Genomic DNA, 57,671 nt, shown 5'->3' with positions numbered 1-57,671 from the left:
GCCGTTGGCGTCCGTGCCGCCGTAGTAGGCCTTCACCCCGCCGGTGCGCGGATCGATCGACACGATCGCGGTGCGCATGTCGGGATCCTGGCCGTCGAGGTACTCCGTCGCCGCGTCTACTGCGGCGGCCTGCGCGTCCGGATCGATCGTCGTGGTGATCTGCAGGCCCTCGGTGTTCAACGTCTGCTCGTTGATGTCGAACAGTTCGAGCAGTTCCTTTTGCACCTGCCGCTCGATCAGGCCGTTGGGCCCGGTGGTCTGGTTCTGCGAGCGGGCCAGGTCGGGCGGCACCGTCGCCGGAAACACCTGCGCGGCGCGTTCCTGCGGAGAGAGCGCACCGATTTCGACCATGCCGTCGAGCACCCAGTTCCACCGCGTGGTGGCGCCTTCGAGGTTGACCGCGGGATCGAGTCCGGACGGCCGCTGGATCAACGCGGCCAGAAGTGCGCCTTCGGCGACGTTGAGCTGTTCGACCGGCTTGTCGAAGTACGCCTTTGACGCGGCGGCGATGCCGTAGGAACCGCGGCCGAAGTAGATGATGTTCAAATACGACTGCAGCACCTGGTCTTTGGACCATTCGCCGGACATCTTCGTTGAGATGACCAACTCCTTGGCCTTGCGGATGAGGCCGCCGATACCCGAGCGCTCGGAACCGACGAGCGCGTTCTTGACGTACTGCTGGGTGATCGTCGACCCGCCCTGCAGGTCTTCCCCGGACAGGTTGTTCTTGATCGCGCGCGCGAAACCGGTGAACGAGAACCCCGGGTTCGAGTAGAAGTTGCGGTCCTCGGCGGCCATCACCGCGTTGCGCACCTGCACCGGGATCTGGTCGATGTTGACGTCGACGCGGTTGCCTTCGGGCGGAACGATTTTCGCCAACTCGCTGCCGTCGCTGGCCAGAATCGTCGACACCTGGTTGGTGCGGATGTCGCCCGGCTCGGGCACGTCGACGATCAGGTAGGCCATCGCGAACGTGACGAGCGGCAGCACGACGAACACGACCGCGCCGGCGAGCAACCCCCGACGCACCCACTTCCAGTTGATCTGCTTGGGCAGGTTGCGCCGCGGACCCGACGGCCCGCCCGGAGGTCCCCCACCGCCGGGTGGCCTGCGCGGCGGGGGCGGCGGCGCCGGCGGTTTGGGTGCCGGTGTGCCGTCCAGCGCGGCCTTGACGACGTCGACCGGGTCGCGCAGGTGTGGCGGTCGCGCCTCGCGGACCGGCGGCAGCACCGCGGTGTGCCGATCGTCGGGCGGCGCCGACCGGCGCGGTCCCTTCGCGGGACCGCCGGGTGGGCGTTGCTGTGGACTGTGTGACGCGCTCACGCCATCAGCCCCGCGTCCGGAACGGACATCGTTGACTGACCGGTCGTGGCGCCCTTCGCTATTCACTGGCCGTGCGCGCACGCTCGCGCGCGGTCCGAGTGCTGCGTGAACCCCGAGAACCTCCGGTTGGCGGGACCGCGCCGAGCACGTACGACTTGACCAGGTGATTCCAGCTGCAGGTGCGGCATACCTCCACCACGTGTACCGAGAACTCGTCGTATCGGGATGCCAGCAAGACCAACTCCTCGGCGGTTCGTGCGGAACCCGACACCGGGCCCAGATGGTCACCGAATACCCACGAAACCAGGGTGAGCTGTTCCTTGCGGCAGATCGGGCAAGTCACCGAACTGGGCTTGCCGTGGAACTTGGCGGCGCGCAGCAGATAGGGATTGGCGTCGCAGACCTCGGAGACGCCGGTGCGCCCCGAATAGACCTCGGCCAGCAGGGACCGTCGCCGAAGCGCGTAGTCCACCACCTGTCGCTGCAATCGCACGAGGACCAGAGTACGTCGGCGATGCGACTGCCGGAGCGTGACGGCGCGGTCCAGGCCATCTCTAAGGTGTTTGATCTGGACATACGGCACCGACATTCGCCGTATGCCGTCAACCTCAGGAGAACTGCATGCTGGACGGGCGCGACTTCGCCCTCGACGGTGCCCCGGCTGGTGACGGCGTCAGCCGCTTCGCCCGTGAGCTTCCCGAGCGCTGGTGCTTCGACGGCCGCGCGTTCGGCGGCTACACCTCGGCGCTCGCGCTGGCCGCGATGTTCGCGCACAGCGGGCGCCCGGCGGCGGCGTCGCTGTCGGTGACCTTCGTCGACGGCGGCGCACCGGGCCCGCTCGAGATCGACGTGCGCAGCATCCGCGGCGGTCGTACGGCCGCGGCCGTCGAAGCGACCGTACGCCAGCGCGGCCGCACGATTCTGATCGCGAACAGCTGGTTCGCCGACGGCTGGCTCGGACCGCCGTCGGTGGATGCGCCCATCCCGTTCGAGCGCTACGGCACCGCGGCATCACCGCTACCGGATCCATCGGCGGGGTCGTCGCTGGACTGGATCGGCGAGGAGTACCCGTCGCTGCGGTTCGCCCAGCGCCGCGGCGTGGACTACCCGGCGAGCCTGGCCCACTTCGCGGATCGTCGGCCGGAGGTGGCGTTGTGGGTCAGCACAGATGGCGGGGCCCCCGGCGATCTCAGCGACCCTCTCGAGCATCCGCAGATCGCCGACGTGCTGCACGCCGACGCCCACCTCTTCGACGCGCCGGGCAAGGTCTGCGGCTTCGTCGACGCGTGGCTGCTGAGCCTGGACCTCAGCGTGGTGTGGCAGCCCGGGGCGCACCTGGTGCCGTCGACCGCGTGGCGGCTGCTGGAGTCGCGCGGTTCGGTCGCCAACGGAGGCGTCTCGGCGTACGGCTCGCTGCGCGGCTCCGACGGGTCGCTGCTGGCCGTGCTGACCTCGCAGGGCCTCATCCGCTGAAGGTCGGCTGATCTTTGCTTCTACGATCATCGACGTGGCAGCGAGCTGGTCTGGCCGACAGACACCGGGAACGCGCGCGAAAGACAGCGACCGCAACGACACCTGCCAGATCCTCGACAGCGCGCTGAGCGAGGGCCAGCTGTCGATGACCGAGCACGGCGAGCGGGTCAAGGCCGCGACCACCGCGATGACGCTCGGCGAACTACAGGCGCTGGTGGCCGACCTTCAGACCGGGAATGCGCCGGTGCAACTTCCGACGCTGAAGAAGCCGCGGGCGGTATCGATCGGCGGCGGCTGGGGTTTGCGTCTTGCGGTGGCCGGTGTGTTGGTGGTGCTCGGCATCGCGATCGGCTGGGGTCTGTACGGCAACACTCCGTCACCGCTGAACTTCACGTCCGACCCGGGCGCCAAGTCCGACGGCATCGCCCCGGTGGTGCTCACCCCGCCCAAGCAGTTGCACTCGCTCGGCGGGCTGACGGGTCTTCTGGAGCAGATGAAACAGCGTTTCGGCGACACCAACGGCTACCGCCTCGTCGTTTATCCGGACTACGCGTCGCTGACCCGGCCGGACCCGAACGAGGACCGTCGCGAGCTCATCTACAGCTACCGCGGCGGCTGGGACGATCCGACGTCGAGCTCGAAGACCAGCGACGCCGTCGAGGTCGATCTGAGCAAGTTCGACGCCAAGGCCGTCGTCGGCGTCTTGCGGGGCGCCCCCGAGACAGTGGGTATCAAGCCCGAGGACGTCGACAGCACCTACTTGAGCATCGATTCGGCCGACGACCCGACCACACCGGGCGCGCTGTCGATCGACGTCTACGTCTCCAGCGACTTCGGCAGCGGCTATATCGAGTTGGCCGGCGACGGCACGGTCAAGCAGGTCCACTACCCCGGCTGACGCCCGACCGTTCGCGCGAAGGTAACCCGATGTTCGCGCCGAATATATCGGCGCGATACTATGGTGCGAGGTGTCGAACCGCCGTAACGGACGAGCTGCGATTTCTTAAGGGGGTGTCCTCGGTGCTGGAATTGGCCATCCTGGGACTCCTGCTGGAATCGCCGATGCACGGCTACGAACTCCGCAAGAGGCTGACCGGGTTGCTCGGCGCCTTTCGCGCGTTTTCGTACGGCTCGCTGTACCCGGCGCTGCGGCGGATGCAGACCGACGGGCTCATCGTCGAGGATGCGGCGCCGGACGGCACCCCGAAGATGCGCCGGGCGCGGCGCGTCTACCAGCTCACCGACAAGGGCAAGCAGCGCTTCGCCGAGCTGGTGGCCGACACCGGCCCACAGAACTTCTCCGACGACGGTTTCGGCGTCCATCTCGCCTTCTTCAACCGCACCCCGGCCGAGGCCCGGATGCGGATCCTGGAGGGGCGTCGTCGTCAGGTAGAGGAACGCCGTGAGGGTCTGCGTGAAGCCGTCGCGCGGGCTAGCAGCTCAATCGACCGGTACACCCGACAGCTCCATCAGCTCGGGTTGGAGTCCAGCGAGCGCGAAGTGAAATGGCTCAACGAGCTGATAGCGGCGGAACGTCTGAGCCAGGGGCGCTCGGACAACGCAGTGCAGCCCTAGGCAAAACCGAACCAAGTACGACAGGGATTACGAAGGGAAGAGGCGTCATGGCATCAAACGGAGAGGTGCGGGTCGCGATTGTCGGCGTGGGCAACTGCGCGTCGTCGCTCGTACAGGGCGTGCAGTACTACCAGGACGCCGATGAGACGGCCACTGTGCCCGGTCTGATGCACGTGCGTCTCGGCCCGTACCACGTGCGCGACGTCAAGTTCGTCGCCGCGTTCGACGTCGACGCCAAGAAGGTCGGTTTCGACCTGTCCGAGGCGATCTTCGCGTCCGAGAACAACACCATCAAGATCGCCGACGTGCCGCCGACCAACGTGACCGTGCAGCGCGGCCCGACGCTCGACGGCATCGGCAAGTACTACGCCGACACCATCGAGGTCTCCGACTCCGATCCGGTCGACGTGGTCACGGCGCTCAAGGACGCCGAGGTCGACGTGCTGGTGTCCTACCTGCCGGTCGGCAGCGAGGAGGCCGACAAGTTCTACGCCCAGTGCGCGATCGACGCCGGCGTGGCGTTCGTCAACGCGCTTCCGGTCTTCATCGCATCAGATCCCGTGTGGGCCAAGAAGTTCGCCGACGCCGGGGTGCCGATCGTCGGCGACGACATCAAGAGCCAGATCGGCGCGACGATCACCCACCGCGTGATGGCCAAGCTGTTCGAGGACCGCGGCGTGCAGCTCGACCGCACGATGCAGCTCAACGTCGGCGGCAACATGGACTTCCTCAACATGCTCGAGCGCTCGCGGCTGGAGTCGAAGAAGATCTCCAAGACCCAGGCCGTCACGTCCAACCTGCAGCGCGAGTTCAACACCAAGGACGTGCACATCGGCCCGTCCGATCACGTCGGCTGGCTCGACGACCGCAAGTGGGCCTACGTGCGGCTGGAGGGGCGCGCGTTCGGTGACGTGCCGCTGAACCTGGAGTACAAGCTCGAAGTGTGGGATTCGCCGAACTCGGCCGGCGTGATCATCGACGCGGTGCGCGCGGCGAAGATCGCCAAGGACCGCGGCATCGGCGGCCCTGTCGAGGCGGCGTCGGCCTACCTGATGAAGAGCCCGCCCAAGCAGCTGCCCGACGATGTGGCTCGCGCGCAGCTCGAGACGTTCATCGAGGGCTGACCCTCTCTCCCCCTGCGACTTGTGGAGTCTTACCGGCGGTGAGCGCCGCTGGGGCTCCACAAATCGCGTTTTGTAGGGTCATTTCGTGACCGAGATCTCGCCTGACGACGAGCTGGCTGCGCTCGACGAGTTCATCTTCCTCGACGAGAACGCGCGCCAAGCCGGGGTCGATGCGGTGCCGCCGGTGAAACGCGTCGACGTCGGGCCGATCAGCGCGCTGAAGTTCGGCGACAATTCCCCGCGGGTGGTGTTCCTGCATGGCGGCGGTCAGAACGCGCACACCTGGGACACGGTGATCGTCGGCCTCAGCGAGCCGGCGCTGGCCATCGACCTGCCGGGCCACGGCCGCTCGGCGTGGCGGGAGGACGGCGACTACGGCCCCAAGCGCAATGCGGCGGCGATCGAACCCGTGGTCCGCGAACTGGCGGCCGACGCCGATCTGGTGGTCGGGATGTCGCTCGGCGGCCTGACCGCGTTGCGGCTCGCAGTGACGGCGCCCGACCTGGTGCGTCGGCTGGTGCTCGTCGACGTGACGCCGTCGGCGCCGGAGCGGCACACCGAGATGACCGAGGCGCAGAAGGGCACCGTCGCGCTGGTGCAGGGCGACCGCGTCTTCCCGTCGTTCGATGCGATGTTGGAGAAGACCGTCGCCGCGGCGCCGCACCGGGACCGGGAGTCGTTGCGGCGTGGGGTTTTCCACAACGCGAAGCGGCTCGAGGACGGCACCTGGACCTGGCGCTACGACTCCATCCGCAAGGGCGACGGTTTCGAGGGCTTGTGGGAGGACGTGCCGCGGCTCGCGGTGACGACGACGTTGGTGCGCGGCGCGAACTCGTTCTTCGTCAACGATGACGACGCCGCAGAGTTCGCCCGGAACGCACCGGGCTTCAAGGACGTCCAGATCGTCGAGGACTCCGGGCACTCGGTGCAGAGCGACCAACCGGGCAAGCTGATCGAGATCCTCAGTGGTGTACTCGCCGAGCCCTGACCACCGCTGACCGGAGGGTGATTTCCGCTCCTCCGTGGTCGGCCGTGCGACGCGGCACGGCGTCGTCAACCGTCAGGAGCTCCCACCCCTCGTCGAGCACCGACACCACGTCGGCGCTTGTGAAGAACACCGCGTCCGGCATTGTGCCGCCGGAGATGTCGGCATTCGAGGGGTGATGTCCGACGACCAGCAGCGTGCCACCCGGCCGCACTGCGGCGGCGAGCCGTCGAAACAACGAGTCGCGCTGGGCGATTCCGTGCAGATAATGCGTCGTCACCAAGTCGAACGCGCCTGGCGGCGGGGCCCAGATGCTGAGGTCCGCCTGTCGCCACTCGATCCGCGCCGCGACGTCAGGTCCCATCTGTTCGGCACGGTCGCGGGCGCACTGTAGCGCACTGTCCACGAAATCGACTGCGGTGACGGCCCATCCGTTCTGCGCGAGCCAGATGGCGTCAGCGCCCAGACCGCAGCCGGCATCAAGCGCACGTCCGGCGGGAAGTCCCACCACAGCATCCGTCAGCGTTCGGTTCGGGGTCGACATGCCTGCCGTGTGCGCCACCGTCTCCCACCGCTGCTCCCAGAACGTTCTGTCGAGTTCGGTCATGCTTCCCAGCGTGCCCACTGTGCGCCGAGTTAGCAAATGTTCTTGCTGTTAAGGCAAACGCCCAGTTAGTCTCCTGTTCACCTTCTGCTTGCCGACTGCTGGTCGGGCTGTCGTAGGTTTCCGCGCGTCCGGCCGCTCAGCCCTCGGCCGACTCGACGGAAGGACCCTGCCGATATGGCGCTCGTGCCGCTGAACCTGTTCGTCGCTCATGACGGGAAGTCGAAGCGCCAGCATGTGACATGCCGCTACAAGTGCGGCGACGCCTGCTCCAAGCCGGTCCCCAACACCAGCGGCAACGAGTACTTCGGCGACGTCGTCAAGGCGGTGTCGCGGCGGTCGATGCTGCGGGCCGGCGGCATCGCGGTGCTGGCCGTCGGCACTGCCAGTGCGCTGGCCTCGTGCGGCCGCGACGACCAACCCGCGCCAGCGCCGACATCGCCGGCCCCACCGGCCGACCCGCCCGCGGGCATGCGGTTCGCCTCGGTCGCTCCCAACAGTGAAGACGCTGTCGTCATCCCCGATGGTTACCGCCAGGCGGTCGTCATCAGCTGGGGCGACCCGGTGCTGCCGGGCGCACCCCCATTCGACGTCAACAACCAGAGCGGTGCCGCTCAACGCGGGCAGTTCGGCTTCAACAACGACTTCGCGGGCCTGCTGCCGATCCCGGGACAGCCGAACCGCTTCCTGCTGGTCACCAACTTCGAGTACGTCACTCCGCAGTTCATGTTCCCGGGCTACGACGCGGACAAGCCCACCCGCGAGCAGTTCGAGGTGGAGATCGCCGCAGTTGGCATGGGCGTCGTCGAGGTCGAAAGCACGCCGAACGGCCTGACACCGGTATCGGGCCGCTACAACCGGCGCATCACCGCCGACACCCCGTTCACGTTGACCGGTCCCGCGGCAGGCAGTGAATTCGTAAAGACGGAGGCCGACCCCGACGGCCGTACCGTCGCGGGCACCTTCGCCAACTGCGCCGGCGGCGTCACCCCATGGGGCACCGTGTTGTCCGGCGAGGAGAACTTCGACTCCTATTTCGGCGGCGCAACCTCGGCGCCTGGGCCCGGACCCGTCGACGCCGACCGCCGGGATCGCTACGGCATCACCGCCGAACCCTCCGAGCTACTGTGGGAGACATTCGACCCGCGCTTCGACCTGGCCCGAAATCCCCACGAGGTCAACAGGTTCGGCTACGTGGTCGAACTCAACCCGTGGGACCCGAACTCGACGCCGGTCAAGCACTCGGCGCTGGGCCGGCTCAAACACGAGGGCGCCAGCATCTACGTCACCGACGACGGCACCGTGGTCGCCTACACCGGCGATGACGAACGCTTCGACTACATGTACAAGTTCGTGTCGGACAAGAAGATTCGGCCCGGTCGCGACGCCGCCGCGATGGCACACAACATGACGATCCTCGACGAGGGCACGCTCTATGTCGCCAAGCTCTCCAGCGATATCCCGGCCAACGAGATCGACGGCTCCGGCAAGCCGCCGTCCACCGGCGCGTTCACGGGCACCGGCACGTGGGTCCCGCTGCTGCATTCGGGACCGGATGATCGAGCCGAGTCGCTCGTCGACGGCGTCTCGGCGCAGGAGGCCGCCGTCTTCACGCGGATCGCCGCTGACAAGGCCGGCGCCACCAAGATGGACCGCCCCGAGGACTTCGAAGCCAACCCCAAGACCGGCAAGGTCTACGTCGCGCTGACCAACAACGACGAGCGCGGCGCGGCGGGCGAAGCACCCGCGGATGCGGCCAACCCGCGCAACGACAACAAGAACGGCCAGATCCTCGAGATCACCGACAACCACGCCGGCACCGACTTCACCTGGGAACTGCTGCTGGTGTGCGGCGATCCCGCGGCCGCCGACACCTACTTCGCCGGGTTCGACAAGACCAGGGTCAGCCCGATCTCGTGCCCGGACAATCTGGCGTTCGACAGCCACGGCAACCTGTGGATCTCCACCGACGGCAACGCGCTGAACTCCAACGACGGGTTGTTCGCCGTCGCGTTGGACGGGCCGAACCGCGGCGAGACCCGGCAGTTCCTCACCGTTCCGCTCGGTGCGGAGACGTGCGGTCCCGTCGTCACCGACGACGTTGTCACCATATGCGTCCAACATCCTGGCGAGCACGACGACAACAGCATCGATGCCCCACTGTCGCGGTGGCCGGAGGGCGGTAACGGCACGGCGCGGCCCTCTGTCGTCGCGGTGTGGAAGGCCGACGGGAACATCGGCGTCTAGTCCCACTGGCGTCGAAACCGACGAAATGGCTGTTTCGCGGCCGGTTTCGCAGCCATTTCGTCGGTTTCGCGGGTTGTTGGGGGTAAGTACGCTCGCTTGGGTGAGCTTCCCCATTCGCATCGGCGTGCAACTGCAGCCGCAACACTCCCCGAAGTACAGCCACATCCGCGACGCGGTCCGACGTTGTGAGGACATCGGCGTCGACGTCGCGTTCAACTGGGACCACTTCTTCCCGCTCTACGGCGATCCCGACGGCGCGCACTACGAATGCTGGACGATGCTGGGCGCCTGGGCCGAGCAGACGTCGCGCATCGAGATCGGCGCGCTGGTGACATGCAACTCGTACCGCAATCCGGAACTGCTCGCCGACATGGCGCGCACGGTCGACCACATCAGCGACGGTCGGCTGATCCTCGGGATCGGCTCGGGCTGGAAGCAGAAGGACTACGACGAGTACGGCTACGAGTTCGGCACCGCGGGCAGCAGGCTCGACGACCTCGCCGCGGCGATGCCGCGCATCACGTCGCGGCTGGCCAAGCTGAATCCACAGCCCACCCGCGACATTCCGGTCCTGATCGGCGGCGGCGGGGAGAAGAAGACCCTGCGGCTGGTCGCCGAGTACGGCGACATCTGGCACAGCTTCTCCGACAGCGCCGAGTATCCGCGCAAGGCCGAGATCCTCGCCGGCCACTGCGCGGACGTCGGTCGTGACCCCGCGGCGATCGAGCGGTCGGCCGGTGTGTCGGGAAAGAGCGTCGACGCGTTGCTCACCGAAGCCGGGGCGCTGGCCGACCTCGGCGTCACGATGTTGACGGTCGGCGTCAACGGACCCGACTACGAGTTGTCCGACGCCGAGGCGCTCTGCCGGTGGCGCGACCGTCGTCAAAACGAAGGCGGCTGAAGCGGCGTAACGGCCAACGGCAAGCCGGGCAGCGTGAGAGACTGTCGCCGCACCGCGCAAGTGTGGGGGTACCCCCACCGGAGGTCGGGGAGAGCGATCCCACCCATGCCAAAGAAGTACGGGGTCAAGGAAAAAGACCTTGTGGTCTCGCATGTCGTCAACATGGTCCTGACCGGCAAGCTCCGCTCCGGTGATCGGATCGACCGCAACGAGATCGCGCACGAACTCGGCCTGTCGCGCGTGCCGATCCAGGAAGCCGTCGTGCAACTGGAACACGACGGCATCCTGTCCACCCGGTATCACCGCGGCGCATTCGTCGAACGCTTCGACGAGGACTTCATCCGCGAACACCACGAGCTGCACGGCTTTCTGACCGGCATGGCCTCCGCGCGCGCCGCGGCCGATCCTGACCCGCGCGTGGTCGACCGGCTGAGCGCGCTGACCGATCAGCTGCGCAGCACCCGCGAGTCCCGCGGTTTTCACGACGCAGCCTGGCAGTACCGCAGCGTGATCACCGACGCGTACGCCGGTCCCCGGCTGGCCGCACTGATCAGGTCGGTGCAAGCCTTCGTACCGCCCCAATTCTGGGTCGCGTATCTCAGCAACCACGACGAGATGCTGCCGTACTACGAGAACGAGACCGCCGCGATCGGCCGCGGCGACGAGGCGGCCGCCCGCGGTGCATGCGTCGACCGCAGCGAGTTGATGGGCCGGATCATGCTCGCCGAACTAGTGCGCCGCGGGGTGCTGCGCGCCGCAGGTGCCTCGTCGGTTGCGTTCTGATCGAGCCCAACGCGGTGTGGGCGCGCCGCTGACGGATACGTTGCTGGGGTGACCCCGTTCGTGCGGCTCTGCAGGACTTCGGTACTGGCGCTGACCGCGGTGTTGGTGACCGGTGTCGGCCTCGCCGGGCCGGCACACGCCCAAGTCGATCAGTGTGCGCCGCCCGGCATCGAAAGCGCCAGCGCGCTACCCACCAACCTCGCCGCGGCGGCAACGGGCCCCGAGGAGGACCGGTACACCACCGCCGGCGTCGAACCGCTGTCGGCGGTGAACGTCGACGCATTGGGGCTGAGTCAGCCCGGCACGCTGACCGTCGGCACGCTGTCGGATGCGCCTCCGAGCATCTGCATCAATTCGGCCGGCCAGTTCACCGGCTTCGACAACGAGGTGCTGCGCGCGGTCGCCGACAAACTGGGCTTGCAGATCAACTTCGTCGGCACCGAGTTCTCGGGGCTGCTGGCACAGGTCGCGGCGCACCGCTTCGACGTGGGGTCGTCCTCGATCACCACCACCGAGGCGCGCCGGCGCACGGTCGGCTTCACGAATGGCTATGACTTCGGCTACTTTTCGCTCGTCGTGCCGACCGGCTCGCCGATCTCCGGCTTCGCCGACTTGGCGGCCGGCCAGCGCATCGGGGTCGTGCAGGGCACGGTGCAGGAGTCGTACGTCATCGAGACGCTGCGTCTGCAGCCGGTCAAGTACCCGGACTACAACACCGTCTACGCCAGCCTGAAGACGCGCCAGATCGACGCGTGGGTGGCGCCGTCGCAGCAGGCGTCGGGCACGGTGCAGCCCGGCGACCCGGCGCAGATCATCGAAAACACGTTCAGCTTGGACAATTTCGTCGCATGGGCGGTGGCCAAGGAGAACCAGCCCCTCATCGACGCATTGAACTCCGGGCTGGACGCGGTGATCGCCGACGGCACCTGGGCGCGGCTGTACTCCGACTGGGTGCCGCGTGCACTGCCGCCAGGCTGGAAGCCCGGCTCGAAGGCGGCGCCGGTGCCTGAGTTGCCGGATTTCAACGCGATCGCCGCCGAGAACCAAGGTGTGCCCGCGGCGCCGGCAGCGCCGAAATCGACTCTGGCGCAGTTGAAGGATGCTTTCCTGGACTGGGACCTGTACCGGCAGGCGATTCCGGATCTGGTCAAGACCGGCCTGCCGAACACGCTGATCCTGACCGTCAGCGCCGCGGTGATCGGCGTCGTGCTGGGCATGGTTCTCGCGGTCGCCGGCATCTCACGGCATCGCTGGCTGCGCTGGCCGGCCCGCGTGTACACCGACATCTTCCGCGGCCTGCCCGAGGTGGTGATCATCCTGCTGATCGGCCTGGGTCTGGGGCCGGTCGTGGGCGGGCTGACCGGCAACAACCCCTACCCGCTGGGCATTGCCGCGTTGGGCCTGATGGCCGCGGCGTACGTCGGCGAGATCTTGCGGTCCGGCATCCAGAGCGTCGAACCCGGTCAGTTGGAAGCCTCACGCGCATTGGGCTTTTCGTACCCGACGTCGATGCGGTTGGTGGTGATCCCGCAGGGCGTGCGACGGGTGTTGCCCGCGCTGATGAATCAGTTCATCTCGCTGCTCAAGGCGTCGTCGCTGGTGTACTTCCTCGGCCTGGTGGCCGATCAGCGTGAGCTGTTCCAGGTCGGGCGCGACCTCAACGCCCAGACGGGCAACCTGTCGCCGTTGGTGGCCGCGGGGTTCTTCTATCTGATGCTGATCGTGCCGCTGACGCATCTGGTCAACTACATCGACAACCGGCTGCGGCGCGGGCGTCGGCCGGCCGAGGAGGATCCGCTGGAGTTGTCCGCGTCTCAGGAGATGATCTGATGGCTGACTTCGAGCCGGTCTCGTTGGCCGCCAACGATCTTCACCTGTCCTTCGGCCCCAACCCGGTGCTGCGCGGTGTCGACATCGACGTGCCCGCGGGCAGCACCACGGCGGTGATCGGCCCGTCGGGGTCGGGCAAGTCGACGTTGCTGCGGACGCTGAACCGGTTGTATGAGCCCGACCGCGGGGACATCCTGCTCGACGGTCGCTCTGTGCTCGCCGACAACCCCGACCAGTTGCGCCAGCGCATCGGGATGGTGTTCCAGAACTTCAACCTGTTTCCGCATCGCAGCGTGTTGGACAACGTGACGCTGGCGCCGCGCAAGCTCAAACGACTCAGCGCCGACGAGGCCCGCGAGCTGGGGATGACGCACCTGGACCGGGTCGGGCTGCGCAACAAAGCCCAAGTTCGGCCGACCACGCTGTCGGGCGGGCAACAGCAGCGGGTGGCGATCGCGCGGGCGTTGGCGATGGCGCCGCAGGTGATGTTCTTCGACGAGGCCACCTCGGCACTCGATCCGGAGTTAGTGAAGGGAATCCTCGCGCTGATCGCCGACCTCGGCGCGGACGGCATGACGATGGTGGTGGTCACCCACGAGATGGGCTTCGCGCGGTCGACGTCGGACGCCGTCGTGTTCATGGACCACGGCAAGGTGGTGGAGGCCGGGCCGCCGGAGCAGCTCTTCGACGCCGCCGAAACGGATCGGCTGCAGCGGTTCCTCTCTCAAGTGCTTTGAACTTACGTGCCCGTCACGCATCGTGGCAGCGTCAGACAGGTTAGACTGCCGAAATTATGGCGGACGTCGTAGAACCGCAGGTCGCGGAGCTGTCGGGAGAGCTGCAGCGGGTGCTGTCGCGGGTTTTCTCCGTGCTGCGCCGCAGCGACACCCCCCGTAACGACGCCGCAGACCTGACGTTGGCCCAGCTGTCGATCCTGCTGACGCTGCTCGAACAGGGGCCGATGCGGATGACCGACCTGGCCACCCACGAGCGCGTGCGCACCCCGACGACGACCGTCGCGATCCGCCGGCTGGAGAAGTTGGGCCTGGTGAAACGGTCCCGTGACCCGTCTGACCTGCGGGCGGTGCTGGTCGACATCACCCCGGAAGGCCGCGCGCAGCATCAGGAGGCGCTCGAGGTTCGCCGCGCCCACCTGGCCAACCTGCTGGCCAAACTGAGCCCGGAAGACCTCGAGACGCTGACCAAGGCGATCGCCCCGCTCGAGCGGCTGGCCGAGTAGCCGTCGGACGACGATCAAGCGGCGGGACGACGCGTTGAGGAGTCCGACCATGTAGCCCATTCAGCCCAGCCAGTCCAACACCGCGGCCGCGGTCCACGACTGTTGCATGCTGCCCAGCGGCTCGCCGGTGAACGGTTCGTAGTACTCGGCGAACGCCCCGTCGCTGGCTTGGCGTAGACCTTCCTGGCGCAGGAGACGGGCGCGTTCGGCCCAGCCGCGGCGCGCGAAGCACCAGGAGAACAGCCACGTCATCGCCGGCCAGACCGGACCGCGCCAGTACTCGCGCGGCCGGAAGTCGCGGGACACCGGCGACGTGGACGGAATGCCGGCGTATCTCAGGTCGGGATGTCCGCAGAACCGCGGGCCCTCCAGCAACTTCACCAGCGTCCGTTCTCTGTCGTGCGGCAAGCCGCCGCACAGCAGCGGAGCGAACTGCGCGACCGTCTCGGTGGCCACCCACTCGTCCGCGCGGACGTCGTAATCGCGTGCCGCGCCGGTTCTTTCGTCGGTCGCGTCGATGACCCCGCGGCGGAAACGCTCGGCCAACCCGTAGAGTTCGCGCACGTCGGCGTCTGGGCGGCCGTAGTCCTCGCCGATCTCGGCGAGCACATCGCATGCGACCGCGAAGATCGCCGAGACGAACACGTCCTCGACCGCGAAGCTCATCACCTTGGGCAGCAACTCGTCGTCGTAGCGGGCCGACTTCATTTCCTCGAGCAGCCACAGGTAGCGGTCATACTCCAGGTCGGACGGGCGCTGGGTGGCGTCGGCGACGATCGCGGTGTCCTCGCGCTGGTACTCCGGCACGCTGCCCGGAATCACGTTGGCGTAGGCGCTGTCCCAGCGCGGTGAGTTGTCCATGCCGGACTCCCAGCCGTGGTACAGGGTGACCCGGCCATGCTTCTGCGGGTCACGCGCGTCCGCCAGCCAGCGGTGCCAGTTCACTAGGTCGTCCCACCGGCGATCGAGGAACGCCTCGGCGACCGCACGGGCGGTTCGGCCACGGGTCCGGGCGTGATCGACGATGCGCTGCACGGCGATCGCGTGCACCGGCGGCTGGGTGATGCCGGAGGTGTGCCGGTTGCGCGGCGCGTGCACGGCGAGCGCGGAGGTGGCCCAGCGCGCCGGCCCCGGGAAGTAGCCGTCGACTCCGTTGGCGAACACGATGTGCGGGATCATCCCGTTGGACCACTGCGCCGAGAGCAGGGTGTCGAGTTCGACGACGGCGCGCTCGACGCTCAACGGTGCCAGCCCGATCGCCACGAACGCCGCGTCCCAGCTCCACATGTGCGGGTACAACAGCGGGGCTGCGGTGGTCATGATGCCCAGGTCATTGCCCCGCAGCAGGTACGCCGCGCGGGCCGCGAGCTGCGTCGGAGCAAAACTGTGGTCGGGGGGCATCGGTTCCATGATGCGACGTCTGGCCGCGCAGCGCAGGTCGGTAGGGTTTCGACATGCCGACCGCGATGATCACGGGCGCCTCGCGAGGGCTCGGCGCGGCGATCGCGACGGCGCTCGCCCCTACCCACACGCTGTTCCTGGCGGGCCGGCCATCGGCGGCGCTCGATGCGGTGGCCGGTCAGTTCGGCGCGACGACGTGGCCGATCGATCTGGCGGACGTTTCCGGTATCGAGGCCGTGGTGGAGCCGATCGTCGAGCTGGACGTATTGGTGCACAACGCCGGAACGGCGTTTCCGGCCCGGGTCGCCGAGTCGACCGTCGACGAGTGGCGCGCCACCATGGAGGTCAATGTCATTGGCGCCGTTGCGCTTACACTCGCCTTGTTACCGGCGCTTCGCGCCTCTCGCGGTCAGGTGGTCTTCGTGAACTCCGGCGGGGGCATCAACGCATCGCCAGGGTTGGCGTCGTACTCGGCGAGCAAGGCCGCGTTGCGGTCGTTCGCCGACTCGCTGCGCAACGACGAGCCGTCGCTGCGAGTGACATCGGTGCATCCCGGCCGGATCGCCACCGAGATGCAGGAGGGCCTGGTCGCCTACGAGGGCGGCTCGTATGACCCGTCGCGGTTTCTCAGCCCGCAGAGCGTGGCGCGTGTGGTCGCCGATGCGGTGAACTCACCGCCGGACGCTCACGTGCACCAGGTCATCGTCCGCCCCCGCGGCTAATAGCTCGCGCCGATTGTGAATCCGGCGACGCTCGAAGCGCCGAAACCGTCGCCAGATTCACAATGCGGGACGGGGTGGCGGAATCACACGACGATGTTGACCAGGCGGCCAGCCACCACGATTACCTTTTTCGGCGTCGCGCCGTCGATGAAGGCCTGCACCTTCTCGTCGGCCAGCGCGGCCGCCTCCAGCGCGTCGGCATCCGCGTCGGCAGCGACCGTCACCCGGCCGCGCACCTTTCCGTTGACCTGTACCGGATACTCGACGGTGTCCTCGACGAGATACTGCGGGTCGGCGAGCGGGAACGGGCCGTGCGCAAGCGACGAGTCGTGGCCCAACCGCCGCCACAACTCCTCGGCCAGATGCGGGGCCAGCGGCGCCACCATCAGCACCAGCGGCTCGAGCGCCGCGCGCGCCGTCACGCCCTGCTTGGTCAAGTGGTTGGTGTACTCGATGAGTTTGGCCGCCGCGGTGTTGTTGCGCAGGTTCGTGTAGTCGTCCGATACCCCGGCGATGGTGCGGTGCAACAACTTCAGCGTCTCGGCGTCGATCGCCTCGTGCTCCGAGACACGCTCGGTGCCGGTACTCTCGTCGACCACCAGCCGCCACACCCGCTGCAGGAACCGGTGTGCGCCGACAACGTCCTTGGTCGCCCACGGCCGCGACGCCTCCAACGGGCCCATCGACATCTCGTACACCCGCAACGTGTCGGCACCGTAGCTGTCGCAGATCTCGTCGGGTGACACCGAGTTCTTCAGGCTCTTGCCGATCTTGCCGAACTCCTGGAAGACCTCGGCCTCGCCGTCCGGTCCCGGCCAGTAGAACTTTCCTTCGCGCTCAACGACTTCCGCGGCCGGAACGTATGCTCCGCGTTCGTCGGTGTAGGCGAACGCCTGGATGTAGCCCTGGTTCACCAGCCGGCGGAACGGCTCTCGCGAGCTGATGTGCCCGAGGTCGTAGAGCACCTTGTGCCAGAACCGGACGTACAGCAGGTGCAGGACCGCGTGCTCGACGCCGCCGACGTACAGGTCCACACCGCCGGGGTCGTCGGCGCCGTGTTCGGCCGGCCGCGGGCCCATCCAGTAGGACTCGTTCTCCTTGGCGCACAGCTCTTCCTTGTTGTGCGGGTCGGTGTAGCGCAGCTCGTACCAGGAGCTGGCGGCCCATTGCGGCATGACGTTGGTGTCGCGGGTGTAGGGCTTGAGCCCGTCGCCGAGATCCAACTCCACGTTCACCCAGGAGGTCGCCTTCTCCAGCGGCGGCGACGGCACGCTGTCGGCGTCGTCGGGATCGAACAGCACAGGCGAGTAGTCCGGCACGTCGGGCAACTCGACCGGCAGCGCCGACTCGGGTAGCGGATGCGCGCGGCCGTTCTCGTCGTACACGATCGGAAACGGCTCGCCCCAATACCTTTGCCGTGCGAACAGCCAGTCCCGCAGCTTGTACTCGACCCGCGGCTGCGCTCGGCCGGCTGCCGCCAGCCGCGCGGTGATCGCCTCCTTCGCCGACGCGACGCTCAACCCGTTGAGCTCACCGGAGTTCACGATCTCGCCGTCACCGCTGTACGCCTCCAGCGAGATATCGCCGCCGGCAACGACTTCCACGATCGGCAGGCCGAACTCGGTGGCGAACTCCCAGTCCCGCTGGTCATGTCCCGGCACCGCCATGATCGCCCCGGTGCCGTAGCCCAGCAGCACGTAGTCGGCGATGAACACCGGAACCTGTTGACCGTTGGCGGGGTTCGTCGCATAGGCGCCGATGAACACCCCCGTCTTGGCCTTGTTCTCCTGCCGCTCCAGGTCCGACTTCGCCGCGATCGCCGTGCGGTAGGCAGCGACGGCTTCCGCCGGTGTCGCCGCGCCGTACGTCCAGCGCTCATCGACGCCCGCCGGCCACTGGTCGCCGACCAGCCTGTCGACCAGTTCGTGTTCGGGCGCCAGCACCATGTACGTCGCGCCGAACAACGTGTCCGGCCGCGTGGTGAACACCTCGATGTCGCCCGCATCGGTGCCGAACAGCACCGCGGCCCCCGTCGACCGGCCGATCCAGTTGCGCTGCATGGTCTTGACCTTCTCCGGCCAGTCCAGCAACTCGAGGTCGTCGAGCAGGCGGTCCGAATATGCGGTGATGCGCATCATCCACTGCCGCAACCGCTTCCGAAACACCGGGAAATTGCCGCGCTCGCTGCGGCCGTCGGCGGTGACCTCCTCGTTGGCCAGCACGGTGCCCAGTCCGGGGCACCAGTTCACCAGCGAGTCGGCCCGATAGACCAGCCGGTACGAGTCGATGAGATCGGCGCGCTCGCCCTCTGACAGCGACGCCCACGTTCGGCCGTCGTCGAGAGCGCGTGCGCCGGATTCGAACTCGGCCACCAACTGCGCGATCGGCCTGGCCTTCTGCGTGGCCGGATCGAACCACGCGTTGTAGATCTGCAGGAAGATCCACTGCGTCCACTTGTAATAGTCGGGGTCGGTGGTGGCGAAGCTGCGGCGCGAGTCGTGGCCGAACCCCAACCGGCCCAGCTGGCGCTTGAAGTTGACGATGTTGGCTTCGGTCCGGATGCGGGGATGCGTCCCGGTCTGGATCGCGTACTGCTCGGCCGGTAGTCCAAACGCATCGAAGCCCAACGCGTGCAGGACATTCCGTCCGGTCATCCGGAAGTACCTGGCGTAGACGTCGGTGGCGATGTAGCCCAGCGGATGTCCGACGTGCAGGCCCTCGCCCGACGGGTAGGGGAACATGTCCTGCACGAACATCTTGTCGGCGGGCACCTGCGAACCGTCGGCCGGTGCCAACGAGCCGACGGGGTTCGGGACGTGGAAGGTCCCGGCGTCCTCCCACCGCTGCTGCCAGGTGCGCTCGATCTGCCCCGCCAACTCCGCGGTGTAGCGGTGCTGCGGGGTGTCGGTGGTCGGCGCGTCTGTCACGTGAACAGGGTATAAGCATCCAATTCGCGCCTCGCCCGGCCACGGGTTGGTCTCGGTTGCGTTGCGGGGAAGTCAGAACACTGTTGCAGCTCGATTCCGACGCTGGTGGCCGAGCTTCGCCGGTCGATACAGTCAGCGCCTGACCCACCCCGTGCTGTTCGGAAGGACCAACGCAGATGATCGAGATCGCCCCTCGCTGGCGGATTCTGGCCGCAAGTGTGGCCGCCGCCACCGCCGGCGTCCTCGGCTTCGCGGGCACGACCGCCTCGGCCGAACCCCTCGTACCGCAACCACCGCTGCCCGCCCCCGCCACGGTCACCCAGACCGTCACGGTCGCGCCCAACGCGCAGGCCCTGAGCCAGCCCGGTGTGAGTTCGGCCACCGGGGTGGTGTCATCCGCGGCGAGCGCGTCGCCGGGCTTGGCGGCCGCACCCGTCCCGACGCCGCCGGTCGCCACGATCCAACCCGCCCGCTCCGGCACGATGACCGAATTCTTCGCCGAGAAGGGCGTGAAACTCGAACCGCAGTCCAGCCGGGATTTCAAGGCGCTCAACATCGTGCTGCCGATGCCGCGCGGCTGGGAGCATGTTCCCGATCCGAACGTGCCCGACGCCTTCGCCGTGATCGCCGACCGGGTCGGCGGCAACGGCCTCTACACATCCAATGCGCAGGTCGTGGTGTACAAGCTGGTCGGCGACTTCGACCCCAAAGAGGCCATCAGCCACGGTTTCGTCGACAGCCAGCAGCGGCCGGCCTGGCGCACCACCGACGCGTCGCTCGCGGAGTTCGGCGGCATGCCGTCGGCGTTGATCGAGGGCACCTACCGCGAGAACAACATGACGCTGAACACCTCGCGCCGCCACGTCATCGCCGCCGCAGGCCCGGACAAGTACCTGGTGTCGCTGTCGGTGACCACAAGCGTCGATCAAGTTGTGCCGGCCGCCGAAGCGACCGACGCGATCGTCAACGGCTTCCGGGTCAGCGTTCCCGGCCAGCCCGCAGCACCCGCGCCGGCCGCCCCAGGCACGGCGGCTGCGCCCGCTGCGACGGCTGTGGCTTCCCCCGGTGCGGCGGCTGCTCCCGGCGCGACGGCCGCGGCTGCCCCCGGCGCGATTACCCCGCCGGCCGCTCCGGTTTCCAGCCAGCTGGGACTGCCGCGATAGACCTGTCCCCCGGGCGAAGCCTGGCGCCCGGGGGACGCCCCATCTCACCCCGCCGACGCTCCTCGTATCCTCGTGCTCATGCTCATCGCCGCGGTGCTCTGCCTGTGTGCTGCCGCCGCGACCGCGGGAGTCGGCGCGTGGCTGCTGCGCCGGCCCCCATCAGGAGACCCAGTGCAGGTGGTCCTGCGCTCGGTTGCCCCCACCCAACTCGCGGCCGCCGCGATGCTTGCTGCCGGCGGCGGTGTCGCGCTCGCGGCCGAGCCCAGAATCTCCGTCGTCGTACTGACCGTCTGCGTGCTCGGAGCGGTGGGCACGGTGGCGGCCGGATGCTGGCAGAGCGCGAAGGCGGCTGCGCGCAGCGAGGCGGCGACGAGTTCCGGTGGCTGCGGCGGCGGATGCGCCACCTGCACGCTTCCCTGCAGCTGACGCCGTTCTAGTTGCGGCTGACGTCGATCGGATGGGTCGCCAGCAACGACAACGGCAACGGCTGCCTGCGCAGCACCCGCGACCACAGATCCACCCGCGGTTCCACGAGAACGTCGGACGGCAACGCCGACAACACGATCCAGTCGTCGCGTTCGATCTCGGCATCGAGTTGGCCGATGGTCCAACCCGAATAGCCCGCGAAGATCCGCACCCCCTCGACCACCGGGGCGATCGAGTCGGGGTCGGCGTCGAGGTCCACCATCACCATGCGCCCCTGCACATGCCGCAGGCCAGGTACGCCGGCAGCCTCCATCCCCGCGCGCAAGGTCGCCAGGCACAGCGCCGCATCGCGTTTCACCGGCCCGCCGATGAACATGGTCTTCGGTTTGGCGGCCACCTTCGCCCACTGCGGCAACACGTTGTACACCGCCGTCTCGCTCGCCCGGTTCAGCACCACCCCGAGCGTGCCGCCGTCGTTGTGCTCCACGACGTAGATCACGCTGCGGCGAAACGTCGGCTCCAGAAGGTCGGTGTTGGCCAGAAGCAGCGTTCCGGCCCGCACGCGCGGCGCCGCAGGGGCGATGAAATCCTCCGGATCCTCTGACTGCGCCACGTGTCCATCATGGCACCAGCAACCGGCATCATGGCGGACAAGCGCGACCCCGCCGCGATATTTGTACTGTGGATGCGGTCCCGATCCGAAGCTTCTAGGAACGCGATCTCCCGTGCCCGATATCCGTGCGCCCATCGCCGTCTGGCGGTCGGTACGCGAGCTGCCCGACTTCTGGCGGCTCCTGGAACTGCGGGTGGTCAGCCAGTTCGGCGACGGCCTGTTTGCGGCGGGGCTGGCGGGCGCAATCCTGTTCAACCCGCAGCGGGAGGCCGAACCATGGGCGATCGCCGGGGCGTTCGCCGTGCTGTTCCTGCCCTACTCGCTGCTCGGCCCGTTCGCCGGCGCGCTGCTCGACCGCTGGGACCGGCGAGTGGTGCTGGTCGCGGCGAACGCCGGCCGCCTGGCGTTGGTGCTCGCGGTCGCCGCGCTGCTCGAATCCGGCGCGGGCGACCTGCCGATCCTGTGCTGCGCGCTGATCGTCAACGGGTTCACCCGGTTCGTCTCCTCCGGACTGTCGGCAGCACTGCCGCATGTCGTGCCGCGCGACCAGGTGGTCGCGATGAACTCCGTCGCCATCGCGACCGGCGCGGCGGCCGCCTTCCTCGGCGCGAATTTCATGCTGCTACCGCGCTGGCTGTTCGGCGCCGACGACGCCGGCGCCGCGGCGATCATCTTGATCGTCGCCATTCCGGTGGCGCTGGCGCTCTGGCTGGCGTGGCGCTTCACGCCGCGCCTACTCGGCCCCGACGACAGCGTGCGCGCGATCCACGGGTCGGTGCTCTACGCGGTGGCCACCGGCTGGGCACACGGCGTTCGAACGGTGGCGGCGGTGCCCTCCGTCGCCGCGACGCTGACCGGCCTGGCTGCGCACCGGATGGTGTTTGGCATCAACAGCCTGCTGGTCCTGGTGATGGTGCGCCACAGCGACACTCACGCGGTAGCGGGCCTCGGCACCGCGGTGTTGTTCGTCGCGGCGACCGGCACGGGATCGTTCATCGCGGCCGCCGTCATGCCGATGGCGGTGCGGCGGTGGGGAAGGTACGCCACTGCCAACGGCGCGTTGGCGATCGCCGCGCTGATCCAGTTCGCCGGTTCCAGCCTGCAACTGGCGATGATGGTCGTGTGCGGCTTCCTTCTCGGCATGGCCGGCCAGGTGGTCAAGCTGTGCGCGGACAGCGCCATGCAGCTCGACGTCGACGATGCGCTGCGTGGGCACGTGTTCACCGTGCAGGACTCGCTGTTCTGGATGGCATTCATCGGCGCAATCGCGGTGTCGGCGAGCGTGATTCCGCCCGACGGACACCAGCCGGCGCTGGCGTTGACCGGTGTCGGGGCGTATCTCGTCGGCCTGGCCGCGCACGCGGCGCTCGGCAGGCGCACGTCGTCACCGGGCTAAGGTGACCGCATGGCTGGTGCCGCGCCGATGGTGGCCGATCTTCGCGCCGAGAGCGACGAACTCGACGCCATCGTCGCCGACCTTCCCCCTGCGCGATGGGCCGAGCCCACTCCGGCCGAAGGGTGGACGATCGCCCACCAGATCGCGCATCTGCTGTGGACCGACCGCGTCGCGCTGACCGCCGTCACCGACGAGGCCGCATTCGCCGCGCTGCTCGAGGAGGCGGCCAAGGACCCCGCGCGCTTCGTCGACGCGGGTGCCGAGGAGCTGGCGGCCGTGCCACCAGCTGAGCTGCTCGCCGACTGGCGACGGACCCGCGCCCGGTTGCACGACGAGCTGTTGACCGTCGCCGACGGACGCAAACTGCCGTGGTTCGGGCCGCCGATGAGCGCGGCATCGATGGCAACGGCCCGGCTGATGGAGACCTGGGCACACGGGCTCGACGTCGCCGACGCGCTCGGGGTGCGACGGCCCGCCACCGGACGACTGCGCTCGATCGCGCACATCGGCGTGCGCACCCGGGACTTCGCGTTCGCGATCAACGGCCAACAGCCGCCGGCCGAGCCGTTCCGTGTCGAGTTGCGCGCCCCCGACGGGTCGACGTGGTCGTGGGGACCCGAGGACGCCACGCAACGGGTGAGCGGCTCGGCGGAGGACTTCTGCATGCTGGTGACCCAAAGGCGGCCGCGGTCGACGCTGGACGTGGCGGCGGTCGGCTCCGATGCGGAGCAGTGGCTGGGTATCGCGCAGGCGTTCGCGGGCCCACCGGGCTCCGGCCGCGATTAGCCGACTACAGATCGCTTGCGGAGTCCGCGCGGCCGTCGCCGTCGCTGTCGGTGAGCTTGATGTCCCACCGGCCGTCGGCGTCGGCGTCGACATAGGCGACCTCGCCGCCCAGTGCTCGGTCCGCCAGGCCGTCGCCGTCGACATCGAGCAGACGCTCGTCGGCCTGACCGTCGGTGTCGAGGTCGATCAGCGGACCGCCGACCTGCTCCACACCGTCGAGCCCGAACCACCGCAATTGCCCGGCCCGGTCCACGCTGACCGCCCAGGTGCCGGTGCCGTCGTCGCTGAAGTATGCGGCCGCGCCGGCTGCGTGGTCGCGCACCAAATGCTCCGCAGTACCGTCCGCGTCGAGATCGGCCATCGCGTCGTCGAGTAGGCCGTCGCCGTCGAAGTCGAGACCGACAGCGTCGAGGGAGCCGTCACCGTCCACATCCACATCCGGCGCGGCGGACCAGATCGTGGCCGAGCCGTCGCCGTCACCCAGGCAGTAGTCCATGTCGGATCAGACGCGACGACCCGGCTCAAGGGTTCCGCGCGGTCGCTGATTTCGGGTGAGCGACCGCCGTTGTACGCCCGCGAGCGGCGTGTCGGTGTGCAGACACGGTCGCTCGCGGAATCAAGGGGTCAGCCTCTGGCGTTCCACCACGCCAGCAGTTCCTCGACGGCTTCCTCCCGCGTCAGCGGCCCGCGGTCCAGCCGCAACTCCTTCAGGTACTGCCACGCCTCGCCCACCTGCGGACCCGCGGGGATGCCGAGAATCTCCATGATCTCGTTGCCGTTGAGATCGGGCCGCACCCGGGCGAGGTCCTCCTTCTCGGCCAGCTCGGCGATCCGGTGCTCCAGGTCGTCGTAGTTGGCCTGCAGCCGCGCCGCGCGGCGCTTGTTGCGGGTGGTGCAGTCGGCGCGCACCAGTTTGTGCAGCTTCGGCAGCAGCGGACCCGCGTCGGTCACATACCGGCGCACCGCCGAGTCCGTCCACTTCCCGCCGCCGTAACCGTGGAATCGCAGGTGCAGATAAACCAGCTGCGACACGTCGTCGACCATCTGCTTGGAGTACTTCAGCGCCCGCATCCGCTTGCGCGCCATCTTCGCGCCGACGACCTCGTGATGATGAAAGCTGACGCCGCCGTTGGGCTCGTGCTTGCGGGTGGCGGGCTTGCCGATGTCGTGCATCAGCGCCGCCCAGCGCAGCACCAGATCGGGCCCCTCGTCCTCCAACGCGATGGCCTGCCGCAACACGGTCAGCGAATGCCAGTACACGTCCTTGTGCTGATGGTGCTCGTCGATGGCCATCCGCATCGCGCCGACCTCGGGCAGCACCACATCACCCAACCCGGTCTGCACCATCAGGTCGATACCTGCGACCGGGTCGACGCCCAGCAGCAACTTGTCCAGTTCGGCGGCCACCCGCTCGGCGGTGATGCGGCTCAACTGCGGCGCCATCGCCACCAGCGCCGCCACCACCCGGGGAGCCACCGTGAACTCCAACTGCGAGACGAACCGCGCGGCGCGCAGCATGCGCAGCGGATCGTCGCCGAACGACACCTCCGGCGCGGCGGGCGTGTCGAGCGTCTTCGCCCGCAACGCCGCCAAACCGTTCAGCGGGTCGTGGAATTCGCCGAGGCCGCCCGGCCGGTCGGGGGCGATCCGCACGGCCATCGCGTTGACGGTGAAATCGCGCCGCACAAGGTCGGCGTCGAGGTTGTCGCCGAACCGCACCTCGGGGTTGCGCGACACCTGGTCGTAGCTGTCGGCGCGGTACGTGGTGATCTCGAGCCGTTCGTCGCCCTTGCCGACCCCGAGCGTGCCGAACTCGATGCCGGTGTCCCACAGCGAATCGGCCCACGGGCGCAGGAACCTCTGCATCTGTTCGGGGCGGGCGTCGGTGGTGAAATCGAGATCGGTCAGCAGCCGGCCGAGCAGCGCGTCGCGAACACTGCCGCCGACGAGGTACAACTCGTGACCGGCGTCAGCGAACAGCCGACCGAGCTCGCGCAGCACCGCACCGTGGCGGTTCAGCTCGACTTGCGCGGTGGCAAGCAGTTCGGCGTCGGTCGGGGCTTCGGGCACGTTCGGACAGCTTAATCGGCAACGGCTCAGTCACGACCGGTGAGTGCGACGGGGGCGAATGTGGGTGGCAGCTACTATCGCTTGGGTGTCGGACGGCGAACAGGCCAAACCACGACGGCGCCGGGGGCGGCGCCGCGGCCGACGCGCGGCAGGCCCCCCGGAGGCAGTGTCCGACCAGTCCCACCAGCCCCGCAACCGTCCCGTCCCGCAGCCCCTTCCCGGTGGCCACCACAACAACGCCGCCCTCAACGGCGACGCCGGCACCAAGGGCAAGCAATCGAAGAAGGGGCGTCCACGCCGACCGCCCGACCGGCTGCGGACCGTGCACGAGACATCGGCCGGCGGACTGGTCATCGACGGTCTCGACGGCCCCAAGGAACGGCAGGTCGCGGCGCTGATCGGGCGCATCGACCGGCGCGGCCGGATGCTGTGGTCGCTGCCCAAGGGACATATCGAGATGGGCGAGACCGCCGAACAGACCGCCGTCCGCGAGGTCGCCGAGGAGACCGGGGTCCAAGGCAAGGTGCTCGCCGCGCTGGGCAGCATCGACTACTGGTTCGTCACCGAAGGCCGCCGCGTACACAAGACCGTGCACCACTATTTGATGCGGTTTCTCGGCGGTGAACTGTCCGATGAGGACGTCGAGGTCAGCGAGGTGGCTTGGGTGCCGCTGAAGGAGCTGCCGTCCCGGCTGGCCTACGCCGACGAACGCCGGCTCGCCGAAGTTGCCGGGGAGCTGATCGACAAGCTGCACGCCGACGGCCCGGCCGCCCTGCCGCCGCTCCCCCGGTCCTCGCCGCGGCGTCGGCCGCAGACGCATTCGCATACCCGCAACCGTCGGCCCGACGGACCCGCGCAACCGTCCCTGGGGGCCGAGCGGACGAACGGCTGCGGACAGGGCCCGTGACCTCCGGCGCGCTGCTGCGCCTGCTGACCGCGCTGATCCTGCTCGCGCTCAGCGCTCTCCCGATCGCCGTCCCGCCCGCCGCCGCGGGCCAGCCCGATACGACGCCGTTCCTGCAGGTGCGCATCGACCGCGTCACCCCCGACGTGGTGACCACGACCAGCGAGCCCACCGTCACGGTTACCGGCGCCGTGCTCAACGTCGGGGACCGGCCGGTGCGCGACGTGGTGGTGCGGCTGGAGGACGCCGGTGCGGTGACGACGTCCACCGGGCTGCGCACCAACCTCACCGGCGACGTCGGCCAGTTCGAACCGATCGGGGACTTCGTCACGCTGACCCCGGAACTGCCTCGCGGACAACAGGTTCCGTTCGTCCTGTCGTATCCGCTGCGCTCGGCCGCCCAGCCGTCGCTCAGCATCGACCAGCCGGGCGTGTACCCGGTCATGGTCAACGTGAACGGCACCCCGGACTACGGCGAGCCGGCCCGCCTCGACGACGCCCGCTTCCTGCTGCCCGTACTCGGCGTTCCACCCGATCCGGCGACCGAGTCCGCGACCGACGCGGTCGCCGCGGTCGAACCGCCCGACACGTCCAAACCCGTCGAACTGACCCTGCTGTGGCCGATCGCGGACCGGCCACGCCTGGCGGCGGGCGCACCCGGCGGCGCCACCCCGGTGCGCCTGACCGACGACGACCTCGCCACCTCGCTGGCCGCGGGCGGCCGGCTCGACACACTGTTGTCGGCGGCCGAGTTCGCCACCAGCCCCGAAGTCGACCCCGAGGGACGGGTGCACGCGGCGACGTGTCTGGCCGTCGACCCGGATCTACTCGTCACCGTCAACGCGATGACGGGCGGCTACGTCGTCAACATCGGCCCCGACGCCGGGCCCGGGACGCCAACCCGTCCCGGTACCGGCCAGGCCGCCGCCGTGGCGTGGTTGAACCGGCTCAAGGCGTTGGCGAAGCGAATGTGCGTCACCGCGACCACCTACGCGCAGGCCGACCTCGACGCGTTGCGCCGCGTCGGTGATCCCGGGCTCAGCCGGATCGCCACCACGTCCTCGAGCGACATCGTCGACCAGATTCTCGGCATCACATCGGTCCGCGGCGCCAGCCTCCTCGGCGACGGACCGCTGACCACCCCCGCCGTGCGGCTGTTGTCTGAGCGCGGCGGCCAGACGGTGGCCATCGCGGCCGGGTCGGGTGCCGACAACGGCTCGGATGCGGCGAATCCCGGCACTGCGGACACCACGCCGGTGCGCTACACGCCGCAACTCGTCGCCGCACCGTTCGATCCGGCGGTGGGGGCCGCGCTCGCCGGCGCGGGCACCGACCCCGTCGCGCCCGGGTATCTGGACCCGTCCCTCGACTTTCCGCTGCAGCACGACTCGGCGGTGGCGCGACGTCAGGATGCGCTCGGCGCGGTGCTGTGGCGGGGGCTCAACCCCGACGTCGCGCCGCGCACGCAGATCCTGATGCCGCCGCTCGCCTGGAGCCTGCAGCCCGACGACGCCCGCGCGTTGTTCACCGCGGTGGCCACCGCGATCAACGCCGGGCTGGCACGCCCGCGTCCGCTGCCCGCGGTGATCGCCGCGGCCAGCGCCGTACCGCCCCAGGAAGTGGCGCCGCTGCCCGGCGACGACATCGGCGATCCCGATGCGCGCTTCGACGACGCGGTGGTCTCGGGTATCTCGGCCGTCATCGGACGGCTGTGGGGGTTGACCGCGGCGCTGACCACCGACGTGCGGACCGGCCTGACCGGATACGGGTACACCGCGCCGCTGCGCGAGGACATGCTGCGCGCGCTGAGCCAGTCGGTACCGCCGGACGCCCGCAATGGCCTTGCGCAGCAACGGCTCACCACGGTTGGGCATACGGTCGACGACATTTTCAACGCGGTCACCATCGTCAACCCGGGCGGTTCGTACACCTTGGCCACCGAACGCAGCCCGCTGCCCCTGGCGCTGCGCAACGACCTGCCGGTGCCGATCCGGGTCCGGCTCCACGTCGACGCGCCACCCGGGATGACGGTGACCGACATGGGCGAGATCGAATTGCCGCCTGGCTTCCTGCCGTTGCGGGTGCCCATCGAAGTGCACTTCACGCAACGGGTCGCCGTCGATGTCGCGTTGCGCACCGTCGACGGCCTCCCGCTCGGGGAGCCGGTGCGGTTGTCGTTGCATTCCAACGCGTACGGCAAGGTGCTGTTCTTCATCACGCTCTCGGCGGGTGCGGTGCTGGTGCTGCTCGCCGGCCGCCGGCTGTGGCACCGATTCCGCGGCCAGCCGGACCGCGCCGACCTCGAAGCCGATCCGCACCGCCCCGATCCGCTCGATGTCGCGCTGCACTACGACGACGACTCCACCGACGTGCCGCTGAGCCGGTCCGGACGCAGGGGCACCGGCGCGTCCGGTGGGACCGGATGAACACCGCGTTGCCGCCGCGCCGGCCGCCGCGCCCACCGCCGCCTCGGCTCAGCCGGGGACCGGCGCCGCGGAGACGGGCCGGGCGCCCGGAACTCTCCGACGCCGCGGTGGTGTCGAGGTCGTGGGGCATGGCGGTCGCGACGCTGGTCAGTCGGCTCACCGGATTCGCCCGCATCGTGTTGCTGGCGACCATCCTCGGCGCCGCGCTATCCAGTGCGTTCTCGGTCGCGTACCAACTGCCGAACCTGATCGCCGCGCTGGTGCTCGAGGCGACGTTCACCGCGATCTTCGTGCCGGTGCTGGCGCGTGCCGAGCGCGACGATCCCGACAACGGCACGGCGTTCGTGCGCCGCCTCGTCACATTGGCGACGACGCTGCTGCTGATCACCACCGCACTCTCGGTGGCGTCGGCGCCGATGCTCGTCGGCCTCATGCTCGGCGGCGATCCGGAGGTCAACCGCGATCTCACCACCGCGTTCGCCTACCTGCTGCTGCCCCAGGTGCTGTTCTACGGGCTGTCGTCGGTGTTCATGGCAATCCTCAACACCCGCAACGTCTTCGGGCCGCCCGCATGGGCGCCGGTGTGCAACAACCTCGTCGCGTTGGCCACCCTCGGCCTGTATCTCATTGTGCCGGGCGAACTCTCGGTGGACCCCGTGCAGATGGGCAACGCGAAGCTTTTGGTGTTGGGCATCGGGATGACGCTCGGGACGGTGACGCAGGTCCTGGTGCTGTTGGTGGCGATTCGCCGCGAACGCATCAGCCTGCGCCCGCTGTGGGGCATCGACGAGCGGATGAAGCAGTTCGGCGCGATGGCCGCGGCGATGGTGCTGTACGTGTTGATCAGCCAGATCGGGTTGATCGTCGGCAACCGAATCGCCAGTGGCGCTGCGGCTTCCGGACCCGCGATCTACAACTACACGTGGTTGGTGCTGCAGTTGCCGTTCGGCATGATCGGCGTGACGGTGCTGACCGTCGTGATGCCGCGGTTGAGCCGTAACGCCGCCGCCAACGATCAGCGCGCGGTGCTCGCCGACCTCTCATTGGCCACCCGGCTCACCATGGTGACGCTCATCCCGATCGTGGCGCTGATGACCGTCGGCGGCCCGGCCATCGGCAGCGCGCTCTTCGCCTACGGCAACTTCGGTGAGGTCGACGCCAACTACCTCGGCATGGCGATCACGCTGTCGGCATTCACGTTGATCCCCTACGCCCTGGTTCTGCTGCAGCTTCGGGTCTTCTACGCCCGCCAGCAGCCCTGGACGCCGATCCTGCTGATCGTGGTGATCACGACCGTCAAAATCATCGCCTCGCTCATCGCTCCCCATGTCACCGACGATCCCGATCTGGTGGCCGGCTATCTCGGCACCGCCAACGGCCTGGGCTTCCTGGCGGGCGCGACCGTCGGCTACTACCTGCTGCGGGCCAATCTCGACCCGCCCGGCGGACGGCTGATCAGCCTGCAGGTGGTCCGCACAATCCTGGTCACCATCGCCGCGTCGCTGCTCGCAGGCCTGCTGGCCCATGTCGTCGACCAACTGCTCGGGCTGGAGTCGCTGACGCGCAACTGGGGCGGTGCCGGGTCGCTGCTGCGGCTGGCGGTGATCGGCCTGATCATGGCGCCGGTCATCGTCGCGGTGCTGCTGGCCGCGCAGGTGCCCGACGCCCATGCGGCGCTGGCCGCGGTCCGTCGCCGCCTCGGCCGCCCGGCGAGGACGCCCCTGACGCGTACCGCCGCCGACCGGCCACGCAGGCGCACCCCCCTCACGTACCCTCAACAGAGGAATTCGTCCCCGCCAGGGCGGCGTCACAGCCCACCGACCGTCCGGCGCGGACCACCTCCCCCAGTTGCCTGGGACCGGACGCGGAAAGGACCAGCGGTGAGCGACGAACCCGCAGGCGGCTCCGCGCCCACTCCCGACAGCACCGCCACCACCAAGATCCCGCTGTCCTCGACCGGGCAGTCCGAGGTCGCCGCCGACGACCTCCAGCCCGACGTGCCCGAGCCCACCAGCGACTCGGCGACCACCGAGTTCGCGGCCGACAACGGCACCGCCCGGATACCGGTGTCGGGCCGGCCGCCCTCCGACTACGGCGGCGACCCCACCCGCGAACCGCTCGCGTTCGACCCGCCGCGCGAACCGGCCATCGAGGCCGCCACCTCCGATGAGGACGTCCACCTCATTCCCGGAGCGGTGATCGGCGGCGGCCGCTACCGGCTGCTCGTGTTCCATGGCGGTCCGCCGACCCTGCAGTTCTGGCAAGCGCTCGACACCGCACTGGACCGTCAGGTTGCGCTCACCTTCGTCGATCCGGACAACACCCTGTCCGACGCGGCACTGCGCGAGATCCTGGCGCGCACGCTGAAGCTGAGCCGCCTCGACATGCCCGGTGTTGCGCGGGTGCTCGACGTGGTCAACACCGGATCCGGGGGCCTCGTGGTCTCGGAGTGGATTCGGGGCGGCTCGTTGGCCGAGGTGGCCGACACCTCGCCATCCCCGATCGGCGGGGCCAGGGCCATTCAGTCGCTCGCCGCGGCGGCCGAAGCCGCGCACCGCGCGGGCGTCGCGCTGTCGATCGACCACCCCAGCCGGATACGGGTCAGCATCGAGGGCGACGTGGCGCTGGCCTTCCCGGCGACGCTCGCCGACGCGACGCCCGAGGACGACATTCGCGGCATCGGCGCGGCGCTGTACGCGCTGCTGATCAACCGGTGGCCGCTGCCCGAGCACGGGGTCCGGAGCGGCTTGGCCCCCGCCGAACTCGACTCCGCCGGGCAGCCGATCGAGCCGCGCGCGGTCGATCGCCACATCCCGTTCCAGATCTCCGCCGCGGCGGCGCGCGCCGTTCAGGAGGGCGGCGGCATCCGCAGCGCGCCGACGCTGTTGAACCTGCTCCAGCAGGCCACCGCGATCGCCGATCGGACCGAGTTGATCTCCCCCATCGACGACCCCGAAGATTCCGCATCACGCACCCGGGAAGTGGTCGTCGACGATCCGGAGACCCGGGCGCGCCGCCGTAAGGCGCTGATGATCGGGCTCGGTGTGGGCGCGGCCATCGTCGTGGTCGCGCTCGTGGTGTTGGCCACCGTGCTGAGCCAGATCTTCGGCGACGTCGGCGACGGCCTGGGCGGCGACCGGCTCGGGCTCAACGATCCGACGACCACGGAATCGGGCGACACCGGCGGCGGCGCCACCGGGAATGTCGTCAAACCCACTGCGGTGACGGTCTTCTCACCCGAGGGTGAGGCCGATGCGCCGGCAGAGGCGGACAACGCGATCGACGGTGACTCCTCGACGGTGTGGCCGATCGACACCTACACCGACCCGGTGCCGTTCCCGAACTTCAAGAACGGCGTCGGGCTGCTCCTACAGCTGCCGCAGCCCACCACGATCGGCGAGGTCGACATCGACCTCAACAGCACCGGCACGGCGGTGGAGATCCGCTCGGCGCACTCGTCGTCGCCGTCGTCGCTGTCCGATACCACCGTGTTGACACCTGCCACGCAGCTCAAGCCCGGGTCCAACACCATCAAGGTGGAGAACGCCTCCCCGACCTCCAACGTGCTGGTCTGGGTCTCCACCCTCGGGCAGGTCAACGGCCAGAGCCGCTCGGACATCGCCGAGATCACGCTGCGGTCGGCGTCCTGACCCTTCATCCCCAGCCCGACAAAGATGTGTCGGGAGGCGCCCGCGCGGCCGTTTAGTGTTCGGCTGTGGGGACCTTCGGGGGGCAGTCCGGTCGGGAGCGCAGCGATGCGGAGTTGCTGGCCGCGCACGTCGCCGGTGACCGGTACGCATTCGAGGAGCTGTTCTATCGCCACCACCGCCAGCTGTACCGGATCGCCCGGATCACCAGCCGCAACCCCGACGACGCCGCCGACGCGCTGCAGGACGCGATGCTCAAGGCGCACCGCAGGGCGCCGGCCTTCCGCTACGACGCCGCGGTGAGCAGCTGGCTGTACCGCATCGTGGTGAATGCGTGTCTGGATCGGTTGCGGTGCAACAAGACCCGGGCCGCCGAGTCGTTGTCCGACGACGTCGGGCACATCGGTGATCCGGCAGCTCGGGTGGATACCGCGATCGTCGTCGAGCGGGCACTGATGCGGTTACCCGTCGAGCAGCGCGCCGCGGTGGTCGCCGTGGACATGCAGGGCTACTCGGTGGCGGAGACGGCGCGCATGCTCGGCGTCCCCGTAGGCACGATCAAGAGCCGCTGCTCGCGAGCGCGGGCCAAGCTTGCCGAGGCGCTGGAGTGTTTCGATGCGGAGGCGACCGCGCGTACCGATTGAGCGGAACCGCAAGCGCGGGCCCTGCGTCTTACCTCTCGTGGTGGAGACTGGCTAGCGATGCAGACGGGAACGGACGACCCCTCGGATCCGGCGGTCGAGCGGGTGCGCCGCGAACTGGCCCGATTGGGACGCGACGCGGCGTCGGCACCCGACGTGCCCCCGGAGATCACCGCGCGCATCGGCGCGGCGCTGCATGCCGCCGGCGAACCGGCCCACGCCGTCGAACGGCCCCGGCTGCGGCTGATCCACATCATCGGGCTGGTGGCCGGCCTGGCCGCCGCGGTGGCCGGGATCGTCATCGGAACGTCGGTGCTGACCCGCGACCCGGCACCGCGCTTCGCCCAGACCGGCCCGACGGCCGAACGCATCACGGTGTCGCGCCCGCCGGCGGTGCTGCCGCTTACCAATGAGCAGCTCGTCGGGCTCCTGACAACTCCCCCTGATTACGGCCCCCTGTCGGACCCGCAGCGCCGCGCCGCCTGCCTCGAAGGGCTCGGCTACGCGCCGACCACCGCGATCCTCGGCGCCCGGCCCGTCGACATGGGCGGGCACCCCGGGGTGGTCCTGCTGGTTGCGGCCGACTCCGCCGCCGATGTCACCGCGCTGGTGGTCGAGGCGGGCTGCCACGCTGCCCACGGTGGCCTGCTGGCGGAGACCGTGGTCGCGCGACCGTAGGCTGTGCACCGACGTTGCTCTCCGAAGTCCGGGAACACCACCGCCTACGCTGGTGTTGGTACCGGTGCCGACGGGGCCCACAGCGAAGCTAGGGGACGGCAGAAAGGCGCTCATGACCACCACACCCACGGTTCATGATCTGATCATCATCGGATCCGGCCCGGCCGGTTACACCGCCGCGATCTACGCGGCCCGCGCGCAACTGAAGCCGCTGGTGTTCGAAGGCGTTCAGTTCGGCGGCGCGCTGATGACGACCACCGAGGTGGAGAACTACCCCGGCTTCCGCAACGGCATCACCGGCCCCGAGCTGATGGACGAGATGCGCGAACAGGCGCTGCGCTTCGGCGCGGACCTGCGGATGGAGGATGTCGACGCGGTCTCCCTCGACGGCGCGGTCAAGACGGTCACGGTCGGCGACGACACGTATCAGGCCCGCGCGGTGATCCTCGCGATGGGCGCGGCGGCGCGTCACCTCGGCGTGCCGGGTGAAGAGGCTCTGCTCGGAATGGGCGTGAGCACGTGCGCGACCTGCGACGGGTTCTTCTTCCGCGAAGAGGACATCATCGTGGTCGGCGGCGGCGACTCCGCGATGGAGGAAGCCATCTTCCTGACCAAGTTCGCCCGCAGTGTCACGCTGGTGCACCGCCGCGACGAGTTCCGTGCCTCGCGCATCATGCTGGACCGCGCACGCGCAAACGAGAAGATCACGTTCGTCACCAACACCGAGGTCCTCGAGATCGAGGGCAGCCCGAAAGTCAGCGGAGTTCGGTTGCGCAACACCGTCACCGGTGAGGAGTCCAAGCTGGCCGTCACCGGTGTGTTCGTCGCGATCGGCCACGATCCCCGGTCTGATCTGGTGCGCGGCCAGATCGACCTCGACGACGACGGTTACGTCCTGACGCAGCGGGGTTCGACCAGCACATCGATCGAAGGTGTCTTCGCCTCAGGCGATCTCGTCGACCGCACCTACCGCCAGGCCATCACCGCCGCGGGCACCGGCTGCTCGGCTTCCATCGACGCCGAACGCTGGCTCGCCGAAATCGGTTCTGGCCCAAGCGATGAAACCACCGAAACCCCCGTTCGATAGGAGCACCACGATGACCGACAGCGTTGCGTCGACCGTAGCCGTGACCGACGACACCTTCTCCCAGGACGTGCTGTCCAGCAGTACCCCAGTGCTGGTTGACTTCTGGGCGACGTGGTGTGGCCCCTGCAAGATGATCGCCCCGGTGCTCGAGGAGATCGCCGCCGAGAAGGCCGGCGCCTTGACGGTCGCCAAGCTCGATGTCGACGCGAATCCGGCCACCGCGCGCGATTTCCAGGTGGTGTCGATCCCGACGCTGATCGTGTTCAAGGACGGTGCACCGGTCAAGCGGATCGTCGGCGCAAAAGGCAAGGCTGCGCTGCTGCGCGAGCTCAGCGACATCGTCTAGCCCTCGTCTGACGGGGGTCTGAACCCGTAACCCGCCGCGCGGACACCGGCCTGGGGTTTTCTTGAATCCGCGGAGTGTCTGCGACAATCGTGCCTAGCCCGTCAACCTGGTCAGCGCCCTCGCGCAGCTGACAACCGTGACCGAAAGGCCGCATATGTCCAGTCTGCGTCGCGGTGACCGCGGGGCCGCGGTCACCGAGATCAGGGCTGCACTGACGGCGTTGGGCATGCTCGACAACGCCGACGAGGAGATCACCACCGGCAGACACGTCGCGCTGGACCTGTTCGACGAAGAACTCGACCATGCGGTGCGGGCCTTCCAGCAGCACCGCGGACTCCTGGTGGACGGCATCGTCGGCGAGGCGACTTACCGTGCGTTGAAAGAGGCGTCGTACCGTCTGGGCGCGCGCACCCTCAGCCACCAGTTCGGCGCCCCGATGTTCGGCGACGACGTGGCAACGCTGCAGGCTCGGTTGCAGGACCTCGGCTTCTACACCGGCCTGGTCGACGGGCACTTCGGCCTGGCCACGCACAACGCGTTGATGTCGTACCAGCGTGAGTACGGCCTGTACCCCGACGGCATCTGTGGCCCGGAAACCTTGCGCTCCTTGTACTTTCTCGGGTCCCGCGTCACCGGCGGCTCCCCGCACGCGATTCGCGAAGAGGAATTGGTCCGCAGCTCGGGTCCTCGGCTGTCGGGCAAGCGCATCATCATCGACCCGGGCCGCGGTGGTGACGACCACGGGCAGATCATGCAGAGCCCCGGCGGGCCGATCAGCGAGTCAGACATCCTGTGGGACTTGGCCAGTCGGCTCGAAGGCCGGATGACTGCGATCGGAATGGAGACCTTCCTGTCGCGGCCGGCCAATCGTGCGCCGTCGGACGCCGAACGGGCCGCGACCGCCAACGCCGTCGGCGCCGACCTGATGATCAGCCTGCGCTGCGCGACCCAGCCCAGCCCGGCCGCCAACGGCGTCGCGTCGTTCCACTTCGGCAACTCACACGGCTCGGTGTCCACGATCGGCCGCAACCTGGCCGACTTCATTCAACGAGAAGTCGTGGCGCGCAGCGGGTTACGGGATTGCCGCACCCACGGCAGGACATGGGACCTGCTGCGGCTGACCCGCATGCCCACCGTGCAGGTCGACGTCGGATACATCACCAATCCGCGGGACCGTGCCATCCTGGTGTCGACGCAGACCCGCGACTCGATCGCCGAGGGAATCCTCGCCGCGGTCAAACGGCTCTATCTGCTCGGCAAAAACGACCGTCCCACAGGCACTTTCACCTTCGCCGAACTGCTGGCGCACGAACTCTCGGTCGAGCAGGCCGGCCGCGTCAGCCCCTCCTGACCGCGATCCGTCATCGCGACGGGCTGACACCCGCTCCGACCGGCAACTGCGCGAACTCGAACAACCGCTCCAACGCCGCCTCGACGTCGGCCTTCCAGCCCAGCCCCTGTTCCAACTCCAGACGCAGCCGCGGGAAGTAGCGGTGTCGGGCGACCACGACGAAGCCCGCGTCCAGCAGCACATCGGCGTCGAGGACGCACTGCTCGACCGAGCAGTCCCCGAGCACCTCGACGACGGGTCGCAACGACGGTGTGACCGCCCCCGGATCCAGGAGTTCGCTGACCTCGGTCGTGTGGGCGAACGCTTCGAGCGCCCGCGCTCCCCGGCGGACCAGGTCGCCGACCACGGCAGAGATCAGCATGCGCGACACACCGTCGGCATCCTCACCGGACTCGATGCCCAGCGAGGTCAGCAACACGGCGTCGGCGCTCACCGGCGCGGTCGGGAACCGGCGTGCACGCGGCACGGCATTCGGTGGGGCGTAGAACGCGTAGCCCAGGCACGCCTCGTTCCCGCTCAACGGCGCAGGCCCGTCGTCGGTCTGCTCGTCGCTGCACTGCACGGCGACCTGTCCGCAGCACCCCCACTCGAGCATGACCATCGACAGCCACGCTTCCTTCTCGAACTCGGGGTCGGACAGGTGGTCGTCGACCCCGGGGACGGCGGCACCCGCCGCATCACGGCCGAGGGTCAGCGGATCGACCTCCCAGTACACGCACCTGCGGGCATGCTTCGGTAACTGCTCGAACGCTTCGAGCCGTAGAGGCGTGACGCGTGCCGACACTAGACTCCCCGGGTCCTACGCGGTGCGAACATGCACAGCTGCCACTCCAGGATAGAAGGATGCGGCGGGGTCGGCCCTCGATTCCACGCGGCTATCGAGTGCGGATGCGAAACGTGTTGTCTCACAATTGGTTTCCTTCTTACGGAGGTGCCAACGGCGACCAACGCGGGATATGTGTCACAGTGACGTAATTACCCGGTGTCGTAGGTCAGCGGTCGGACGCGCTCATCAGTTCGACTATGCGCTGCAGATCGTCGACCGACCCGAACTCCACCACGATCCTGCCTTTTCGTTTGCCGAGGCTGACGGTTACCCGGGTGTCGAACGCCGTCGACAGCCGTTCAGCAACGTCTTGCAGTCCCGGCATGCTGATCGGCTTACGCTTCGGCGACGACGGGGCTGGCGGGCCGGCCCGGTTCGCCAGGGTGACCGCCTCCTCCGTCGCGCGCACGGACAGCCCTTCGGCGACGATGCGCGCGGCCAACTCCTCCTGCTGCTCGGGTCCTCCCTCGAGCGCCAACAGGGCGCGCGCATGGCCGGCCGACAGCACACCGGCGGCCACCCGCCGTTGCACCGCGATCGGCAACCGCAGCAGCCGGATCATGTTCGTGATCAACGGGCGCGACCGGCCGATCCGGGACGCGAGTTCGTCGTGGGTGACCCCGAATTCGTCGAGCAGCTGCTGATACGCGGCCGCCTCCTCCAACGGGTTCAACTGCACGCGGTGGATGTTCTCCAACAACGCGTCGCGGAGCATGCCGTCGTCGGAGGTCTCCCGCACGATCGCCGGAATGGCGGTCAGGCCGGCCTGCTGGGCAGCGCGCCATCGCCGCTCCCCCATGACGAGTTGGTAGCGGATCGGACCCGGCGCACCGCCGGGCAGCGCCCGCACCACGATCGGCTGCATGAGCCCGAACTCGCGGATTGAGTGCACCAGCTCGCCGAGCGCCTCCTCGTCGAACACCTGGCGGGGCTGCCGCGGATTCGGCTCGATCGACGACGGGTCGATTTCGCGGTACACGGCGCCGACGTCGTTGGCTGTGTTGGCCGGGTTGGCTGGGTTGCCGTTCGACGGTCCTCCGATCACCACATCGGCGGCCGCGTCGCCCATCCGTGGCCCGAGCTCGGACTGCTCCCCGTCGGCGGGTCCGGTCGGGATCAGCGAAGCCAGGCCGCGGCCGAGGCCGCTGCGCTTGCGTGTCGGTTGGGTCATGGCCTCTCCTGTTGTCGCGCGCTCATCGATGGTTACGGTTCCGGCCGCGGTCGGCGATCTCCCGGCTGGCGTCGAGATAGCTCATCGCCCCCCGGGAGCCGGGGTCGTAGTCGAGGATCGTCATCCCGTAACCGGGGGCCTCGGACACCTTGACGCTGCGCGGGATGACGGTCCGCAGCACCTTGTCGCCGAAGTGCGTCCGCACGTCGGAGGCCACCTGGTCGGCGAGCTTGGTGCGCCCGTCGTACATCGTCAGGATCACCGTCGTCACGTCGAGTTGCGGGTTGAGGTGCGCCTTGACCATCTCGATCGTGCGCATCAGCTGGCCCACCCCTTCGAGGGCGTAGTACTCGCACTGGATCGGGATCAGCACCTCGGGCGCCGCGACGAACGCGTTGATGGTCAGCAGGCCCAGCGACGGCGGGCAGTCGATGAACACGTAATCGAAGTTGTAATCGTCGAGCGCAGCCAGCGCCGCGCGCAACCGTCCCTCCCGGGCCACCATGCTGACCAACTCGATCTCGGCGCCGGCCAGGTCGATGGTCGCCGGCACACAGTAGAGGCGCTCGCTGTGCGGGCTGCGTTGCAAGGCGTCGCGCAACGGGATCTCCCCGATCAGCACCTCGTACGACGACGGCGTCCCCGGGCGATGCTCGATGCCCAGCGCCGTGCTCGCGTTGCCCTGCGGGTCGAGGTCGATGACGAGCGTCTGCAGCCCCTGCAGGGCGAGCGCCGCCGCGACGTTGACGGCCGTCGTCGTCTTACCGACACCGCCCTTCTGATTGGCGATCGTGAAGACGCGTTGGCGGTCTGGCCGCGGGAGGTTGCCCTTGGCCGCCGCATGCAGCAGGCGCACCGCCCGTTCGGCCTCCGCCCCGATCGGGGTGTCGATGCCGGCCGTCGGATCCCACCCGCTGTCGGGCGCAGCCTTGTCCGACCAGGTTTCACGTGAAACGTCCGTCGGCGTGGTTTCACGTGAAACATGGCCCGGGGCCGTTTCACGTGAAACATCGGGGCGGGGCTGGGCGGCGGTGCCCAACTCGGAACCGTTCTGCGGCGAACTCAACCTCGTCTCCTGCCCGTTGCCCGGTGCGCTACCGCCTTCTCCCGCCGTGCCACGACGACGGTCGCGGGTGGATCCAAGTAGTTCGCGCCACACCTCATTACCCTTACATCGGCCGCCCCCAGCGACGCCATCACACGCCGGTGGTCGCGGATCTCCTCTTCGGCACGCTCGCCCTTCATGGCGAACATGTGGCCGTCGATGTGCAGCAGCGGCATGCTCCATCGAGTCAACTTGTCCAGAGAGGCCACCGCCCTGGACACCACCCCGTCCGTCTCCCCCACCTGTTTCCTCACCGCCGGCTCTTCGGCTCGGCCTCGCACGACCGTCACCTCGACATCGAGTTCCTCGACGACCTCACGGAGGAACTCGCTGCGGCGCAGGAGCGGTTCGATCAGTGTCACCTGCACATCGGGCCGAGCCAACGCCAACGGTATCCCGGGCAGACCCGCGCCACTACCGATGTCGGCAACCCGGGAGCCCGCGTCGATGAGCTCGGATACCGCGGCGCTGTTGAGGATGTGCCGGTCCCACAACCGGTCCACTTCCCGGGGGCCGATGAGCCCGCGCTCGACACCGGCCCCCGCCAGGATCTCGGCGTACAGCTGCGCGCGCGGCAAGCGGTCCCGGAACAAGGTGGCGGCCGCGCCCGGGGGTGCCGACACCTCGCCGTGTTTCACGTGAAACATCCTCCGGATCGTCGCGTCGCGGGGACGGCCTCTGAACTACACGCGTGTAACTCGGGTCAGTCGGCAAGCACGACGACACGCCGCGACGGCTCCACGCCCTCGCTCTCGCTGTGCACTCCGTCGACCGCGGCCACCGCGTCGTGCACGATCTTGCGCTCGAACGGTGTCATCGGGGCGAGCTCTTCGCGCTCGCCGGTCTCGAGCACCCGACGCGCGACCTTCTCGCCGAGCGCCGCCAACTCGTCGCGACGCCGGCGCCGCCACCGAGCGATGTCGAGCATCAGGCGGCTGCGCTCCCCGGTCTTCTGGTGCACGGCCAACCGCGTCAACTCCTGTAACGCGTCGAGCACCTCGCCCTTGCGGCCCACCAACTTGTTCAGGTCGCCGCCGCCGTCGATGCTGACGACCGCGCGGTCGCCTTCGACGTCGAGGTCGATGTCGCCGTCGAAGTCGAGCAGGTCCAACAACTCCTCGAGGTAGTCGCCCGCGATCTCGCCCTCGGCGACCAACCTCTCCTCGAGGTCATCCTCGGCGACGGGCGCCGCGGCGCCGTTCTCCTCGTCGGTCAGGTCGTCGCGCTCGGTCGTATCGGCGTCTGTCATCGGTATCTCCTCATCCCCACCGGTGTGCCCGGTCAACGTTTACGTTTCTTCGGCCGTGCGCCGGGGCGTGGACTCGCGCCCGGACGCGGCGTGCGGTTGCCTGCGCCAGAGGCTGTCTTGCCCGTCCCGGCCCCCGTCGGCTTCTTCTCGGCGGCCCCGTTCTCGGTTACGGTGTCGGCGATTTCGGCCTCACTGCTGGGCGCCGGTTCCGGCGTCTGACCCTTGCGCGTCCGCTTCGGCTTGGCGCCCGGCGGCGGTGCGTTCTTGGCCTGCCGCTCCTGCGCCTCGAGCTTCTTGGCCTCTTCTTCCTTTTCGATCTTGCCGAACACGTAGTGCTGCTGGCCGAACGTCCAGATGTTGTTGGCAAGCCAGTACATGATGATGGCCAGCGGCAGGAACGGCCCGCCGACGACAACGCCGAGCGGAAACACGTACAGCGCCAGCTTGTTCATCATCGCGGTCTGCGGATTCGCGGCGGCCTCCGGACTCTGCCGCGCAACCGATGCGCGGCTGTTGAAATACGTCGCGATACCGGCCAGGATCATGATCGGCACGCCCACCGCGATGACCGCTCCCCGACTGAACTCGGTGAACGCGTCCAGGCCAGTGGTCTGAATCATCGTCGCGCCCAGCGGTGCGCCGAACAGGTGGGCGTCCAGGAAGTGCGCCACGTCCGTGGGGCTGAACACGTAGTTGCCGGTGGCGCGGTTCTGCTCGACGGACAGCTGGATCTGACCGAACCCACCTTGCGTCCGGTTGAACGACCGCAACACGTGGAACAGCCCGAGGAACACCGGCACCTGAGCCAGCATCGGCAAGCAGCCGAGGATCGGGTTGAACCCGTGTTCCTTCTGCAGCTTCTGCATTTCCAGCGCCATCCGCTGGCGGTCCTTGCCGTACTTCTTCTGCAGCGCCTTGATCTGCGGCTGCAGCTCCTGCATCTGGCGCGTGGTGCGGATCTGCTTGACGAACGGTTTGTACAGGATCGCCCGCAGCGTGAAGACGAGGAACATCACCGACAGCGCCCAGGCGAAGAAGTTCGACGGCCCCAGCAGGAAGGCGAACAGCTTGTACCAGACCCACATGATCGCCGACACCGGGTAGTAGATGATGTCGAGGCTGAACCAGTTAAACACGCGTCTCGCTTCCTGCTCGCATTGCTGGCGTACCGCCGCTGACGTCGCCGACGGTGACCCGATCCTCTGAGGGCTCGGCCGCGGACGCACACGATGGGTGCGCGTCGCCTTCGCGTTCAGGTGACGGGCGTTCCGGTATCGGGTCCCATCCTCCCCTATGCCACGGCCCGCATTTCAGCAGCCGTACGGTGGCAAGCCAGCCACCGCGCAGGAGCCCGAACTCGCTCAGCGCGTCCACCGCGTACTGACTGCAGGTGGGCATGAACCGGCATGTGGGCAGCCGCAGCGGGGAAACCGTGTGCCGATACAGCTGAATCAGGTAGACGAGCCCGCGCACTGCGAGCGAACCCATTGGTGCCCTCACCCGGCCGCCTCGTTCTTGGGCCTCGTCCGGCGCAGGGCGGTGCGCAGCTCCTGCTCGAGGCGCGCCGATATCGCGTGTCTGCTGCTGGGCAGCGCGCGGATAACCACCCGATCGGCCGGATCGAGCTCGTCGAGCACTGTGCGCGCGACATGCCGTAACCGCCTGGCCACCCGATGCCGTTGCACCGCGGTCCCGACGGCCTTCGACACGACCAGCCCGATTCGGGGGCCCGGCTCGGCGGCGGCCACTTCGGACCGCAACGCGTGCACGACGAGATCGGGCTGCACCGCGCGCACCCCTCGGTTGACCGTGATCCCGAACTCCGTCGACCGCGTCATCCGGTACCGCGCCGGAAGCACCGCGTCAGACTCCGCTTGAAGTCACGTGGGAATCACGCAGACAGCTTGCGCCGACCCTTGCCGCGACGGTTCGCCACGATCGCGCGGCCCGCGCGGGTGCGCATCCGCAGCCGGAAGCCATGCACGCGCGCCCGGCGCCGGTTGTTCGGCTGAAAGGTCCGCTTGCCCTTGGCCACGGCTGTCTCTCCTTGTTGCGTCTGGCGTCCGCAGCCCCCACCGATCCACGTACGAATCGGTGTGGACGCAGTTGCCGTTGGTAAGCTCGTCCGTCTTGCTAGCCGGCGCGGTCTCCGGTCGGAGCCGGGTCGCAGCCGTATCGCCTCGTACGGGCGACTGTTCGAGGGTACTGACGAGTTTTCGCTGGGTCAAACCTCGCCCCAGGGCCCGGCCGACAGCCACAATTGCACCACCCGTCACGACGCGCCGTGAGGCCGAAATATCCACCCGCGCAATGTTGCAGAACGGTTGGCACCCGCCGAGAAAACTGTTAGCTTCTGCCAAGGCCGATTCGATAACGAAACGGCGACGAACAACGAAGCGAGGACGCCCGACTAGTCGTGAGCCCACAGGATGCCTCACTTTCGTGATGTGCCCCGGCCCGCGGCGTTCTCGCCGGTAGACAACAGAACGACGACGACTGTCCTGTCTCCACAGCCTGTGGATAACTTTGTGGACAGATCGTCCTCGTTCCATTGGTCGTCTCTGGGTCGACCGCAAGGGGGTAGTCGTCGTTGACAGCTGACCCCGATCCGCCCTTCGTGGCCGTTTGGAACACGGTGGTTGCCGAGCTCAACGGTGGCCCTGGCGCCGGAACGATCGGCGACCCCGCCGGTCCTATTCTCACCCCACAGCAAAGAGCGTGGTTGAAGCTCGTCAAACCGCTCGTCATCACCGAGGGATTTGCCCTGCTGTCGGTGCCGACCCCGTTCGTCCAGAACGAGATCGAACGTCATCTGCGCGAGCCGATCATCAGCGCGTTGAGCCGTCAGCTCGGCCAGCGCGTCGAACTGGGTGTGCGCATCGCGGATCCCGGTCCGGACGACACCACCGAGGGACCGCTCAACGGGCTGTCCCCCGTCGCCGAACCCGACGAGGTCGATGAGGACTTCGAAGCCCGCGTCAGCGCCGAGGAGAGCTGGCCGACGTACTTCACCAGCCGGCCGCCGAACACGCTGACCGACGACACCAGCGCGGTCAACCTCAATCGGCGCTACACCTTCGACACATTCGTCATCGGCGCGTCGAACCGGTTTGCCCACGCCGCGACCCTGGCGATCGCCGAGGCGCCGGCCCGCGCCTACAACCCGCTGTTCATCTGGGGCGAGTCGGGCCTGGGCAAGACGCACCTGTTGCACGCGGCAGGGAACTACGCGCAGCGTTTGTTTCCCGGCATGCGGGTGAAGTACGTCTCGACCGAGGAATTCACCAACGACTTCATCAACTCGCTGCGCGACGACCGCAAGGCGTCCTTCAAGCGAAGCTACCGCGACATCGATGTGCTGCTGGTCGACGACATCCAGTTCATCGAGGGCAAAGAAGGCATCCAGGAGGAGTTCTTCCACACCTTCAACACCCTGCACAACGCCAACAAGCAGATCGTCATCTCCTCGGACCGGCCACCCAAACAGCTGGCCACCCTCGAGGACCGGTTGCGCACCCGCTTCGAGTGGGGGCTGATCACCGATGTGCAGCCACCGGAGTTGGAGACGCGAATCGCGATTCTGCGCAAGAAAGCACAGATGGACCGGCTCGATGTGCCCGGCGATGTCCTCGAGCTCATCGCCAGCAGCATCGAACGCAACATCCGTGAACTCGAGGGCGCGCTCATTCGGGTGACGGCGTTCGCGTCCCTGAACAAGACCACGATCGACAAGTCGTTGGCCGAGATCGTGCTGCGTGATCTGATCTCCGATCCCAGCACCATGCAGATCAGCACCGCGGCGATCATGGCGGCCACCGCCGAGTATTTCGAGACGACAGTCGAGGAACTGCGCGGCCCCGGCAAGACCCGCGCGCTCGCGCAGTCCCGACAGATCGCCATGTATCTCTGCCGCGAGCTGACCGATCTGTCCCTTCCGAAGATCGGCCAGGCGTTCGGACGCGACCACACCACCGTCATGTACGCCGAGAAAAAGATTCGCGGTGAAATGGCCGAGCGGCGCGAGGTATTCGATCACGTGAAGGAACTCACGACGCGAATTCGCCAGCGCTCCAAGCGCTGAATCGTCTGCTCCTCCCCTGCGGTTGGGTCGTGCCGCGCCCAGATGTCGGCGTCTCGTGCGACGACCACGAAAATTTCTTCGAAAAATCTTCTGTCCCGGCCACACCATCCGTCACACGCCGAGGTTGTGCACATCGATGTGGAGAACTTGGGCTCAACCGGCGAACTACTCGCCGATTCGTGCACACCTGCCGACCTCTCCACACTCATTCCCAACCTGGCCTGCACTCATCCACAGCTGCCCCACACCGTCGCACGCTTGTCAGCAGCGCGGACATGGATTCATCCCCAGATTCCACAGGGCCTAATACTGTTGCTTGTAAATCTCCGAAGATTCTTCTTCGAAGAAGGCGGCTGGGGAAACACCGAACCGACCGGCCGTCAGCTCACCGGAAACCGTCGATGTCAGCCCGATCGATTAGCTTTCAAGTTGGGGCGGAAAGCTCTACGGTGATTCATCGACAGCCGTTACGGTCGTCGGGACGCATCGGTCAGACGCGTGGTGAGACACCGGGAAACCGCTGCTTAATGCTTGTCGTGGTATTGATCGAAGGGACTCAATGGACGTGGCGACGACAACAGTTGGTGTCACCGATCTGAAGTTCCGCCTCGTACGAGAGGACTTCGCCGACGCTGTCGCGTGGGTGGCCCGCAATCTGCCGACCCGGCCAACCGTTCCCGTGCTCGCCGGCGTATTGCTGACCGGTTCCGAGGACGGGTTGACGATTTCGGGATTCGACTACGAGGTTTCCGCCGAGGTGCGGGTGCCGGCCGAGATCGCTTCACCCGGCAGCGTTTTGGTGTCCGGCCGGCTGCTGTCCGACATCACCCGGGCGTTGCCGGCCAAGCCGATCGACGTCAGCGTCGAAGGCACCCGGGTGTCGTTGACCTGTGGTAGTTCCCGCTTCTCGCTTCCGACCATGGCCGTCGAGGACTATCCGACCCTGCCCGCGTTGCCGGACGAGACCGGTGTGATCTCCGCCGATTTGTTCGCCGAAGCGATCGGCCAGGTTGCCATCGCCGCCGGCCGCGATGACACGCTTCCGATGCTGACCGGTATCCGGCTCGAAATCGCCGGGGAGAAGGTCGTTTTGGCCGCGACCGACCGGTTCCGGTTGGCGGTGCGCGAGCTGACGTGGTCGACGGCGGGCGCCGACATCGAGGCCGCGGTTCTGGTGCCGGCCAAGACGTTGTCGGAGGCCGCCAAGGCCGGTGCCGACGGCGGCGATGTGCATCTTTCGCTGGGGGCCGGTGCGGCGGTCGGCAAGGAGGGATTGCTCGGAATCAGCAGCGGTGGCAAACGCAGCACCACGCGTCTGCTCGATGCCGAGTTCCCGAAGTTCCGGCAGCTGCTGCCGACCGAGCACACCGCGATGGCGACGATCGGAGTCGCCGAACTCAGCGAGGCGATCAAGCGTGTCGCGCTGGTCGCGGACCGCGGTGCGCAGGTGCGGATGGAGTTCTCCGACGACGCACTGCGGCTCTCGGCCGGAGCCGACGATGTGGGGCGCGCGGAGGAAGACCTCTCTGTCAGCTTCGCCGGAGACCCGTTGACCATCGCGTTCAATCCGACGTACCTGACCGACGGGCTCTCTTCGCTGCACTCCGAGCGGGTGACATTCGGCTTCACCACACCCAGCCGTCCCGCGGTGTTGCGCCCGGCCAGTGACGACGATGCGGGTGTCGCTGCGGCGGGGCCGTTCCCCGCGGAGCAGACCGACTACGTGTACCTGCTGATGCCGGTGCGGCTTCCAGGCTGACCGGCCCACGCCACGGAAGGGGCGCATATGCAACTCGGGCTGGTCGGTCTGGGCAAGATGGGCTTCAACATGCGCGAACGCCTACGTGAAGGCGGGCATGAAGTCGTCGGCTATGACCCCAGACCGGAAGTGACCGACGTCCCGACGCTCGCGGCTCTGGCCGATGCGCTGGATGCGCCGCGGGTGGTGTGGGTGATGGTGCCGTCCGGGCCGATCACCCACGAGACCATCACCGCCCTGGCCGACGAACTCGGCGAGGGCGATCTCGTCATCGACGGCGGCAACTCCCGCTACACCGAAGACGGTCCACACGCGAAATTGTTGAACGACAAGGGAATTGCGTTCATCGATGCGGGCGTCTCCGGCGGTGTCTGGGGGTTGAAAGAAGGTTACGGTCTGATGGTCGGCGGGAGCGACGCCGACGTCGAACGCGCGATGCCGATCTTCGATGCGTTACGGCCGCCGGGACCTCGTGAAGACGGGTTCGTGCACGCCGGGCCGGTCGGTGCGGGGCACTACGCGAAGATGGTGCACAACGGCATCGAGTACGGCCTCATGATGGCCTACGCCGAAGGCTACGAGTTGCTGGCCGCCGAGGAGCTCATCACCGACACCCAGGCCGTCATTCAGGCGTGGACCAACGGCACCGTGGTGCGGTCATGGCTGCAGCAGTTGCTCGCCAAGGCGTTGAAGGAAGACCCGAAGTTCACCGACATCAGCGGCTACACCGAGGATTCCGGCGAAGGGCGCTGGACCGTCGAGGAGGCCATCAGCCACCGGGTGCCGATGCCGGTGATCGCGGCGTCGCTGTTCGCGCGGTTCGCCTCGCGCCAGGAGGATTCGCCGGCGATGAAGGCGGTCTCGGCGCTGCGCAACCAGTTCGGCGGGCACGCGGTCAAACGGGTCAGCGAGTCCGGCTAGGTCGCGACGCCGTGTACGTCCGCCGTCTTGCTCTGACCGACTTCCGGTCGTGGCCACGGGTCGAGTTGGACCTCGAGCCGGGCCGCACCGTGTTCGTCGGACCGAACGGCTACGGTAAGACGAATCTCATTGAGGCGCTGTGGTATTCGTCGACACTGGGTTCACACCGGGTGGCCGCGGACGCGCCGCTGGTCCGGACCGGCGCCGAACGCGCTGTGGTGTCGACGATCGTCGTCAACGAGCAACGCGAACTCGCGGTGGACCTCGAGATCACCGCGGGGCGCGCGAACAAGGCACGGCTCAACCGCTCCCCCGTGCGTTCCGCCCGGGAGATCCTCGGTGTGCTGCGGGCGGTGCTGTTCGCCCCCGAGGACCTCGCGCTGGTGCGCGGCGACCCCGGCGAACGACGCCGCTATCTCGACGAACTCGCGACCACCCGCCGCCCGCAGGTGGCCGCGATCCGCGCGGATTACGACAAGGTGTTGCGTCAGCGCGCAGCGCTGTTGAAAACGGCCTCCGGCGCGCGATTCCGCGGGGACCGCAGCGTCTTCGACACCCTCGACGTCTGGGATGGCCACCTCGCCGAGAAGGGTGCGCGGCTGATCGCGGCGCGGGTCGATCTCGTCAATCAACTGGCCCCGGAGGTGGAGAAGGCCTACCAACTCCTGGCGCCCGGGTCGCGGCCGGCGGCGATCCGCTACCGCAGCGGCGTGGAAGCGGTGGAAGAGTCCGCCGGGACCGGCGACGCGGAGTTGTTCGAGGCCGCGTTGCTCGACGCGTTGGCCCGCCGCCGGGATGCCGAAGTCGAACGCGGGGTCTGCCTGGTCGGTCCGCACCGCGACGACCTCGAATTGCGGCTCGGCGATCAGATCGCGAAAGGCTATGCCAGCCATGGGGAATCGTGGTCGATGGCCTTGTCGCTGAGGTTGGCCGCCTACGAGTTGCTGCGGGCGGAAGGGGGCGATCCGGTGCTGCTGCTCGACGATGTGTTCGCGGAGTTGGACACCGCCCGCCGGCGGGCGTTGGCCACTGTGGCGGGGTCGGCCGAGCAGGTGCTGGTGACCGCCGCGGTTTCCGACGACATCCCCGGCGACTGGGATGCGCGCAGGATCGGGGTGGCGATGCGAGACGACGATGATGCCGGGAGAATCTCGGTGGTGCAGCCATGACGTCGGGCGAGAACGAGGCGGGCCCGCCCGAGCACCTGGCGAACCTGCGGGGAATGGACCTGGTGCGGCGCACGCTCGAGGAGGCCCGCGGCGCGGCGCGCAGCCAGGGTAAGGATGTCGGCCGCGGCCGGGGGTCCGCCCCGCGCCGGATCGCGGGTGCCAGCCGGCGGCGGTGGTCGGGGCCGGGGCCGGATTCACGGGATCCGCAACCGTTCGGACCCGCGGCCAGTGACCTCGCCCGCAGCCGCGGGTGGTCGGGCCGGGTCGCCGAGGGCGCCGTGTTCGGTCGCTGGCCCGCACTCGTCGGCGAGGGCATCGCGGCGCACGCGACGCCGACGTCGTTGAACGACGGCGTGCTGACCATCTCAGCGGAGTCGACGGCATGGGCGACCCAATTGCGGATGGTGCAAGCCCAGGTACTGGCCAAGATCGCCGACGCTGTGGGCGGCGGCGTCGTCAAATCGCTGAAAATCGTCGGTCCGGTCGGCCCCTCGTGGCGCAAGGGTCGGTACCACATCCCCGGCCGGGGTCCGCGCGACACGTACGGCTAGCTGCCCTACGCGCCTGTTGGCTGAGAGCCGCGAGGACGACGCGATCCTACTTCTCAAGCGTCCTCAGGCACCTTCAATCGAGAAATTCCACAGGCGGCTCAAATAGGTGTGCAGAAACGCCCCCTCAGAATCGGTCCTGTCGCCATCGGGCGGTAGACTGGGAAGCGACCCGCAGGCGGCTGTCGACCGCCTAGCCAGCTTTCCCCGGCAAGAGACCAAGGAGACCCGTCCAACGTGGCTGCCCAGAAGAAGAGTGCCCCGAAAGAATACGGTGCCGATTCGATCAAGGTGCTCGAAGGCCTGGAAGCGGTCCGCAAACGGCCGGGCATGTACATCGGCTCCACCGGTGAGCGCGGCCTGCATCACCTCATCTGGGAGGTGGTCGACAACGCCGTCGACGAGGCGATGGCCGGTTTCGCGACGAAAGTGGACGTGCGGCTCCTGGAGAACGGCGGTGTCCAGGTCACCGACGACGGCCGCGGGATCCCCGTGGGGATGCACTCCACAGGCATCCCGACCGTCGATGTCGTGATGACGGTTCTGCACGCCGGTGGCAAGTTCGAGGAAGGCGCGTACCAGGTCTCCGGCGGTCTGCACGGCGTCGGCGTGTCCGTGGTGAATGCGCTGTCCACCCGGCTCGAGGCCGACATCATGACCGACGGCTATGAGTGGTTCCAGACCTACGACCGTTCGGTGCCGGGAACGCTCAAGCAGGGTGAGAAGACCAAGAAGACCGGCACCACCATCCGTTTCTGGCCCGACCCCGACGTCTTTGAGACGTTGAACTACGACTTCGAAACGATCGCGCGGCGCCTGCAGGAAATGGCCTTCCTGAACAAGGGCCTCACCATCGAACTGACCGATGAGCGCGTCACCGCGGAGGAAGTCGTCGACGAGGTCGTCAGCGACACCGCCGAAGCGCCGAAGAGCGCCGACGAGAAGGCCGCCGAAGCCAGCGCCCCGCACAAGGTCAAGCACCGGACCTTCCACTATCCCGGCGGCCTGGTCGACTTCGTCAAGCACATCAACCGGACGAAGACGCCTATCCAGCAGAGCGTCATCGACTTCGAGGGCAAGGGTTCCGGCCACGAGGTCGAGATCGCGATGCAGTGGAACGCCGGTTACTCCGAGTCCGTGCACACGTTCGCCAACACGATCAACACGCATGAGGGCGGTACCCACGAAGAGGGCTTCCGCGCCGCGTTGACGTCGGTGGTCAACAAGTACGCCAAGGACAAGAAGCTGCTCAAGGACAAGGACCCCAACCTCACCGGCGACGACATCCGTGAGGGTTTGGCCGCGGTGATCTCGGTGAAGGTGTCCGAGCCGCAGTTCGAGGGCCAGACGAAGACCAAGCTCGGCAACACCGAGGTCAAGTCGTTCGTGCAGAAGATCTGCAACGAGGAACTCACACACTGGTTCGACGCCAACCCCGCCGAAGCCAAAACCATTGTGAACAAAGCGGTGTCGTCGGCGCAGGCCCGAATCGCGGCCCGCAAGGCGCGCGAATTGGTGCGCCGCAAGAGCGCCACCGACATCGGCGGGCTGCCCGGCAAGTTGGCCGACTGCCGGTCCACCGATCCGCGCAAGTCGGAACTGTATGTGGTGGAGGGCGATTCGGCCGGCGGCTCGGCTAAGAGCGGCCGCGACTCGATGTTCCAAGCGATCCTTCCGCTGCGCGGCAAGATCATCAACGTCGAGAAGGCCCGCATCGACCGCGTGTTGAAGAACACCGAGGTCCAGGCGATCATCACCGCGCTGGGTACCGGTATCCACGACGAGTTCGACATCTCCAAGCTGCGCTATCACAAGATCGTGCTGATGGCCGACGCAGACGTCGACGGCCAGCACATCTCGACGCTGCTGCTGACGCTGTTGTTCCGGTTCATGAAGCCGCTGGTGGAGAACGGGCACATCTTCTTGGCGCAGCCACCGCTGTACAAGCTGAAGTGGCAGCGCAGTGAGCCGGAGTTCGCCTACTCCGACCGCGAGCGCGACGGCTTGCTCGAGGCGGGCCGCAAGGCGGGCAAGAAGATCAACACCGACGACGGCATCCAGCGCTACAAGGGTCTCGGCGAAATGGACGCCAAAGAGCTGTGGGAGACGACGATGGACCCGTCGGTGCGGGTGCTGCGTCAGGTCACCCTCGACGATGCCGCGGCCGCCGACGAACTGTTCTCGATCCTGATGGGCGAGGACGTCGAAGCCCGCCGCAGCTTCATCACGCGCAACGCCAAAGACGTGCGCTTCCTTGATGTTTAACTCAACCCGCTAAGGCTGATTGATGACTGATACCTTGCCGCCCGAAGGCGACCGGATCGAACCGGTCGACATCCAGCAGGAGATGCAGCGCAGCTACATCGACTACGCGATGAGCGTGATCGTCGGGCGCGCGCTGCCCGAGGTGCGTGACGGCCTCAAACCCGTGCACCGCCGCGTGCTCTACGCGATGTTCGACTCGGGCTTCCGGCCGGACCGTAGCCACGCGAAATCCGCGCGGTCTGTGGCCGAGACAATGGGTAACTACCACCCGCACGGCGACGCGTCGATCTACGACACCCTGGTCCGGATGGCCCAGCCGTGGTCGCTGCGCTATCCCCTGGTGGACGGTCAGGGCAACTTCGGCTCACCGGGCAACGACCCGCCGGCCGCTATGCGGTACTGCGTCACCGGCGACGCGGTGGTCAGCCTCCCCGAAGGCAGAAGTATTCGCATCGACGCGGTCGTGCCCGACGCAAAGCCTAACTCGGACAACGTCATCGAGATGAAGGTCCTCGGCCGCCACGGCGAACCCGTCGTTGCCGACCGGTTGTTCCACTCGGGCGATCACCAGACGTACACGGTGACCAGCGCTGACGGCCGTGCCGTCACGGGTACGGGTAATCACCCGTTGCTGTGCCTGGACGAGGTGGGTGGCGTACCGACGCTCGAGTGGAAGCTGATCGAGGACATCCGGCCGGGTGACCGCATCGCGATGCTCGCCGATTGTGCATCCGGCGACGCAAATCAACGAAATTCCGTCGCAGAATTCACAATCGAGGATTACGCCTACGCCCGCGTCGAGTCCGTCACGGACGCCGGTGTGCAACCGGTGTACAGCCTGCGGGTTGACAGCGCCGACCACGCCTTCATCACCAACGGGTTCGTCAGCCACAACACCGAGGCGCGGCTCACTCCGCTGGCGATGGAGATGCTGCGTGAAATCGACGAGGAGACAGTCGATTTCATTCCGAACTACGACGGCCGGGTGCAGGAGCCGACCGTGCTGCCGAGCCGGTTCCCCAACCTGCTGGCCAACGGTTCGGGTGGTATCGCCGTCGGCATGGCCACCAACATCCCGCCGCACAACCTGCGCGAACTCGCCGAGGCGGTGTACTGGTGCCTGGACAACCACGACGCCGATGAGGAGGCGACGCTCGCCGCGGTCACCGAACGCGTCAAGGGGCCGGACTTCCCCACCCACGGCTTGATCGTTGGGTCGCAAGGGATCTCCGACACCTACACCACCGGGCGCGGATCCATCCGGATGCGCGGCGTGGTGGAGATCGAAGAGGACAACCGCGGTCGCACCGGCATCGTCATCACCGAGTTGCCCTATCAGGTCAACCACGACAACTTCATCACCTCGATCGCCGAGCAGGTCCGCGACGGCAAGCTCAACGGCATCGCCAACATCGAGGATCAGTCCAGCGACCGTGTCGGACTGCGAATCGTGGTGGAGCTCAAGCGCGATGCGGTCGCCAAGGTGGTGCTGAACAACCTCTACAAGCACACCCAGCTGCAGACCAGCTTCGGGGCCAACATGTTGGCGATCGTCGACGGCGTCCCGCGCACGCTGCGCCTCGATCAGTTGATCCGGCACTACGTCAACCACCAACTCGACGTCATCGTGCGGCGCACCCGCTACCGGTTGCGCAAGGCCAACGAGCGGGCCCACATCTTGCGCGGCCTGGTCAAGGCGCTCGATGCGCTCGACGAGGTGATCGCGTTGATCCGGGCGTCGGAGACCGTCGACGTCGCGCGGCAGGGCTTGATCGAGTTGCTCGACATCGACGACATCCAGGCCCAGGCGATCCTGGACATGCAGCTGCGCCGCCTGGCTGCGCTGGAACGGCAGCGGATCGTCGACGACCTGGCGAAGATCGAGGCCGAGATCGCCGACCTCGAGGACATCCTCGCCAAACCCGAGCGGCAGCGCGCGATCGTGCGCGACGAGCTCAAGGAGATCGCCGACAAGTACGGCGACGACCGTCGCACCCGCATCATCGCCGCCGACGGCGAGGTCGCCGACGAGGACCTGATCGCCCGCGAGGACGTCGTCGTCACGATCACCGAGACCGGCTACGCCAAACGCACCAAGACCGACCTGTACCGCAGCCAGAAGCGCGGCGGCAAGGGCGTGCAGGGCGCCGGCCTCAAGCAGGACGACATCGTCAACCACTTCTTCGTCTGCTCGACCCACGACTGGATCCTGTTCTTCACCACCCAGGGCCGGGTCTATCGCGCCAAGGCCTACGACCTGCCGGAGGCGTCGCGCACCGCGCGCGGCCAGCACGTCGCGAACCTGCTGGCGTTCCAGCCGGAGGAGCGGATCGCCCAGGTGATCCAGATCAAGAGCTACGAGGACGCGCCGTATCTGGTGCTGGCCACCCGCAACGGGCTGGTGAAGAAGTCGAAGCTGACCGACTTCGACTCCAACCGCTCCGGCGGCATCGTCGCGGTCAACCTGCGCGACGGCGACGAACTGGTCGGAGCGGTGCTGTGCTCCGCCGAGGACGACCTGCTGCTGGTGTCGGCCAAGGGCCAGTCGATCCGATTCTCAGCTACCGACGAGGCGCTGCGGCCGATGGGTCGGGCCACCTCCGGTGTGCAGGGCATGCGGTTCAACGCCGATGACGCGCTGCTGTCGCTGAACGTCGTGCGGGAGAACACGTATCTGCTGGTCGCGACATCCGGCGGGTACGCCAAGCGCACGGCCATCGAGGAGTACAGCCCGCAGGGCCGCGGCGGCAAAGGCATCCTGACGATCCAGTACGACAAACGCCGTGGCAGTCTGGTGGGTGCGTTGATCGTCGATGACGACACAGAGTTGTACGCCATCACGTCAGGTGGAGGTGTCATCCGGACCGCGGCTCGCCAGGTTCGCAAGGCCGGGCGGCAAACCAAGGGTGTTCGGTTGATGAACCTGGGTGAGGGCACGACACTGATAGCCATCGCGCGCAACGCGGAGGAAGGCGACAGCACCGACGAGGTCAACACCGACCCCGGTGCGTGAGCAGTGACGGGACCAGTGAGGAGCCGTAGGTGAGCTCACCGAACGAGCCGGGACGCCCACACGCGGGCGAAAGTCCAGCGGGCGCCAACGGCTCCGCCGCCAACAACGACGCTCTGGGTGCGGCCCGGCCCGATGTCCCCGACCGCGGAGACGTCCCGCCGTGGCAGCGGGGGCCCGCGGCGCGGGCGGCACAGCCGGGGGTCCGGCCGCCGGAGCCGCCGAGGCGGGGTCCCGGTCCGGGGCCGCGCGGCGACGGCCCGGGCGATGACGGTCATCCGCCCGAGCGGCCGGCCGACGACGTCCGAGGCAATCCCAACAACTCCCCCGGCCCCAGCGCACGCCTCAACCGCTTCGTGTCGGGTGGATCGGCGCCGACGGAGGACGTGCCGACGCGCGGCGAGCGGACTGAGCCTCCCCGCCCGGAGACCTACGCCAGCGAACTGCCGGACCTGTCCGGGCCGATGCCGCGCCCGCCGCAGCAGCGCAAACCCGCCGACCGGCCGAGCGGGGAACCGGCCAGCCGCCCGGCCTCCGGGCCCCGCGTCCAGGTCGGCACCCGGCACAAGGGCCCGGTCCGGGCCAGCATGCAGATCCGTCGGATCGACCCGTGGAGCACCTTGAAGGTTTCCGCGGTGCTGTCGGTCGCGCTGTTCTTCGTGTGGATGATCGCGGTGGCGTTCCTCTACCTCGTGCTCGGCGGTATGGGCGTGTGGAGCAAGCTCAACAGCAACGTCGGCGACCTGCTCACCAGCGCCGGCGGCGGGTCCGGCGGCGAGTTGGTGTCCAGCGGCACCATCTTCGGTGGCGCGACGTTGATCGGCTTGGTCAACATCGTGCTGTTGACGGCCATGGCCACCATCGGTGCGTTCGTCTACAACCTGACAACGGATTTGGTCGGCGGCGTGGAAGTCACGCTCGCCGACCGGGATTGATTGTCGGCCCGTCGAAGGGACTGAGGCACGCTCCGCGGTTTGGGCGGGAGCCTACGATTGCGGTAATCTCGTCGCTCGGCCGTAGCGGCGTTACGGGGCTATAGCTCAGGCGGTTAGAGCGCTTCGCTGATAACGAAGAGGTCGGAGGTTCGAGTCCTCCTAGCCCCACGGAAAGGTGCACACCATGAGGCGGGTGCTGTTGATCGCCACGGCGATCGCCGCCGCAGCCGCCGTCGCCCTCTGGCGGTCGCGCCACGGCGTCGAGGTGTGGCACGCGGCGCCCGGTGCGCCGTCGGCGGACCAGGGGCCTTAGCTCAGTTGGTAGAGCGCTACCTTTGCAAGGTAGATGTCAGGAGTTCGATTCTCCTAGGCTCCACTTCGATTCTCGTGCGGCCGGCCGGGCCTTCTCAGGGCCGCGGCGCCACCTCTACGCTCGGCGGCAAGGGCGACGGCTCCGGTTGCGTCGACCGCCGCACGATCGAGAACACAACCGCTCCCCCGGCCAACGCGGCGACACCCACGCCGACCATCACCAGCCTGCGCCTGCGCAGCTTGCTCTTCGCGGTGCGCGCCGACGACGCGCCGAGCAGCGCCTGCGACACGATCTCCTGCGCCGCACTGAGTTCCTGCGCGATGGCCTGCTGCGCGGTCGCCAGATCCTCGCTCAACTGAGCCTTGAGCCGCCCGCGGCGGTACCGCTCGCCCACCCATTCCGCCGACGACTGCGCGCCATGGACGCCGAGCCCCAGCGCGCCGCGCGTGACGTCGACCGGGCCGACCGCCGTGTACTTCAGGCCGCGGCTCAACCGCTCGCCTGGGGTCAACCGAACGTCCGTCTTCGAGCTCATGGCGCACCTCTTTCGCGGCGTGGAGGGGGTCGACAACAGCCTGCCATCTACCGCAAGACGGCGGTGCCGGTTGGGCTTCGAAGGCGGCGTGGCACACTGACACCCCGTGACGAGCCCCATTCAGACAGCGACCGCGACCCTGCACACCAACCGCGGCGACATCAAGATCGCACTCTTCGGAAACCACGCGCCCAAGACCGTCGCCAACTTCGTCGGACTGGCACAGGGAACCAAGGATTACAGCGGCGAGAATGCATCGGGCAGCACATCGGGCCCGTTCTACGACGGCGTCGTGTTCCACCGCGTCATCGACGGCTTCATGATCCAGGGCGGTGACCCGACGGGCACCGGCCGCGGCGGGCCGGGTTACGAGTTTGCCGACGAGTTCCACCCCGAGCTTCAGTTCGACCGGCCCTACCTGCTCGCGATGGCCAACCGCGGCCCGGGCACCAACGGCTCGCAGTTCTTCATCACCGTGGGCAAGACTCCGCACCTGAATCGCAAGCACACGATCTTCGGCGAGGTCGTCGACGCTGAGTCCCAGAAGGTCGTCGACGCGATCGCAACGACTGCGACCGACCGCAACGACCGGCCCACCGATCCGGTGGTCGTCGACTCGATCACCATCGCCTGACCGCAGCGGTCAGGAGCCCGTGCCGGCGTAGCCCGCGTCGGTCAACGCGTCGAGTACCTGCAGTGGATCGGTGCCCAGGTCCCACCGGGTGAACACGAGCAGCCGGTCGTCGATGGTGTCGATTTCAAGTAACCGGACTTTGCGGGCCAACCTGCGGAACTCGGTGATCCGGATCAGCTTGATGTCGGTGCGCGGCAACATCCGGGTGCCGAACAGGCCCCGGGTCACCAGGCCGGCTTCTTCGATTGCCAGCTTCGGTCGCGCGCGCCACGAAAGGATCGCAAACACGATCAATCCCACCCCGGCAACGCCCGCCAGAATGCGGCCAGGAGGGTCTGTGATCAGCATCACAGCGAGAATAGCGAGGATAACTCCGGCTATGCCGCACGCGGCGATGCCCGCCGCGGGGGGACCCCACTGAGTTTGCTGCATCCGTTGTGCACACCCTTTCACCGCCCCTTACGCGGTTATCCACAAGTGC

At 68.1% G+C, this 57,671-nt stretch carries 52 protein-coding genes, 2 tRNA genes and 1 pseudogene (1 of these 55 running past the window's edge); 36 read left to right on the top strand and 19 right to left on the bottom strand.

From position 1 onward, the window contains the following. Both AU187_RS01930 and AU187_RS01925 read right to left on the bottom strand, forming a co-directional pair. A protein-coding gene (locus AU187_RS01930; RefSeq protein WP_082691734.1) for a transglycosylase domain-containing protein crosses the window boundary here: on the bottom strand, positions 1 to 1,389 show its 5' portion. 1,143 nt of this gene lie to the left of the window's left edge; 1,389 of the gene's 2,532 nt are visible here — the first part of the coding sequence; the start codon lies at positions 1,387 to 1,389; the stop codon falls past the left edge of the window. After that, the gene (locus AU187_RS01925) at positions 1,382 to 1,816 is read right to left on the bottom strand and encodes a DUF5318 domain-containing protein (protein ID WP_059100769.1); all 435 of its coding nucleotides are present in this window, start codon (positions 1,814 to 1,816) and stop codon (positions 1,382 to 1,384) included. Before AU187_RS01925 ends, AU187_RS01930 begins: the two co-directional genes overlap by 8 nt. Before the next feature lie 128 nt (positions 1,817 to 1,944). Between AU187_RS01925 and AU187_RS01920 the strand changes: the two genes are divergently transcribed. The 5 genes from AU187_RS01920 (at position 1,945) to AU187_RS01900 (ending at position 6,483) form a co-directional block, all read left to right on the top strand. Then, positions 1,945 to 2,796: a thioesterase family protein gene (locus AU187_RS01920; protein WP_059100490.1), complete on the top strand. Its 852-nt coding sequence runs from the start codon at positions 1,945 to 1,947 to the stop codon at positions 2,794 to 2,796. Between the two features lie 34 nt (positions 2,797 to 2,830). Next, positions 2,831 to 3,694 (top strand): DUF1707 SHOCT-like domain-containing protein, encoded by an 864-nt coding sequence (locus AU187_RS01915; RefSeq protein WP_059166192.1) that lies wholly within the window; start codon positions 2,831 to 2,833, stop codon positions 3,692 to 3,694. Between the two features lie 122 nt (positions 3,695 to 3,816). After that, a complete protein-coding gene (locus AU187_RS01910; RefSeq protein ID WP_059100771.1) occupies positions 3,817 to 4,371 on the top strand; it encodes a PadR family transcriptional regulator in 555 nt (184 codons plus the stop codon). A 47-nt stretch (positions 4,372 to 4,418) separates the two neighbouring features. Next, positions 4,419 to 5,495: an inositol-3-phosphate synthase gene (locus AU187_RS01905; protein ID WP_059166191.1), complete on the top strand. Its 1,077-nt coding sequence runs from the start codon at positions 4,419 to 4,421 to the stop codon at positions 5,493 to 5,495. Between the two features lie 85 nt (positions 5,496 to 5,580). Beyond that, entirely contained in the window at positions 5,581 to 6,483 is a 903-nt protein-coding gene (locus tag AU187_RS01900) for an Rv0045c family esterase (RefSeq protein WP_059100492.1), read from the top strand. Here AU187_RS01900 and AU187_RS01895 read toward each other — a convergent pair. Beyond that, positions 6,458 to 7,087 carry a class I SAM-dependent methyltransferase gene (locus tag AU187_RS01895; protein ID WP_059100493.1) on the bottom strand — a complete coding sequence of 210 codons (630 nt, stop codon included), beginning with the start codon at positions 7,085 to 7,087 and terminating at the stop codon, positions 6,458 to 6,460. The genes AU187_RS01900 and AU187_RS01895 overlap by 26 nt on opposite strands. Positions 7,088 to 7,261: 174 nt before the next feature. Here AU187_RS01895 and AU187_RS01890 point away from each other — a divergent pair, with 174 nt between their 5' ends. From AU187_RS01890 to AU187_RS01865, 6 genes are all read left to right on the top strand, one after another. Further along, positions 7,262 to 9,331, top strand: coding sequence for a PhoX family protein (locus AU187_RS01890; protein WP_059100494.1), 2,070 nt, complete (start codon positions 7,262 to 7,264; stop codon positions 9,329 to 9,331). Between the two features lie 100 nt (positions 9,332 to 9,431). Next, positions 9,432 to 10,232 carry an LLM class F420-dependent oxidoreductase gene (locus tag AU187_RS01885; RefSeq protein WP_059100495.1) on the top strand — a complete coding sequence of 267 codons (801 nt, stop codon included), beginning with the start codon at positions 9,432 to 9,434 and terminating at the stop codon, positions 10,230 to 10,232. Positions 10,233 to 10,337: 105 nt separating this feature from the next. Next, positions 10,338 to 11,015 carry a GntR family transcriptional regulator gene (locus tag AU187_RS01880; RefSeq protein WP_059100496.1) on the top strand — a complete coding sequence of 226 codons (678 nt, stop codon included), beginning with the start codon at positions 10,338 to 10,340 and terminating at the stop codon, positions 11,013 to 11,015. 84 nt (positions 11,016 to 11,099) lie between these two features. Further along, positions 11,100 to 12,845, top strand: coding sequence for an ABC transporter substrate-binding protein/permease (locus AU187_RS01875; RefSeq protein ID WP_502687725.1), 1,746 nt, complete (start codon positions 11,100 to 11,102; stop codon positions 12,843 to 12,845). Continuing rightward, entirely contained in the window at positions 12,845 to 13,582 is a 738-nt protein-coding gene (locus AU187_RS01870) for an amino acid ABC transporter ATP-binding protein (protein ID WP_059100497.1), read from the top strand. Before AU187_RS01875 ends, AU187_RS01870 begins: the two co-directional genes overlap by 1 nt. Before the next feature lie 56 nt (positions 13,583 to 13,638). Next, positions 13,639 to 14,085 carry a MarR family winged helix-turn-helix transcriptional regulator gene (locus AU187_RS01865; RefSeq protein WP_059100498.1) on the top strand — a complete coding sequence of 149 codons (447 nt, stop codon included), beginning with the start codon at positions 13,639 to 13,641 and terminating at the stop codon, positions 14,083 to 14,085. A 60-nt stretch (positions 14,086 to 14,145) separates the two neighbouring features. Here the strand turns inward: AU187_RS01865 and ggh are convergent, their stop codons facing one another. Next, a complete protein-coding gene (gene ggh, locus AU187_RS01860) occupies positions 14,146 to 15,486 on the bottom strand; it encodes a glucosylglycerate hydrolase (protein ID WP_059100773.1) in 1,341 nt (446 codons plus the stop codon). A 53-nt stretch (positions 15,487 to 15,539) separates the two neighbouring features. Here ggh and AU187_RS01855 point away from each other — a divergent pair, with 53 nt between their 5' ends. Further along, the gene (locus AU187_RS01855; RefSeq protein WP_059100499.1) at positions 15,540 to 16,208 is read left to right on the top strand and encodes an SDR family oxidoreductase; all 669 of its coding nucleotides are present in this window, start codon (positions 15,540 to 15,542) and stop codon (positions 16,206 to 16,208) included. Positions 16,209 to 16,291: 83 nt separating this feature from the next. Here the strand turns inward: AU187_RS01855 and leuS are convergent, their stop codons facing one another. Beyond that, on the bottom strand, positions 16,292 to 19,135 hold the full coding sequence (leuS, locus tag AU187_RS01850) for a leucine--tRNA ligase (protein WP_059100500.1): 2,844 nt from the start codon (positions 19,133 to 19,135) through the stop codon (positions 16,292 to 16,294). Between the two features lie 176 nt (positions 19,136 to 19,311). Here leuS and AU187_RS01845 point away from each other — a divergent pair, with 176 nt between their 5' ends. Together AU187_RS01845 and AU187_RS01840 are read left to right on the top strand one after the other, a co-directional pair. Further along, on the top strand, positions 19,312 to 20,298 hold the full coding sequence (locus tag AU187_RS01845) for an LpqN/LpqT family lipoprotein (protein ID WP_059100501.1): 987 nt from the start codon (positions 19,312 to 19,314) through the stop codon (positions 20,296 to 20,298). A gap of 78 nt (positions 20,299 to 20,376) precedes the next feature. Beyond that, positions 20,377 to 20,724, top strand: coding sequence for a hypothetical protein (locus AU187_RS01840; RefSeq protein WP_059100774.1), 348 nt, complete (start codon positions 20,377 to 20,379; stop codon positions 20,722 to 20,724). Positions 20,725 to 20,731: 7 nt separating this feature from the next. Here AU187_RS01840 and AU187_RS01835 read toward each other — a convergent pair whose 3' ends face one another. Beyond that, the gene (locus tag AU187_RS01835) at positions 20,732 to 21,337 is read right to left on the bottom strand and encodes a YqgE/AlgH family protein (RefSeq protein ID WP_059100502.1); all 606 of its coding nucleotides are present in this window, start codon (positions 21,335 to 21,337) and stop codon (positions 20,732 to 20,734) included. Between the two features lie 112 nt (positions 21,338 to 21,449). Here AU187_RS01835 and AU187_RS01830 point away from each other — a divergent pair, with 112 nt between their 5' ends. After that, positions 21,450 to 22,733, top strand: a complete 1,284-nt coding sequence (locus tag AU187_RS01830) for an MFS transporter (RefSeq protein WP_059100503.1) — start codon at positions 21,450 to 21,452, stop codon at positions 22,731 to 22,733. 9 nt (positions 22,734 to 22,742) lie between these two features. Further along, positions 22,743 to 23,519, top strand: coding sequence for a TIGR03084 family metal-binding protein (locus AU187_RS01825; protein WP_059100504.1), 777 nt, complete (start codon positions 22,743 to 22,745; stop codon positions 23,517 to 23,519). 4 nt (positions 23,520 to 23,523) lie between these two features. On the opposite strand, the gene AU187_RS01820 is transcribed toward AU187_RS01825, so the two are convergent. After that, on the bottom strand, positions 23,524 to 24,015 hold the full coding sequence (locus AU187_RS01820) for a hypothetical protein (protein ID WP_059100505.1): 492 nt from the start codon (positions 24,013 to 24,015) through the stop codon (positions 23,524 to 23,526). A 128-nt stretch (positions 24,016 to 24,143) separates the two neighbouring features. After that, positions 24,144 to 25,589 (bottom strand): CCA tRNA nucleotidyltransferase, encoded by a 1,446-nt coding sequence (locus AU187_RS01815; RefSeq protein ID WP_059100506.1) that lies wholly within the window; start codon positions 25,587 to 25,589, stop codon positions 24,144 to 24,146. A gap of 85 nt (positions 25,590 to 25,674) precedes the next feature. Here AU187_RS01815 and AU187_RS01810 point away from each other — a divergent pair, with 85 nt between their 5' ends. The 8 genes from AU187_RS01810 (at position 25,675) to AU187_RS01775 (ending at position 36,669) form a co-directional block, all read left to right on the top strand. Beyond that, positions 25,675 to 26,496, top strand: coding sequence for an NUDIX hydrolase (locus AU187_RS01810; RefSeq protein WP_059100507.1), 822 nt, complete (start codon positions 25,675 to 25,677; stop codon positions 26,494 to 26,496). Then, positions 26,493 to 28,919, top strand: coding sequence for a DUF6049 family protein (locus AU187_RS01805; RefSeq protein ID WP_172800125.1), 2,427 nt, complete (start codon positions 26,493 to 26,495; stop codon positions 28,917 to 28,919). The genes AU187_RS01810 and AU187_RS01805 overlap by 4 nt, the downstream gene beginning before the upstream one ends. Further along, positions 28,916 to 32,569: a murein biosynthesis integral membrane protein MurJ gene (murJ, locus tag AU187_RS01800; protein ID WP_059166189.1), complete on the top strand. Its 3,654-nt coding sequence runs from the start codon at positions 28,916 to 28,918 to the stop codon at positions 32,567 to 32,569. Before AU187_RS01805 ends, murJ begins: the two co-directional genes overlap by 4 nt. 65 nt (positions 32,570 to 32,634) lie before the next feature. Further along, positions 32,635 to 33,210, top strand: coding sequence for an RNA polymerase sigma factor SigM (sigM, locus tag AU187_RS01795; RefSeq protein WP_059100509.1), 576 nt, complete (start codon positions 32,635 to 32,637; stop codon positions 33,208 to 33,210). 57 nt (positions 33,211 to 33,267) lie between these two features. Next, positions 33,268 to 33,885 carry an RsmA family anti-sigma factor gene (locus AU187_RS01790; protein WP_059100510.1) on the top strand — a complete coding sequence of 206 codons (618 nt, stop codon included), beginning with the start codon at positions 33,268 to 33,270 and terminating at the stop codon, positions 33,883 to 33,885. 112 nt (positions 33,886 to 33,997) lie between these two features. After that, positions 33,998 to 34,972, top strand: a complete 975-nt coding sequence (gene trxB, locus AU187_RS01785) for a thioredoxin-disulfide reductase (RefSeq protein ID WP_059100511.1) — start codon at positions 33,998 to 34,000, stop codon at positions 34,970 to 34,972. Positions 34,973 to 34,982: 10 nt separating this feature from the next. Then, positions 34,983 to 35,318, top strand: coding sequence for a thioredoxin (trxA, locus tag AU187_RS01780; RefSeq protein WP_059100512.1), 336 nt, complete (start codon positions 34,983 to 34,985; stop codon positions 35,316 to 35,318). Positions 35,319 to 35,472: 154 nt separating this feature from the next. Continuing rightward, positions 35,473 to 36,669, top strand: a complete 1,197-nt coding sequence (locus AU187_RS01775) for an N-acetylmuramoyl-L-alanine amidase (RefSeq protein ID WP_059100513.1) — start codon at positions 35,473 to 35,475, stop codon at positions 36,667 to 36,669. Positions 36,670 to 36,679: 10 nt separating this feature from the next. On the opposite strand, the gene AU187_RS01770 is transcribed toward AU187_RS01775, so the two are convergent. The 9 genes from AU187_RS01770 to rpmH form a co-directional block, all read right to left on the bottom strand. Next, positions 36,680 to 37,453, bottom strand: a complete 774-nt coding sequence (locus tag AU187_RS01770; protein WP_059100514.1) for a hypothetical protein — start codon at positions 37,451 to 37,453, stop codon at positions 36,680 to 36,682. Positions 37,454 to 37,661: 208 nt separating this feature from the next. Further along, entirely contained in the window at positions 37,662 to 38,666 is a 1,005-nt protein-coding gene (locus tag AU187_RS01765) for a ParB/RepB/Spo0J family partition protein (RefSeq protein WP_059100515.1), read from the bottom strand. Between the two features lie 22 nt (positions 38,667 to 38,688). Beyond that, positions 38,689 to 39,705 (bottom strand): ParA family protein, encoded by a 1,017-nt coding sequence (locus tag AU187_RS01760; protein ID WP_082683712.1) that lies wholly within the window; start codon positions 39,703 to 39,705, stop codon positions 38,689 to 38,691. Positions 39,706 to 39,728: 23 nt separating this feature from the next. Then, positions 39,729 to 40,418 carry a 16S rRNA (guanine(527)-N(7))-methyltransferase RsmG gene (rsmG, locus tag AU187_RS01755; protein ID WP_059100517.1) on the bottom strand — a complete coding sequence of 230 codons (690 nt, stop codon included), beginning with the start codon at positions 40,416 to 40,418 and terminating at the stop codon, positions 39,729 to 39,731. Between the two features lie 56 nt (positions 40,419 to 40,474). Further along, a complete protein-coding gene (locus tag AU187_RS01750; protein WP_059100518.1) occupies positions 40,475 to 41,020 on the bottom strand; it encodes a Jag family protein in 546 nt (181 codons plus the stop codon). A gap of 32 nt (positions 41,021 to 41,052) precedes the next feature. Further along, positions 41,053 to 42,105: a membrane protein insertase YidC gene (gene yidC, locus AU187_RS01745; protein WP_231740380.1), complete on the bottom strand. Its 1,053-nt coding sequence runs from the start codon at positions 42,103 to 42,105 to the stop codon at positions 41,053 to 41,055. Positions 42,106 to 42,148: 43 nt separating this feature from the next. After that, entirely contained in the window at positions 42,149 to 42,508 is a 360-nt protein-coding gene (gene yidD / locus AU187_RS24810; protein ID WP_082683681.1) for a membrane protein insertion efficiency factor YidD, read from the bottom strand. 8 nt (positions 42,509 to 42,516) lie between these two features. Further along, entirely contained in the window at positions 42,517 to 42,879 is a 363-nt protein-coding gene (gene rnpA, locus AU187_RS01740; protein WP_059100520.1) for a ribonuclease P protein component, read from the bottom strand. Positions 42,880 to 42,911: 32 nt separating this feature from the next. Further along, positions 42,912 to 43,055 (bottom strand): 50S ribosomal protein L34, encoded by a 144-nt coding sequence (gene rpmH, locus AU187_RS01735; RefSeq protein ID WP_059100521.1) that lies wholly within the window; start codon positions 43,053 to 43,055, stop codon positions 42,912 to 42,914. Between the two features lie 555 nt (positions 43,056 to 43,610). On the opposite strand from rpmH, the gene dnaA reads away from it, so the two are divergent. From dnaA to AU187_RS01685, 11 genes and pseudogenes are all read left to right on the top strand, one after another. Next, complete coding sequence (dnaA, locus tag AU187_RS01730; protein ID WP_059100522.1) at positions 43,611 to 45,101, top strand: chromosomal replication initiator protein DnaA; 1,491 nt, start codon at positions 43,611 to 43,613, stop codon at positions 45,099 to 45,101. Positions 45,102 to 45,660: 559 nt separating this feature from the next. Then, entirely contained in the window at positions 45,661 to 46,860 is a 1,200-nt protein-coding gene (gene dnaN, locus AU187_RS01725) for a DNA polymerase III subunit beta (protein WP_059100523.1), read from the top strand. Between the two features lie 24 nt (positions 46,861 to 46,884). After that, a pseudogene (gene gnd, locus AU187_RS01720) lies at positions 46,885 to 47,781 on the top strand (phosphogluconate dehydrogenase (NAD(+)-dependent, decarboxylating)); the annotation flags it as partial. 11 nt (positions 47,782 to 47,792) lie between these two features. Next, positions 47,793 to 48,950, top strand: coding sequence for a DNA replication/repair protein RecF (gene recF / locus AU187_RS01715; protein WP_059100525.1), 1,158 nt, complete (start codon positions 47,793 to 47,795; stop codon positions 48,948 to 48,950). Next, positions 48,947 to 49,501 carry a DUF721 family protein gene (locus tag AU187_RS01710; protein ID WP_059100526.1) on the top strand — a complete coding sequence of 185 codons (555 nt, stop codon included), beginning with the start codon at positions 48,947 to 48,949 and terminating at the stop codon, positions 49,499 to 49,501. Before recF ends, AU187_RS01710 begins: the two co-directional genes overlap by 4 nt. A gap of 234 nt (positions 49,502 to 49,735) precedes the next feature. Further along, entirely contained in the window at positions 49,736 to 51,763 is a 2,028-nt protein-coding gene (gene gyrB, locus AU187_RS01705) for a DNA topoisomerase (ATP-hydrolyzing) subunit B (RefSeq protein WP_059100527.1), read from the top strand. A gap of 22 nt (positions 51,764 to 51,785) precedes the next feature. Continuing rightward, positions 51,786 to 54,776 (top strand): intein-containing DNA gyrase subunit A, encoded by a 2,991-nt coding sequence (gyrA, locus tag AU187_RS01700; protein ID WP_059100528.1) that lies wholly within the window; start codon positions 51,786 to 51,788, stop codon positions 54,774 to 54,776. A 29-nt stretch (positions 54,777 to 54,805) separates the two neighbouring features. Continuing rightward, positions 54,806 to 55,708: a DUF3566 domain-containing protein gene (locus AU187_RS01695; RefSeq protein ID WP_059100529.1), complete on the top strand. Its 903-nt coding sequence runs from the start codon at positions 54,806 to 54,808 to the stop codon at positions 55,706 to 55,708. Positions 55,709 to 55,802: 94 nt separating this feature from the next. After that, a tRNA-Ile gene (locus AU187_RS01690) sits at positions 55,803 to 55,876 on the top strand. Positions 55,877 to 55,892: 16 nt separating this feature from the next. After that, a complete protein-coding gene (locus AU187_RS25820) occupies positions 55,893 to 56,021 on the top strand; it encodes a hypothetical protein (protein WP_286131840.1) in 129 nt (42 codons plus the stop codon). Further along, positions 56,012 to 56,084: transfer RNA gene (locus tag AU187_RS01685), tRNA-Ala, on the top strand. Before AU187_RS25820 ends, AU187_RS01685 begins: the two co-directional genes overlap by 10 nt. A gap of 31 nt (positions 56,085 to 56,115) precedes the next feature. Here AU187_RS01685 and cwsA read toward each other — a convergent pair. Then, positions 56,116 to 56,556: a cell wall synthesis protein CwsA gene (gene cwsA / locus AU187_RS01680; RefSeq protein WP_059100530.1), complete on the bottom strand. Its 441-nt coding sequence runs from the start codon at positions 56,554 to 56,556 to the stop codon at positions 56,116 to 56,118. 106 nt (positions 56,557 to 56,662) lie between these two features. Here cwsA and AU187_RS01675 point away from each other — a divergent pair, with 106 nt between their 5' ends. Beyond that, positions 56,663 to 57,190, top strand: a complete 528-nt coding sequence (locus AU187_RS01675) for a peptidylprolyl isomerase (RefSeq protein WP_059100531.1) — start codon at positions 56,663 to 56,665, stop codon at positions 57,188 to 57,190. Between the two features lie 9 nt (positions 57,191 to 57,199). Here the strand turns inward: AU187_RS01675 and AU187_RS01670 are convergent, their stop codons facing one another. Beyond that, positions 57,200 to 57,622: a PH domain-containing protein gene (locus AU187_RS01670; RefSeq protein WP_059100532.1), complete on the bottom strand. Its 423-nt coding sequence runs from the start codon at positions 57,620 to 57,622 to the stop codon at positions 57,200 to 57,202. Positions 57,623 to 57,671 lie beyond the last annotated feature (49 nt).

The organism is Mycobacterium sp. IS-1556 (assembly GCF_001499985.1).
In the GTDB taxonomy this organism is placed as follows: Bacteria; Actinomycetota; Actinomycetes; order Mycobacteriales; family Mycobacteriaceae; genus Mycobacterium.
This window is presented reverse-complemented; position numbering and strand designations above follow the sequence as displayed.

Excerpts from the sequence above, each read along its gene's own strand:
- AU187_RS01920 (WP_059100490.1), top strand. The coding sequence starts at position 1,945 with ATGCTGGACGGGCGCGACTTCGCCCTCGACGGTGCCCCGGCTGGTGAC.
- AU187_RS01905 (WP_059166191.1), top strand. The coding sequence starts at position 4,419 with ATGGCATCAAACGGAGAGGTGCGGGTCGCGATTGTCGGCGTGGGCAAC.
- AU187_RS01895 (WP_059100493.1), bottom strand. The coding sequence starts at position 7,087 with ATGACCGAACTCGACAGAACGTTCTGGGAGCAGCGGTGGGAGACGGTG.
- AU187_RS01890 (WP_059100494.1), top strand. The coding sequence starts at position 7,262 with ATGGCGCTCGTGCCGCTGAACCTGTTCGTCGCTCATGACGGGAAGTCG.
- AU187_RS01880 (WP_059100496.1), top strand. The coding sequence starts at position 10,338 with ATGCCAAAGAAGTACGGGGTCAAGGAAAAAGACCTTGTGGTCTCGCAT.
- AU187_RS01870 (WP_059100497.1), top strand. The coding sequence starts at position 12,845 with ATGGCTGACTTCGAGCCGGTCTCGTTGGCCGCCAACGATCTTCACCTG.
- AU187_RS01865 (WP_059100498.1), top strand. The coding sequence starts at position 13,639 with ATGGCGGACGTCGTAGAACCGCAGGTCGCGGAGCTGTCGGGAGAGCTG.
- ggh (WP_059100773.1), bottom strand. The coding sequence starts at position 15,486 with ATGCCCCCCGACCACAGTTTTGCTCCGACGCAGCTCGCGGCCCGCGCG.
- AU187_RS01855 (WP_059100499.1), top strand. The coding sequence starts at position 15,540 with ATGCCGACCGCGATGATCACGGGCGCCTCGCGAGGGCTCGGCGCGGCG.
- AU187_RS01845 (WP_059100501.1), top strand. The coding sequence starts at position 19,312 with ATGATCGAGATCGCCCCTCGCTGGCGGATTCTGGCCGCAAGTGTGGCC.
- AU187_RS01840 (WP_059100774.1), top strand. The coding sequence starts at position 20,377 with ATGCTCATCGCCGCGGTGCTCTGCCTGTGTGCTGCCGCCGCGACCGCG.
- AU187_RS01825 (WP_059100504.1), top strand. The coding sequence starts at position 22,743 with ATGGCTGGTGCCGCGCCGATGGTGGCCGATCTTCGCGCCGAGAGCGAC.
- AU187_RS01820 (WP_059100505.1), bottom strand. The coding sequence starts at position 24,015 with ATGGACTACTGCCTGGGTGACGGCGACGGCTCGGCCACGATCTGGTCC.
- murJ (WP_059166189.1), top strand. The coding sequence starts at position 28,916 with ATGAACACCGCGTTGCCGCCGCGCCGGCCGCCGCGCCCACCGCCGCCT.
- AU187_RS01790 (WP_059100510.1), top strand. The coding sequence starts at position 33,268 with ATGCAGACGGGAACGGACGACCCCTCGGATCCGGCGGTCGAGCGGGTG.
- trxB (WP_059100511.1), top strand. The coding sequence starts at position 33,998 with ATGACCACCACACCCACGGTTCATGATCTGATCATCATCGGATCCGGC.
- trxA (WP_059100512.1), top strand. The coding sequence starts at position 34,983 with ATGACCGACAGCGTTGCGTCGACCGTAGCCGTGACCGACGACACCTTC.
- AU187_RS01775 (WP_059100513.1), top strand. The coding sequence starts at position 35,473 with ATGTCCAGTCTGCGTCGCGGTGACCGCGGGGCCGCGGTCACCGAGATC.
- AU187_RS01765 (WP_059100515.1), bottom strand. The coding sequence starts at position 38,666 with ATGACCCAACCGACACGCAAGCGCAGCGGCCTCGGCCGCGGCCTGGCT.
- rsmG (WP_059100517.1), bottom strand. The coding sequence starts at position 40,418 with ATGTTTCACGTGAAACACGGCGAGGTGTCGGCACCCCCGGGCGCGGCC.
- AU187_RS01750 (WP_059100518.1), bottom strand. The coding sequence starts at position 41,020 with ATGACAGACGCCGATACGACCGAGCGCGACGACCTGACCGACGAGGAG.
- yidC (WP_231740380.1), bottom strand. The coding sequence starts at position 42,105 with ATGTGGGTCTGGTACAAGCTGTTCGCCTTCCTGCTGGGGCCGTCGAAC.
- yidD (WP_082683681.1), bottom strand. The coding sequence starts at position 42,508 with ATGGGTTCGCTCGCAGTGCGCGGGCTCGTCTACCTGATTCAGCTGTAT.
- dnaN (WP_059100523.1), top strand. The coding sequence starts at position 45,661 with ATGGACGTGGCGACGACAACAGTTGGTGTCACCGATCTGAAGTTCCGC.
- AU187_RS01710 (WP_059100526.1), top strand. The coding sequence starts at position 48,947 with ATGACGTCGGGCGAGAACGAGGCGGGCCCGCCCGAGCACCTGGCGAAC.
- gyrA (WP_059100528.1), top strand. The coding sequence starts at position 51,786 with ATGACTGATACCTTGCCGCCCGAAGGCGACCGGATCGAACCGGTCGAC.
- AU187_RS25820 (WP_286131840.1), top strand. The coding sequence starts at position 55,893 with ATGAGGCGGGTGCTGTTGATCGCCACGGCGATCGCCGCCGCAGCCGCC.
- cwsA (WP_059100530.1), bottom strand. The coding sequence starts at position 56,556 with ATGAGCTCGAAGACGGACGTTCGGTTGACCCCAGGCGAGCGGTTGAGC.
- AU187_RS01670 (WP_059100532.1), bottom strand. The coding sequence starts at position 57,622 with ATGCAGCAAACTCAGTGGGGTCCCCCCGCGGCGGGCATCGCCGCGTGC.